This window comes from Streptomyces lanatus (assembly GCF_014655715.1).
GTDB classification, from domain to species: domain Bacteria; phylum Actinomycetota; class Actinomycetes; order Streptomycetales; family Streptomycetaceae; genus Streptomyces; species Streptomyces lanatus.
Genome location: NZ_BNBM01000001.1, coordinates 230,687 through 288,357, shown reverse-complemented (window position 1 = coordinate 288,357; position 57,671 = coordinate 230,687). Strand labels below are relative to the sequence as shown.

Annotated in this window: 49 protein-coding genes (2 of these 49 running past the window's edge); 20 read left to right on the top strand and 29 right to left on the bottom strand. The window is 71.2% G+C overall.

Annotation, left to right across the window (positions count from 1 at the left end; genetic code table 11):
- Positions 1–472: the 5' portion of a creatininase family protein gene (locus tag IE325_RS01290; protein WP_190067751.1), read on the bottom strand. It extends 311 nt beyond the left edge of the window; only the first 472 of its 783 coding nucleotides appear in the window; it begins with the start codon at positions 470–472; its stop codon lies off the left edge, out of view.
- A 41-nt stretch (positions 473–513) separates the two neighbouring features.
- Between IE325_RS01290 and ribA the strand changes: the two genes are divergently transcribed.
- From ribA to IE325_RS01270, 4 genes are all read left to right on the top strand, one after another.
- Entirely contained in the window at positions 514–1,182 is a 669-nt protein-coding gene (gene ribA, locus IE325_RS01285; RefSeq protein ID WP_190067750.1) for a GTP cyclohydrolase II, read from the top strand.
- A gap of 113 nt (positions 1,183–1,295) precedes the next feature.
- Complete coding sequence (locus IE325_RS01280; RefSeq protein ID WP_190067749.1) at positions 1,296–2,441, top strand: NAD(P)/FAD-dependent oxidoreductase; 1,146 nt, start codon at positions 1,296–1,298, stop codon at positions 2,439–2,441.
- Complete coding sequence (locus IE325_RS01275) at positions 2,438–3,499, top strand: saccharopine dehydrogenase (protein WP_190067748.1); 1,062 nt, start codon at positions 2,438–2,440, stop codon at positions 3,497–3,499. The genes IE325_RS01280 and IE325_RS01275 overlap by 4 nt, the downstream gene beginning before the upstream one ends.
- Positions 3,492–4,652 carry a saccharopine dehydrogenase family protein gene (locus IE325_RS01270; protein ID WP_190067747.1) on the top strand — a complete coding sequence of 387 codons (1,161 nt, stop codon included), beginning with the start codon at positions 3,492–3,494 and terminating at the stop codon, positions 4,650–4,652. The genes IE325_RS01275 and IE325_RS01270 overlap by 8 nt, the downstream gene beginning before the upstream one ends.
- A 3-nt stretch (positions 4,653–4,655) precedes the next feature.
- On the opposite strand, the gene IE325_RS01265 is transcribed toward IE325_RS01270, so the two are convergent.
- The 3 genes from IE325_RS01265 to IE325_RS01255 all read right to left on the bottom strand — a co-directional run bounded on the left by IE325_RS01265 (position 4,656) and on the right by IE325_RS01255 (position 7,884).
- Positions 4,656–5,891: a serine hydrolase domain-containing protein gene (locus IE325_RS01265; protein WP_190067746.1), complete on the bottom strand. Its 1,236-nt coding sequence runs from the start codon at positions 5,889–5,891 to the stop codon at positions 4,656–4,658.
- Between the two features lie 65 nt (positions 5,892–5,956).
- Positions 5,957–7,306: an MFS transporter gene (locus IE325_RS01260; RefSeq protein ID WP_190067745.1), complete on the bottom strand. Its 1,350-nt coding sequence runs from the start codon at positions 7,304–7,306 to the stop codon at positions 5,957–5,959.
- Positions 7,303–7,884: a TetR/AcrR family transcriptional regulator gene (locus IE325_RS01255; RefSeq protein ID WP_373315064.1), complete on the bottom strand. Its 582-nt coding sequence runs from the start codon at positions 7,882–7,884 to the stop codon at positions 7,303–7,305. Before IE325_RS01255 ends, IE325_RS01260 begins: the two co-directional genes overlap by 4 nt.
- Before the next feature lie 82 nt (positions 7,885–7,966).
- Here IE325_RS01255 and IE325_RS01250 point away from each other — a divergent pair, with 82 nt between their 5' ends.
- Positions 7,967–8,416 (top strand): PPOX class F420-dependent oxidoreductase, encoded by a 450-nt coding sequence (locus tag IE325_RS01250; protein WP_190067743.1) that lies wholly within the window; start codon positions 7,967–7,969, stop codon positions 8,414–8,416.
- Positions 8,417–8,527: 111 nt separating this feature from the next.
- On the opposite strand, the gene IE325_RS46810 is transcribed toward IE325_RS01250, so the two are convergent.
- Positions 8,528–9,241 (bottom strand): hypothetical protein, encoded by a 714-nt coding sequence (locus IE325_RS46810; protein WP_308437610.1) that lies wholly within the window; start codon positions 9,239–9,241, stop codon positions 8,528–8,530.
- A 646-nt stretch (positions 9,242–9,887) separates the two neighbouring features.
- On the opposite strand from IE325_RS46810, the gene IE325_RS01240 reads away from it, so the two are divergent.
- Positions 9,888–10,307 (top strand): VOC family protein, encoded by a 420-nt coding sequence (locus IE325_RS01240; protein ID WP_190067742.1) that lies wholly within the window; start codon positions 9,888–9,890, stop codon positions 10,305–10,307.
- Here the strand turns inward: IE325_RS01240 and IE325_RS01235 are convergent.
- The 3 genes from IE325_RS01235 to IE325_RS01225 all read right to left on the bottom strand — a co-directional run bounded on the left by IE325_RS01235 (position 10,234) and on the right by IE325_RS01225 (position 14,218).
- Entirely contained in the window at positions 10,234–11,421 is a 1,188-nt protein-coding gene (locus IE325_RS01235) for a glycosyltransferase (protein WP_190067741.1), read from the bottom strand. The genes IE325_RS01240 and IE325_RS01235 overlap by 74 nt on opposite strands.
- Positions 11,422–11,482: 61 nt before the next feature.
- Positions 11,483–12,793 (bottom strand): nucleotide sugar dehydrogenase, encoded by a 1,311-nt coding sequence (locus IE325_RS01230; protein ID WP_190067740.1) that lies wholly within the window; start codon positions 12,791–12,793, stop codon positions 11,483–11,485.
- Between the two features lie 6 nt (positions 12,794–12,799).
- Positions 12,800–14,218 carry a glycosyltransferase family 4 protein gene (locus IE325_RS01225; RefSeq protein ID WP_229911605.1) on the bottom strand — a complete coding sequence of 473 codons (1,419 nt, stop codon included), beginning with the start codon at positions 14,216–14,218 and terminating at the stop codon, positions 12,800–12,802.
- 263 nt (positions 14,219–14,481) lie between these two features.
- On the opposite strand from IE325_RS01225, the gene wecB reads away from it, so the two are divergent.
- From wecB to IE325_RS01205, 4 genes are read left to right on the top strand one after another with little or no spacing between them, the layout of a single operon-like run.
- The gene (wecB, locus tag IE325_RS01220) at positions 14,482–15,570 is read left to right on the top strand and encodes a non-hydrolyzing UDP-N-acetylglucosamine 2-epimerase (protein ID WP_190067738.1); all 1,089 of its coding nucleotides are present in this window, start codon (positions 14,482–14,484) and stop codon (positions 15,568–15,570) included.
- Entirely contained in the window at positions 15,563–16,303 is a 741-nt protein-coding gene (locus IE325_RS01215) for a class I SAM-dependent methyltransferase (protein ID WP_190067737.1), read from the top strand. The genes wecB and IE325_RS01215 overlap by 8 nt, the downstream gene beginning before the upstream one ends.
- Positions 16,303–18,108 carry a hypothetical protein gene (locus IE325_RS01210; protein ID WP_190067736.1) on the top strand — a complete coding sequence of 602 codons (1,806 nt, stop codon included), beginning with the start codon at positions 16,303–16,305 and terminating at the stop codon, positions 18,106–18,108. The genes IE325_RS01215 and IE325_RS01210 overlap by 1 nt, the downstream gene beginning before the upstream one ends.
- Complete coding sequence (locus IE325_RS01205) at positions 18,105–20,282, top strand: glycosyltransferase (RefSeq protein ID WP_190067735.1); 2,178 nt, start codon at positions 18,105–18,107, stop codon at positions 20,280–20,282. The genes IE325_RS01210 and IE325_RS01205 overlap by 4 nt, the downstream gene beginning before the upstream one ends.
- Positions 20,283–20,340: 58 nt before the next feature.
- Here IE325_RS01205 and IE325_RS01200 read toward each other — a convergent pair whose 3' ends face one another.
- Complete coding sequence (locus tag IE325_RS01200) at positions 20,341–21,687, bottom strand: MFS transporter (RefSeq protein ID WP_190067734.1); 1,347 nt, start codon at positions 21,685–21,687, stop codon at positions 20,341–20,343.
- A gap of 184 nt (positions 21,688–21,871) precedes the next feature.
- The gene (locus IE325_RS01195; protein WP_190067733.1) at positions 21,872–22,543 is read right to left on the bottom strand and encodes a TetR/AcrR family transcriptional regulator; all 672 of its coding nucleotides are present in this window, start codon (positions 22,541–22,543) and stop codon (positions 21,872–21,874) included.
- Between the two features lie 168 nt (positions 22,544–22,711).
- On the opposite strand from IE325_RS01195, the gene IE325_RS01190 reads away from it, so the two are divergent.
- Together IE325_RS01190 and IE325_RS01185 are read left to right on the top strand one after the other, a co-directional pair.
- Entirely contained in the window at positions 22,712–23,599 is an 888-nt protein-coding gene (locus IE325_RS01190; RefSeq protein ID WP_190067732.1) for a shikimate dehydrogenase, read from the top strand.
- Positions 23,600–23,613: 14 nt separating this feature from the next.
- Positions 23,614–25,413, top strand: a complete 1,800-nt coding sequence (locus IE325_RS01185) for a bifunctional sugar phosphate isomerase/epimerase/4-hydroxyphenylpyruvate dioxygenase family protein (protein ID WP_190067731.1) — start codon at positions 23,614–23,616, stop codon at positions 25,411–25,413.
- Here IE325_RS01185 and IE325_RS01180 read toward each other — a convergent pair.
- The 7 genes from IE325_RS01180 to tkt are packed head-to-tail and all read right to left on the bottom strand — an operon-like array spanning position 25,400 to position 35,210.
- The gene (locus IE325_RS01180) at positions 25,400–26,845 is read right to left on the bottom strand and encodes a membrane-associated oxidoreductase (protein WP_190067730.1); all 1,446 of its coding nucleotides are present in this window, start codon (positions 26,843–26,845) and stop codon (positions 25,400–25,402) included. The two genes, IE325_RS01185 and IE325_RS01180, sit on opposite strands and share 14 nt — an antisense overlap.
- 51 nt (positions 26,846–26,896) lie before the next feature.
- Complete coding sequence (gene gnd / locus IE325_RS01175; RefSeq protein WP_190067729.1) at positions 26,897–27,775, bottom strand: phosphogluconate dehydrogenase (NAD(+)-dependent, decarboxylating); 879 nt, start codon at positions 27,773–27,775, stop codon at positions 26,897–26,899.
- Between the two features lies 1 nt (position 27,776).
- Positions 27,777–29,459, bottom strand: coding sequence for a glucose-6-phosphate isomerase (pgi, locus tag IE325_RS01170; protein ID WP_190067728.1), 1,683 nt, complete (start codon positions 29,457–29,459; stop codon positions 27,777–27,779).
- On the bottom strand, positions 29,452–30,387 hold the full coding sequence (opcA, locus tag IE325_RS01165) for a glucose-6-phosphate dehydrogenase assembly protein OpcA (RefSeq protein ID WP_190067727.1): 936 nt from the start codon (positions 30,385–30,387) through the stop codon (positions 29,452–29,454). Before opcA ends, pgi begins: the two co-directional genes overlap by 8 nt.
- Complete coding sequence (gene zwf, locus IE325_RS01160; protein ID WP_190067726.1) at positions 30,384–31,928, bottom strand: glucose-6-phosphate dehydrogenase; 1,545 nt, start codon at positions 31,926–31,928, stop codon at positions 30,384–30,386. The genes opcA and zwf overlap by 4 nt, the downstream gene beginning before the upstream one ends.
- Positions 31,925–33,115: a transaldolase gene (tal, locus tag IE325_RS01155; RefSeq protein ID WP_190067725.1), complete on the bottom strand. Its 1,191-nt coding sequence runs from the start codon at positions 33,113–33,115 to the stop codon at positions 31,925–31,927. Before tal ends, zwf begins: the two co-directional genes overlap by 4 nt.
- 19 nt (positions 33,116–33,134) lie before the next feature.
- A complete protein-coding gene (gene tkt, locus IE325_RS01150) occupies positions 33,135–35,210 on the bottom strand; it encodes a transketolase (protein WP_190067724.1) in 2,076 nt (691 codons plus the stop codon).
- A 186-nt stretch (positions 35,211–35,396) separates the two neighbouring features.
- Between tkt and IE325_RS01145 the strand changes: the two genes are divergently transcribed.
- The 3 genes from IE325_RS01145 (at position 35,397) to IE325_RS01135 (ending at position 37,743) form a co-directional block, all read left to right on the top strand.
- Positions 35,397–36,287, top strand: a complete 891-nt coding sequence (locus IE325_RS01145) for a helix-turn-helix domain-containing protein (RefSeq protein ID WP_373315091.1) — start codon at positions 35,397–35,399, stop codon at positions 36,285–36,287.
- A gap of 160 nt (positions 36,288–36,447) precedes the next feature.
- Entirely contained in the window at positions 36,448–37,227 is a 780-nt protein-coding gene (locus IE325_RS01140; RefSeq protein ID WP_190067722.1) for a maleylpyruvate isomerase family mycothiol-dependent enzyme, read from the top strand.
- A gap of 108 nt (positions 37,228–37,335) precedes the next feature.
- Complete coding sequence (locus IE325_RS01135; RefSeq protein WP_229911604.1) at positions 37,336–37,743, top strand: spore germination protein GerW family protein; 408 nt, start codon at positions 37,336–37,338, stop codon at positions 37,741–37,743.
- Positions 37,744–37,800: 57 nt separating this feature from the next.
- On the opposite strand, the gene IE325_RS01130 is transcribed toward IE325_RS01135, so the two are convergent.
- The gene (locus tag IE325_RS01130; RefSeq protein ID WP_190067720.1) at positions 37,801–39,186 is read right to left on the bottom strand and encodes a glycoside hydrolase family 16 protein; all 1,386 of its coding nucleotides are present in this window, start codon (positions 39,184–39,186) and stop codon (positions 37,801–37,803) included.
- A 174-nt stretch (positions 39,187–39,360) separates the two neighbouring features.
- On the opposite strand from IE325_RS01130, the gene IE325_RS01125 reads away from it, so the two are divergent.
- Positions 39,361–39,642, top strand: coding sequence for a DUF1905 domain-containing protein (locus IE325_RS01125; protein ID WP_190067719.1), 282 nt, complete (start codon positions 39,361–39,363; stop codon positions 39,640–39,642).
- A 43-nt stretch (positions 39,643–39,685) separates the two neighbouring features.
- Here the strand turns inward: IE325_RS01125 and IE325_RS01120 are convergent, their stop codons facing one another.
- The 5 genes from IE325_RS01120 to IE325_RS01100 form a co-directional block, all read right to left on the bottom strand.
- Positions 39,686–41,791, bottom strand: a complete 2,106-nt coding sequence (locus IE325_RS01120) for an MMPL family transporter (protein ID WP_190067718.1) — start codon at positions 41,789–41,791, stop codon at positions 39,686–39,688.
- A gap of 130 nt (positions 41,792–41,921) precedes the next feature.
- Positions 41,922–42,590: a response regulator gene (locus tag IE325_RS01115; RefSeq protein ID WP_190067717.1), complete on the bottom strand. Its 669-nt coding sequence runs from the start codon at positions 42,588–42,590 to the stop codon at positions 41,922–41,924.
- Complete coding sequence (locus tag IE325_RS01110; protein WP_190067716.1) at positions 42,587–43,780, bottom strand: sensor histidine kinase; 1,194 nt, start codon at positions 43,778–43,780, stop codon at positions 42,587–42,589. Before IE325_RS01110 ends, IE325_RS01115 begins: the two co-directional genes overlap by 4 nt.
- Before the next feature lie 193 nt (positions 43,781–43,973).
- Positions 43,974–44,747, bottom strand: a complete 774-nt coding sequence (locus tag IE325_RS01105; RefSeq protein WP_190067715.1) for an IclR family transcriptional regulator — start codon at positions 44,745–44,747, stop codon at positions 43,974–43,976.
- Positions 44,744–45,169 carry a MarR family winged helix-turn-helix transcriptional regulator gene (locus IE325_RS01100; RefSeq protein WP_190067714.1) on the bottom strand — a complete coding sequence of 142 codons (426 nt, stop codon included), beginning with the start codon at positions 45,167–45,169 and terminating at the stop codon, positions 44,744–44,746. The genes IE325_RS01105 and IE325_RS01100 overlap by 4 nt, the downstream gene beginning before the upstream one ends.
- A 232-nt stretch (positions 45,170–45,401) precedes the next feature.
- Here IE325_RS01100 and IE325_RS01095 point away from each other — a divergent pair, with 232 nt between their 5' ends.
- The 4 genes from IE325_RS01095 to IE325_RS01080 are packed head-to-tail and all read left to right on the top strand — an operon-like array spanning position 45,402 to position 49,168.
- Positions 45,402–46,319 (top strand): SDR family NAD(P)-dependent oxidoreductase, encoded by a 918-nt coding sequence (locus IE325_RS01095; RefSeq protein ID WP_308437609.1) that lies wholly within the window; start codon positions 45,402–45,404, stop codon positions 46,317–46,319.
- Positions 46,319–47,194 carry an amidohydrolase family protein gene (locus IE325_RS01090; protein ID WP_190067713.1) on the top strand — a complete coding sequence of 292 codons (876 nt, stop codon included), beginning with the start codon at positions 46,319–46,321 and terminating at the stop codon, positions 47,192–47,194. The genes IE325_RS01095 and IE325_RS01090 overlap by 1 nt, the downstream gene beginning before the upstream one ends.
- Before the next feature lie 10 nt (positions 47,195–47,204).
- On the top strand, positions 47,205–48,716 hold the full coding sequence (locus tag IE325_RS01085) for an acyl-CoA synthetase (RefSeq protein WP_190067712.1): 1,512 nt from the start codon (positions 47,205–47,207) through the stop codon (positions 48,714–48,716).
- Entirely contained in the window at positions 48,713–49,168 is a 456-nt protein-coding gene (locus IE325_RS01080) for a MaoC family dehydratase (RefSeq protein ID WP_190067711.1), read from the top strand. The genes IE325_RS01085 and IE325_RS01080 overlap by 4 nt, the downstream gene beginning before the upstream one ends.
- Before the next feature lie 4 nt (positions 49,169–49,172).
- Here IE325_RS01080 and IE325_RS01075 read toward each other — a convergent pair whose 3' ends face one another.
- The 6 genes in view from IE325_RS01075 to IE325_RS01050 are tightly spaced (at most 45 nt apart) and all read right to left on the bottom strand, a layout consistent with a single transcriptional unit that may run on beyond the window.
- On the bottom strand, positions 49,173–50,015 hold the full coding sequence (locus IE325_RS01075) for a hypothetical protein (protein WP_190067710.1): 843 nt from the start codon (positions 50,013–50,015) through the stop codon (positions 49,173–49,175).
- A 3-nt stretch (positions 50,016–50,018) separates the two neighbouring features.
- Positions 50,019–51,689, bottom strand: coding sequence for a PHP domain-containing protein (locus IE325_RS01070; protein ID WP_190067709.1), 1,671 nt, complete (start codon positions 51,687–51,689; stop codon positions 50,019–50,021).
- Between the two features lie 19 nt (positions 51,690–51,708).
- Positions 51,709–53,535: a LamG-like jellyroll fold domain-containing protein gene (locus IE325_RS01065; protein WP_190067708.1), complete on the bottom strand. Its 1,827-nt coding sequence runs from the start codon at positions 53,533–53,535 to the stop codon at positions 51,709–51,711.
- Positions 53,536–53,580: 45 nt separating this feature from the next.
- Positions 53,581–56,496 (bottom strand): glycoside hydrolase family 2 TIM barrel-domain containing protein, encoded by a 2,916-nt coding sequence (locus IE325_RS01060; RefSeq protein ID WP_190067707.1) that lies wholly within the window; start codon positions 56,494–56,496, stop codon positions 53,581–53,583.
- On the bottom strand, positions 56,493–57,332 hold the full coding sequence (locus tag IE325_RS01055; protein ID WP_190067706.1) for a carbohydrate ABC transporter permease: 840 nt from the start codon (positions 57,330–57,332) through the stop codon (positions 56,493–56,495). Before IE325_RS01055 ends, IE325_RS01060 begins: the two co-directional genes overlap by 4 nt.
- A 12-nt stretch (positions 57,333–57,344) precedes the next feature.
- On the bottom strand, positions 57,345–57,671 hold the final stretch of the coding sequence (locus tag IE325_RS01050; RefSeq protein WP_190067705.1) for a carbohydrate ABC transporter permease. 624 nt of this gene lie beyond the right edge of the window; only the last 327 of its 951 coding nucleotides appear in the window; its start codon lies off the right edge, out of view — the gene reads right to left on this strand; the stop codon is at positions 57,345–57,347.

Here is a 57,671-nt window from a genome sequence, read left to right as displayed (position 1 = left end):
GCTCCCGCGCCGCCTCCCAGTCCTCCGGGGCCGGGAACAGCGCCATTCGCTCACCACGAGCGGAGGACTCCTGAACGACGTTGCCCAATACGTAGTTTCCGCCGTGCCCGTTGACCAGCACCAGGGCGTCGACGCCGGACCGGCGGAGCGAAGCCGCGATGTCCCGTATCACCGCATGAAGGGTCACGGAGGAGATGCTGACGGTCCCCGGCCACGCCGCGTGCTCGTGCGAACAGGCGATCGTCACCGGCGGAAGGAGGTGCACCGGGTGTGCGGCGGCGATCTCACGCGCGATGGCACAGGCCACCAGCGTGTCGGTCGCCAGCGGAAGGTACGGACCGTGCTGCTCGAAGCTTCCCACGGGAAGGACCGCCACCTGTCGTGAGACGCCCGCGCCCCGCGTCCGTACGTCTTCTGTGGTGTCCGTCGGAACCAGCGAGTGTTCCACCGGCCGCGTTTGCGAACCACTCATCTTTTCACGGCCTTTCGTCTCTGCTTAGGATCTGAAGAATCATGACAGAAAAAATTGGCGTCCTCGGCAAGAAGTCCGCACCGCGGACGCAGCGTTCCGGTGTGGAACGCGTGGTGAATGCCCCGCTGCCCACCGTGTACGGAGAATTCCGCGCGATCGGTTACATGGACCACGACCGCGGTGATGAGCAAGTGGCCCTCGTGTACGGCGAGATCGGCACCGAAGGCGTGCTCACCCGGCTGCACTCCGAGTGCCTCACCGGTGATGCCTTCGGCTCCCAGCACTGCGAGTGCGGCGACCAGCTCGCCTCCGCGCTGCGCGCGGTCGTCGCGGAGGGCTCCGGCATCGTCGTCTATCTGCGGGGCCACGAGGGCCGCGGCATCGGCCTGCTCGCCAAGCTGCGCGCGATGGCCCTCCAGGCGGAGGGCCTGGACACCGTCGAGGCCAACCTCGCGCTCGGTCTGCCGGTGGACGCCCGCGACTACGGCGTCGCCGCGGGGATGCTGCACGACCTGGGCGTGAACTCGGTCCGCCTCCTGTCCAACAATCCGCGCAAGCGGGAGGCGCTGGTGCGGCACGGCATAGAGGTCGCCGAGCAGGTGCCGCTGCTGATCCCGCCGTGCGAGAACAACATCACGTATCTGCGGACGAAGCGGGAACGGCTCGATCATCATCTGCCCCATCTGGACGCCGTGGCCCATCTGTCCTGAGAATGGGTTGTGGATCGTCTGCGAGTGCGTCGTGGCTGGTCGCGCCCACGCGGCGGAGCCGCATACCGACACCGCCCCGCGCCCCTTGAGGGGCGCTTCAGGAAGGTGGGCTCGTGAACTCGCGTGCCAGCGTCGTCGTCATCGGTGGCGGTGTGATGGGCACCAGCATCGCCTACCATCTCGCCCGCGCGGGCGTACGGGACGTCGTCCTCGTCGAGCGGGACGAACTGGCCTCCGGCTCCACCTCCAAGGCGGCCGGCGGGGTGCGGGCGCAGTTCTCCGACGAGCTCAACATCCAGCTCGGGGCGCGCAGCCTCCAGGCGTTCGCCCGGTTCGGGCTGGAGATGGGCCATGACATCGGGCTGCACCGGGTCGGCTATCTGTTCCTGCTGTCGACGCCCGAGGAGGTCGCCGGGTTCGAGGCGAGCGTCCGGCTGCAGAACTCCCTCGGGGTGCCCAGCCGGATGATCGACCTGGCCGAGGCCCAGCGGCTGTCCCCGCTGATCACCACCGACGGACTGCTGGCGGCCGCGTTCTCCCCGGACGACGGCCACTGCACCCCCGAGTCCGTCGTCCAGGGCTACGCCTCCGCCGCCCGCCAGTACGGGGCGCGGATCTTACGCCACAACCACGTCACCGGCATCGAACTGCACGGCGACCGCATCACCGCCGTCACCACGACCCTCACCCGCATCACCACCGACACGGTGATCTGCGCGGCCGGCCCCTGGTCGCGGGCGATCGGCGCGATGGTCGGCGTGGACCTGCCCGTGGTGCCGCTGCGCCGCCAGATCGCGGTCACCGAGCCGGTCGCGGGACTGCCGTCGCGGCTGCCCATGACGATCGACTTCACCTCCAGCCTCTACTTCCACACCGAGGGCCCCGGCCTCCTCCTCGGCATGTCCGACCCCGACGAACGCCCCGGCTTCGCCACCGACACCCACGACCGCTGGATTCCCCGGCTGGCCGCGGCCATGCAGCACCGTGCCCCCGCCCTGCTCGACCTGCGCCGCACCGGAGGCTGGGCCGGCCTGTACGAGGTCACCCCGGACCACAACGCGCTCATCGGCGAGGCGACTTCCGTCTCCCGCTTCCTGTACGCCACCGGCTTCTCGGGCCACGGTTTTCTCCAGGGCCCGGCCGTCGGCGAGGTCGTCCGCGACCTGTACCTCGGCCGCGTACCCTTCGTGGACGTCAGCCCGCTCAGCGCCGGCCGGTTCGCGGCCGACGCCCCGCGCCCGGAGGCCAACCGCGTATGACCGAGCTCCATCTGTGGCTGCGCCACGAGGTCCGTTCCACCGAGCGACGCACACCCCTCGTGCCGTCCGACGCGCGGCGGCTCGTGGAGAGCGGGGTGACGCTGACCGTCGAGGAGTCACCGCAGCGGATCTTCCCCGTCGAGGAGTACGAGGCGGCCGGCTGCCGTATCGCGCCCGCGGGTTCCTGGGTGTCGGCGCCCTCGACGGCCGTGGTGCTCGGCCTGAAGGAACTCCCGGAGGAGCCGGCGGAGCTGACGCACCGGCACATCTACTTCGGGCACGCCTACAAGGGGCAGCCCGGTGCCGAGGCCCTGCTCGGGCGGTTCGCGGCCGGGGGCGGGACACTGCTCGACCTGGAGTACCTGGTGGACGACAACGGCCGCCGGCTCGCCGCCTTCGGCTTCTGGGCCGGCTATCTCGGCGCCGCCCTCGCCGTCCTCCAGCACCGGGGCAGACTCGTCACCCCGCTGACGCCCTCGTCGAAGGACGAACTGGACGAGGCCCTCCGGCCCGACACGGGCGACGAGGAGTTCACGGCCCTGGTCATCGGCGCCCTCGGCCGCAGCGGACGGGGCGCGCGCGTCGCGTTCGGCACCGCCGGCGTCGAGGCGATGCCCTGGGACCTCGACGAGACCCGGGAACTGGACCGGCCCGCGCTGCTGGCGCACGACGTGCTGGTCAACGCCGTCCTCGCCACCACCCCCATCCCGCCCTTCCTGCGCGACCAGGACCTCGACGACCCCGCCCGCAGGCTGCGCACCCTCTGCGACGTCACCGTCGACGTCGGCTCGCCCCTGAACGTCCTGCCGGTCTACGACCGCACCACCGACTGGACCGAACCGGTACGCCGGCTGCGCAAGGAACCCCCGCTGGACCTCATCGCCATCGACAACCTGCCCTCCCTGCTGCCCCGCGAGTCCAGCACCGACTTCTCCTCGGCGCTGCTGCTCCAGCTGCTGGAGTTCGAGACGGGCGGGCCGTGGGGGCGCTGCCGTGACCGCTTCCACCAGGCGTGCCGTGAACTCGGCGTCGTAGAAGGGGAGTTCCGCAATGTCTGACAGATCCGAGCGGGTCGCGTCGAGCGGTACCGTCCACTGGGTCGGGGCCGGCCTGTCCACCGGCAGCGGTCTGACCCGGGTGTGCGACACGGCCGACCGGGTACGGCTGTGGCACCGCACCGAGGACCGGGCCGCCGACGCCCTGGACCGACTCGGCCTCACCGGACGGGCCGAGCCCCGCGCCTACACCCTCCCCGCGCTCACCGCCGAACTGACGCCCGGCGACATCGTCGTATCGATGCTGCCCGCGCCGGAACACGCCGGGATCCTGGCGGCCTGCGTCGGCCGCGAGGCCCACTTCGCCTGCTCCAGCTATGTGTCCGACGCGGTCCTCGCCCAGGTCCCCGCGGCCACGGCCGCCGGGCTCGTCGTCCTCACCGAGGCCGGCCTCGACCCGGGCATCGACCACCTCTTCGCGCACTGCCTGATCGGCCGGGCCCGGGCAGCCGTCGGCGACGACACGGGCGCCTCGTACAGCCTCACCTCCTACTGCGGCGGAGTCCCCGCCGTCCCGAACGACTTCAGGTACCGCTTCAGCTGGGCGCCCGCAGGTGTCCTCAACGCCCTGCGCGCACCGGCCCGTTACATCGAGGACGGTGCCGAGGCGGTCGCCGAGCGGCCGTGGGAGGTGACGCGGCGGCATGTCGTGGACGGGGAGGCGTTCGAGGTCTACCCCAACCGCGACAGCGTGCCCTTCGTCGAGCAGTACGGGCTGCCGCCCGCCTGGAAGGCGCAGGCGTTCGTGCGCGGCACGCTGCGGCTGGAGGGCTGGCTGCGTGCCTGGGAGGCTGTCTTCGAGGAGCTGAAGGCAGGCGACGACGCCCGGATCGCCGCGCTTGCCGGGGAGTTGGCGGCGGCGTACCCCACCACGGACGCCGACCGTGACCGCGTGGTCCTCGCCGTGTCGCTGGACGTACGGGCCGACGGGCGGTCGTGGTCCGGCAGCTATCTGCTGGACCTGGTGGGCGACGAGGAGGAGAGCGCGATGGCCCGCTGTGTCTCGCGCCCGCTCGCCCTCGGTGTCCGTCACATCCTCGACGGCTCCCTGCCGGCGGGCCTGAACCGCGCCGCGGAGACGGCGGCCCGCTCGGAGGAGTGGCTGCGTGAACTCGCCCTGGAGGGAGTGGAGTTCACGCTGCGCGTGGACCAATGACGCTCAGGCCCCGATGAGCGCCTCGTGCACCAGGCGCTTGAGGTCCTGGAACATGGTGTGCGACGTCCGCGGCCGCACCTGCGTCATGAACTGCACCGTCAGGTCGTGGCGCGGGTCGACCCAGAACGTGGTCGTCGCCACGCCGCTCCAGCCGTAGGAGCCCAGCACGGTGGGGGCCTTGGTGCGGGCCGGGTCGATCACGACGGAGACGCCGAGGCCGAAGCCGATGCCGTCGTTGCCCGACTCGTCGTGCGCGGGACGGCTGCCGAAGGCGCGCAGATCGGCGCCGCCCGGGAGCTGGTTGGACGTCATCAGGTCCACGGTCCCGGGCGCCAGCAGCCGGACGCCGTCGAGCTCGCCCCGGCCGCGCAGCAGCTCCATGAAGCGATGCACATCGTGCGCGGAGGCCGCGAGACCGCCGCTGCCGGACAGGAACCGCGGCCGGCCGCCGCGCAGCGGGAGACCGGGGATCGGCTCGATACCGCCGCTCTCGCTCTCGCCGTACAACTCGGCGAGCCGCACCGCCTGTTCGTCGCGCACCGAGAACCCGGCGTCGGTCATGCCGAGCGGTCCGCAGATCCGCTCGGCGAAGAACTCGTCCAGCCGCTGTCCGGACACGACCTCGATGACCCGGCCCAGCACATTGGTGGCGACCGAGTAGTTCCACTGCGTGCCCGGCTCGAACTGCAGCGGCAGACGCGCGTACACGTCGACCGTCCTCGCCAGGTCCGAGCCCGGCAGCACCGCCGACTCCAGGTTGGCCTCGCGGTACAGGGCGTCCACGGGGTGCGAGTGGTAGAAGGCGAACGTCAGGCCCGCGGTGTGGGTCATCAGATGCCGGACGGTTATCGGCCCGTCGGCGGGACGTGTCACCACGTCCGAGCCCGACCCGCTGACGTACACCCTGGGTTCGGCGAAGCCCGGCAGATGGCGGTCCACCGGGTCGTCCAGCGACAGCTTGCCCTCCTCCACCAGCAGCAGCGCGGCGACCGAGGTGACCGGTTTGGTCATGGAGTAGATCCGCCACAGGGTGTCGGCCTCGACGGGCAGCCCGGCGGCCATGTCACGGTGGCCGTGCGTGGTGAGGTGGGCGACACGTCCGCCGCGGGCGACGGACACCAGGAAGCCGGGCAGCCGCCCCTCGTCGACGTAGTGGGCGAAGTACTGGTCGAGACGGTCCAGCGCCTTCGCGTCCAGCCCGACCTCACCCGGGTCGACCTCTTGTGTCAGCAGTGCCATCGCTCTCCTCCGATACGTACGACGAGGGTGCGCTCCGGCATACCCCGCGGGAACGGCCTCTGACCTCATCGTTGCGCAGGAACACGTGTACGGTCCTTCGAATCGCCATGATCGTCCGTCGAGGCGGGATCCCGCCCGGGAAGAGCACGGCCCGGCACCGTTCCGGCCAGGGCGAGGGCGGCGAGGACGGCCAGGGGCGGCCCGGCGTCACCGCCGGTGCCCATGAGCGCGGTCGCGGCGGCCACGCCCAGCACCGGCCCCAGATTCATCGCGGTCTGCTGGAGCCCGCCCGCCACCCCGGCCGACCCGACGGCCGCCTCCCGTACGACGACATGGGTCGCCGCCACCATCACCGTGCCGAACCCGGCCCCCACCAGGGCGAACGCCAGGCAGAGCAGGGGAGTGGCCGAGGCACGGGACAGGGTGAGGATCCCGAGCGCGAGGACTGCCATCGCCGCCGTCGCCGTACGCCGCGCACCGGCCCGGCGCAGCAGCACCGCGCAGCTGGGCGCCGCGAGCACCATCAGGGCGGCCAGCGGCAGGCTGACAAGGGCGCTGTGGAACGGATCCAGGCCGAGAGCGCCCTGCAACAGGAAGGTGCCCGCGAACAGCGCGCCGGACAGCGCCGCCGACGCGGCCACCAGCATGCCGAGCGCCGAGGCGACGGCGGCGGAGCCGATCACGTCGGGCGGCAGCAGCGGGCTCGCCATGCGCCGCTCGTGCCGGACGAAGGCGGCACCGGTGATCACGGCGGTGGCGGCGGTCCAGGGCGGGCCCGGCGGCGCGACCAGTGCGTGGACCAGACAGGCGAGGGTGAGCGCGAGCAGCAGGGCGCCGGGCAGATCGAGCCGTACGAGGGCGGGCGGGCGCGGGGACCGTCCCGTGAGGGCGAGTCCGCCGAGGACGAGGGCCGGCACGACGTTCAGCAGGAACACCACCCGCCAGCCCGGCCCCGCCACCAGCGCACCGCCCAGCACCGGCCCGACCGCGGCCGCCACCCCGATCGCCGCCGTCCGCACCGCGATCGGTGTCCGCAGCCGGTCCGGCGGGAACGCCGCCCGCAGCATCCCGAGCGTGGCCGGTTGCAGCAGCGCCCCGAACACGCCCTGCACCACCCGCAGCCCGATCACCCAGCCGACACCGGGCGCCACGGCGATACCCGCCGACGTCGCCCCGAAGCCGAGCATGCCGATGCCGAAGAGACGGTGATGGCCGTACCGGTCACCGAGCCGCCCGGCGAACACCAACAGGCTCGCCACGGCGATGAGATAGCCGGTGCTGGTCCACTGGACCTGCGCGAATGAGGCGCCCAGGTCGCGCTGGAGACTGGGCTGGGCGACGGTCAGCACGGTGCCGTCGAACGCGACGATGACCGCTCCGACGACGCTGCCCGCGAGGGTGAGACGCGGATTCACTCGCCCTCCGGCCCGAGATGCGCGTCGAGCGCCGACCGCAGCAGGGGTGCGAAGTCATCGACACCCGTGGCGAGTTGCAGACTGCCCCAGCCCCACAGCTGGGCGATGCCGTGCAACCCCGCCCACAGCGCGCCCGCGACCAGCCGGGCATCGGCGTCGGGCCGCACCCGGCCGACGAGCTGCACCAGCCGCCCGAAGAGCGGAAGGCTGGAGTCCCGGAGCCCCAAGTGCCCGCTCTCCAGCAGATCATGACGGAACATCAGCTCGTACATCCCCCGCTTCTCCAGCGCGAACTCCAGATACACCCGCGCCAGCGCGCCCACCCGCGCCCGTGCAGTGCCCTCGCCGCCCGCCTCCGCCGCTGCCGCCCGCGCCGCCAGCTCGTCGAAGCCGCGGCGGGCGATGGCCGAGAGCAGCTCCAGATGGGTGGGGAAGTAGCGACGCGGCGCGCCGTGCGACACGCCCGCCCGGCGGGCGATCTCCCGCAGGGTGAGCGCCTGGACACCCTCCCGAGCCACCAGCTCCACGCCCACGTCGACCAGCCGGTCCCGCAGCCCCGTGTCTGACTCTCTTGCCACTCGCATAGACACTGTCTACCACCCCTTCGTAGACAGTGTCTACGCGGGAATGTTCGACCCGCTCGTCCCGGTTGACGCAGATATGACTCAGGACGCCACCCAGAACGCACTGCTCGCGCTGCTCTCCGAGGCCCGCGGCGGGGTGCTAGTCACCCTGAAGCGCGACGGCCGGCCCCAGCTGTCGAACGTCGGCCACGCCTACTACCCCGACGAGCGGATCATCCGTGTCTCGGTCACCGACGACCGCGCCAAGACCCGCAATCTGCGCCGCGACCCCCGGGCGTCGTACCACGTCACGTCCCGCGACCGCTGGGCCTACACGGTCGCCGAGGGCACCGCCGAACTGACCCCGGTCGCCCAGGACCCGTACGACGCCACGGTCGAGGAACTCGTCCGCCTCTACCGGGACGTCGTGGGCGAGCATCCCGACTGGGACGACTTCCGCGCGGCGATGGTCAGGGACGGGCGGCTGGTGCTGCGACTGCGGGTGGAGCGGGCGTACGGCATCCCGAAGAGCTCCGGGCGGGGCTGACCCCGGGTCATCTCCCGTACGTGCCGTTAGTGTTGATCCACTGCGGGTGGTGAGACGGTGACACGGACGGGGCAGTGGACGGGATGATGGATCTGCTTTCGGTGGGCGCGATCAGTGCGGTCCTGACCACGATCGGAGCGGGATTCCTCGGCGAAGCCGGCAAGTCGGCCTGGGTGTCCACGGGCGGACTTGGGCAGGCTCGGGAAGGGGGCGGTGGGTGTCGAGCAGGGCCTCGATCTGGGGGCGCAGGGGTTGGGTGGGTGCGAGGCGGGGTGCCGTACGGACGAAGGAGTGCAACGGGGCGTCCGGGGCCAGGCCTGAGAGGAGCGCGGCGCCCAGCAACACCGGTGTGCCGAGTGCCGCCGCGTAGTAGGTGACCGCGCCATGGTCGCCGATCACGGCGTCGGCGGCGATCAGCGCCTGCCGCCAGCTCCGCAGCGGGTCGATCAGGGCCAGGCCCGCACGCCGGGCCCGGTCGAGCCAGGCGCGGATCTGACCGGGGCCGTGGCCGTGCCAGATGTTGGGATGCAGCACGGCCGCGAGACGGTATGCGTCGGCCGGGAACTCCGAGGTCAGCCGGGGGAGCAGGGAGGGCAGCAGGTCATCGCCGCCGCCGTCGCCGAACAACGACTCCGGATTCCAGGTGGAGTTGAGGACGATCAGCCGCTGCCCCCGGCCCACGCCGAGCGCACGGCGGTAGCGCTCGCGATATGTGCGCGCCGCCAGGATGCGGTCCCAGCAGGGGTCCCCGGCGAGCACCGCGATGGGTGCCGCCTCGGGGCAGGCGGTGCGCAGCCGCTCGTACTGCTCGGGGTGGGACAGCACCAGAGCTCCGACGACCGGTTTCCCGCCCTCGTCGAGCAGCCACTCCGGCGACAGCCCGAAGACCGGATCGGACGCGCCCGCAGCCCGCCGGGTGTCGCCAGCCTCTTAGTATATCCGACGCCGTGTGACAACACGCTCAATACGCCGGAAAATGCCCGGAGTTGACCGCCGAAGCTCGCCGAGACCGCCAACTCGACCGGTGTCCCGACCGCCTGCTCCCACGGCAGAACCGGCACCCCCGTGTCCGCCAGCAACTCCGCGAGCCCCGCCCGGAACGCCGACGACCCCGGGCTCGTGGCGAGCAGCTGCACCCGGAAGTCGTCGTGGAACAGCGGCATGACGTCCAGGAGCCGGGTGGCCGAGGTGACGTTGTGGACGATCAGGAGCACCTTCCGGGTCCGGCCCCGCGTGGCCCACCGGCCCGCGTCGTCCCCCACCGGCACCCGTATCCACCCGGCCCCTGCCACGCCTCGCCCGCCTCTCGCACCCGCTCACATGATCGGGCAACGATAGTCCGGAATCGGGCCGGTGCGTCCTAGGGCTCAGGTCGGGGGCCTCATGGCCGATGGTCCCGGTGGGCGTCGGCTGCCTACGCTGCTGAGCGGATCGACGCCGCACACCGCAACGCCCGCCTGGAGGGTCACCCATGCCGTTCAACGGCCGCAGCCACATCCGGATCGCCCGCCCGTCCCGTGACCTCGTCGCGGCGGAGCGCTTCTGGCGCGAAGGGCTCGGGCTAGGAGTCGTATGGCGGGCCACGGGTGGGCCGGAACCCGGCGAGCACGACCTGCTGATGCTCGGCCTGCCGGACGCCGACTGGCATCTGGAGCTCGTGCACGAGCCCGCCCGCCCCGTCGAACCCCGGCCGACCGAGGAGGATCTCCTCGTCCTCTACCTCGACGGCCCCGTGCCCGACGAGCTCGTCGCCCGGCTGGAGGGACACGGCGGCAAGCGGGTCCCGTCGCCCAACCCCTACTGGAACGAGTGGGGCGTCACGATCGAGGACCCGGACGGCTACCGGCTGGTGCTGTGCCGGAGGGGCTGGTCGAACGCAGGGGCCGAGTAGGGCCCCCGGACGCCTCCTTCACCCAGGACTCCAGGCACATCACGAACTCGGTCGCCCCGTCGGCCCAGTTGAGGTCGGCGAGCGCCGCCTCCCAGCCCCGTGCGGCCGCGCGGCGGCGCATCTGCCGGTCGGCGCGCAGATGCCGTACGGCCTGTGCCGCGGTGGCCGGATCCTCGTAGGGGACGACGAGACCGCAGCCGTAGCGTTCGACGAGGTCGGCGGCGAGCGGGGTGGGTGTGGTCACCACGGGGACGCCATGGGCCATGTACTCCACCGCCTTGGTGGGCCGTGAGTGGCGGTAGTTGGCCTGGTCGCGCAGCAGGGAGAGACCGGCCAGGCTGCCGGAGAGCAGGGGGAGGGCACGGTCGTTGGGGAGATAGCCGTGCCAGCGCAGGACGCCCTCCCCGTCGGCCTCGGTGAGCGGGCCCCGCATGTCGGGGTCCGCCGCGCCGATCACCTCGACCTGGATGTCCGGCGCCAGCAGCCGTGCCGTCTCGATGAGTTCCAGCGCACCGCGCTCCCGTGACAGGTGCCCGAGATAGACGGCCCGTTCATCGCCCGGCGGTTCGGGCGGCTCGGGCGGCACCGTCGCGAGGTTGCCGACCACGGGATGATGCCGGCCGAAACGCCGCTGGTAGGCGTCCTCGGCGAGGAGCAGCCGCACATGCCGCTCGGCCAGCCGTTCCGCGGCCCGTACGGCCAGGCGCAGCGGCGGTCGCAGCGGCCGGGGCAGCCAGCGCTTCATCACCAGTGCCGCCGCCGTGTCCTCGTGGACGTCCCACACGGTGACCGGCGAGTGTCCGGCGCGCCGCCAGCGGCGCAGGGTGCCGGGCAGGGTGAGCAGCAGCTCCGGGTCGTGCAGCAGGACGACGTCCGCCTGCTGGCCGCGCTCGGCCAGCAGGGCCCGGGCCGCGCGCAGTGCCGCACGCCGGTCCCGGCCGGCGGCGCGGGGCAGGTCGATGCCCTCCACATGGGGGCGCGGGGCCACTTGGCGGGCCGCGAAGGGCGCGGCGTAGGTGATCCGGTGGCCGTGCTGTCGCAGGGCGGCGATCTCCCGGTGCAGGATCCGCGCGTCCTCGGGGTGGTGGACGACGGTCACGACGAGTATCCGCATCAGAGCACGCACCTTTCGACAGCCCCGAGGACAGCCAGGGGCCAATGAACGATCGGGCCGGTCACAGCACTTCGACCCCTGGCCGGAAGATCCGCCCGCGGGTGTCGAACAGCAGCCGGGCCGCGTCGCCGAGGGCCGGCAGGTCGTAGGCCGAGTGATCCTGGAGCAGGATCGTCAGGTCGTGCTCGCGCACCGCCGCCAGTACATCGGGGACGCGCGGGATGCTCGCCCCGTCCACGGACCACAGCGGCACATGCGGATCGTGAAAGGCGACCTCGGCCTCCCGCTCCCGCAGCAGCCGCGCCACCGGCAGCGCCGGCGACTCGCGCTGGTCCGCCACGTCCGGCTTGTAGGTGACGCCGAGCAGCAGCACCCGGGAGCCGTGCAGCGGGCGGCCGGCGGTGTTGAGCAGATCCTGCGCCCGCCGCACCACGTACTCCGGCATCCGCCGGTTGATCTCCTGGGCGAGCTCCACGAACCGGAACTCGTAGCCGAGCGACGAACGCACCTTGTACGACAGGTAGTTGGGGTCTATGGGGATGCAGTGCCCGCCCACACCCGGACTCGGCCGGAACGCCTGGAAGCCGAACGGCTTCGTCCCGGCACAGCGGATCGCGTCCCACAGGTCGACATGCAACTCGTGGCTGATCACGGCGAGTTCATTGACCAGGGCGATGTTCACATGCCGGTAGGTGTTCTCCAGCAGCTTGGCCATCTCGGCCTCGCGGGTGCCCTTCGCCTGGACGACCGTGTCGACGAGCTTGCCGTAGAAGGCGACCGCGCGCGCCGCACACGACGGCGTGCAGCCGCCGACCACCTTCGGCGTGGTGCGCAGCCCGTGCGCGGTGTTGCCGGGGTCGATCCGCTCCGGCGAGAAGGCCAGCGCGAAGTCCACACCGACCCGTAGCCCCGACTCCTCCAGGAGCGGCCGGACGATCTCCTCGGTCGTCCCCGGATACGTGGTCGACTCCAGCACGACCAGCTGTCCGGGGCGCAACCGCAGGGCCACGGCCTTGGTGGCCGCGGTGACGGCCCCGAGGTCGGGCCCGCCGTCCTTGCCGAGCGGCGTCGGCACACAGATGACGATCGCCTGCGCCCGCGCCAGACACGCGTCGTCCGTGGACGCGGTGAACCCGGTCGCCCGCATCCGGCGGACATCGTCGTCGGAGACGTCGTCGACATGGGAGTGCCCGGTGTTGAGCGCCTCCACGACCCGGGGGTCGCGGTCCAGGCCCAGCACCTTCAGTCCGATCGACGCCGCCTCCCGCGCGAGCGGCAGTCCGACGTAGCCGAGCCCGATCACCGCGAGATCCACGAGATCGGGCCGTTCCGCTTCCCCGAGAGGGCCCACTTCGAGCTGTTCGTCCTGCATAGGGACTCACCCCGCATCAAGGCTGCCAAGGGCGCGGTACGCCTCACGGGTTGTGGCGGCGACACGCTTCCAGGTGCGGTCACGCGCGACCGTCGCGCGGGCTGCTGCTCCCCACTCAGCGCGCCGATTTCGACTGTAAAGGAGTATTTCCAGCTCATCAGCCCAGGAATATGGTGATTCAGGCTTGATTAGCCTCCCGTTCACCTCCGGTTCGACCAGTTCCCGGAGCGCGGCGACATCGCTGGCGGCCACCGGAACACCGCTCGCCATCGCCTCGACCGGCTTGAGCGGGGTCACCAGATGGCACACCCGTTCATCGGTGCGCGGCACCGCGAACACATCCAACACCGCGTGGAAATCCCGTACTTGGGAGTGCGGCACGCGCCCCGTGAAAAGCGCGGTCCCGTCGTCCAGGCCGAGCCGGGCCGCCAGCCGCTCCAACGCCGGGCGCGCCGGACCGTCGCCGACGATCAGCAACCGGAGGGGCACTCCACGCCGCCGTAGCTCTTCACCCGCATGGAGCAATGTGTCGATGCCCTCAAGGCGTGTGAGGGTGCCGACGGTGCCGACGACCAGCTCGTCCGGCGCGATACCGAGCCGGGCGCGCACGGGCGCCCCGTCCGGCGGTGCGGCCAGGAAGTCGTCGTCCACGGCATTGGGCGCGATCAGCACCCGCTCCTCCGCCACCCCCCGGCCCACGATCTCGGCCTTCATCGCCTCACCCAGCGTCACCACCAGGTCGGCCTCCCGCATGCAGTACGTCTCCAGGGCGCGCCGCGCCCGGTACGTCTCGTCGTCCCGGCCCCGCCCCGGCGCCTGCGTCAGCCAGGTCTCCTCCAGAAACCCCCGCACCTCATAGACCACCGGCAGCCCGAAGGTCTCCCGCAGGGCCAGGGCCACCCGCCCGTTGCCGTGATCGGACGCGGCATGCAGCACGGCCGGCCGCAGCCGCTCCACCAGGCGTGCCGCCAGTTCGGCGTTGCGGGCCAGCGCCGCGGCCTGTCCGTACGGCAGCCACGGCGGCAGCAGCCGGTGCTGCGGCACCCCGCCCACCAGCTGCGTCGGCCGGGCGTCCAGCACCCCGCCCGTCACCGGAAAGCCGATCCGGGTCACCACGTGCGGGTCGAGCCCGGCCGCCGACTGGGCCTCGGTGAGTTTCTGAGTGCGCACGGTGTAGCCGGCGTGCCGGAACGGCAGCCCGTTGGTGACCAGATGGAGCACCCGCCCCGGCACGGGGAGAAAGCGCCGCCCGGCCGGCGCGGGCACCCGAGCGGCGGACGGCACCGCCACGGGCCCCGTGGCGCGGGCACGCCCCGCGAGCCGCCGTTCCAACGGCCCCAACCCCTGCCGGACGCCCCCGGGCAGCAGACGTACACCGATCAGCAGGGCCCGCACCGGATCCTGACGCAGCTCGCCAATGGCCACCGAGGCGGCGAGACTAAGACCAAGGGGACCAAAGTGCACATTTCTTGACATACGGAAACATTAAAGTGCGACGCCGGGCAACGGCCCACCAACAGCCACTGGTCCGACGACACCGGCCGGGAGGGAGCCGTAGGGGGCGCGTCGGTGTCGAGAGGCCGAACGCGCGGAGGCGCGAAGCGCCGAGCACGATCGGCCTCTCGACACCGACATGTGGCGCCCCCGAAGGCGACCGACCCAGACATTCAGCACAGGAGTGAAACGGCATGAACGCCTGCGTACTGCACGTCGTGGGAACCCGCCCGAACTTCGTCAAGGCCGCCCCGGTGATCACCGCCCTCACCACCGCGGGCTGCGCCCAGACCCTGGTCCACACCGGCCAGCACTACGACGCCCGTATGTCCGACATCTTCTTCCGCCAACTGGGCCTCCCGGAACCCGACACCGACCTCGGAGTCGGCTCAGGCAGCCACGCCCGCCAGACCGCCGACCTCCTGGTAGCCCTCGAACAGGAGCTGACCGCCCGCGCCCCCGCCCTCGTCACGGTGTACGGCGACGTGAACTCGACGCTCGCCGCCGCGCTGGCCGCCGTCAAACTCGGCATCCCGGTGGCGCACGTCGAAGCGGGCCTGCGCAGCTTCGACATGGCGATGCCGGAGGAGGTCAACCGGCGGCTGGTCGACCAGTTGGCGGAGCTGCTGTTCGCCACGAGCCCGGAGGCCGTCGGCCACCTGGCCCGCGAGGGCGTCGCCGCCGACCGTGTCCATCTCGTCGGGAACCCGATGATCGACACTCTGCTCACCCATGTGGAGCAGTTCGACCCTACGAGCGCCCGTGCCGCTCACGGACTCCCCGAGCGCTACGGCGTGGTCACCCTGCACCGGCCGGCCAACGTCGACGACCCGGAAGCCGCCGCCGCAGCGGCCCGCGTTCTCGCCGACGCCGCCCGACATCTCGACCTCGTCGTACCCCTGCACCCGCGCGGCCGGGCGGCGCTGAGCGCAGCGGGCCTCGCAAACGCACCCGGCGTCCACCTCCTCGACCCCCTCGGCTATGTCGAGTTCATGAGCCTGGTGCGCGGAGCCGCCGTCGTGATCACCGACTCGGGCGGCGTCCAGGAGGAGACCACCGTCCTGGGCGTCCCGTGCCTGACCCTGCGCACCACCACCGAACGCCCGGTCACCGTCACCCATGGCACCAACCGCCTCGTCCGGCACGGGGAACTGGTCCCCGCGCTGCGCAAGCTGCTGGAGGGCGGGGGAGCGGCACCCGTCGAGGGACCGCCCCTGTGGGACGGCCGGGCGGGCGGCCGGATCGCCCGCGTGATCACCGGGTGGCTGGAGCGCCATGGCTGACGGAATGCTCGCCCACGACGGAATGCCCACTCGCGACGGAATGCCCACCAGCGACGAAACGCTCGCCCGCGACGAATCCCTCACCCGCGATGAAACCCTCCCCCGCGACCACGGGACGCGGCCCTACTGGGACGCCCGCCACGCCGACCTGGACGACCTCACCTCCGGCGGCCACATAGGCCTCGACCGCCCCGGCAACGAACTCTTCTACGCCCACCGCCTCGGCACCCTGCTCGATCTCATCGGCGACCTGTCCAGCCCCACCGCCCCCCTGTTCGTGCTCGACGCCGGCTGCGGCAAGGGCTACTTCGCCCGGGCCCTGGCCCGCTGCGGACATCGGGTCGACGCCTTCGACACCAGCCGGACCGCCATCGACCACGCCCGAGCCGAGGGCGGCGGCCCGCGCTACGCCGTCGCCCTGCTGGACGAGTGGCGGGCTGCGTGGCCGTACGACATCGTTGTCTGCGTGGACGTCCTGTTCCACGTGCCGGACGACGAGGAGTGGGCGGCCGGGCTGCGCAACCTCGCCTCCCTCGTCCGCGTCGCCGGGCGGCTGATCCTCACCGACGAGGACACCGACCGCCGTACGCCCCGCGGCGCCCACATCGTGCACCGCCCGCTCACCGCCTACCGCGCCGAACTCGAGCCGCTCGGCCTGCGGCACACCCTCTCCAGGCCGTACGGCTTCCGGGAGAACCGGGTCGGCTTCCACGTCTTCACGAGGAACAGCTGATGCGCCTGACCGATCTGCTCCATCCGCACCTCGACGCCGTCACGACGGTGGTGGACGCGACGGGCGGCGGCCTGAGCCTGGAGCCGTACCTGCATCTGCCCCCCGGTGTAGCCCTGCGTCGCTCCGATGACGAACAGCCCATCACCGATGGGGAGTTGGCCCTCCTCTCCTACGGGCCGGACCCCGACCTGCACGGCACCGAGGACGTCTGTCGTGCCGTGCTGGCACGGATGCAACCCGGAGCACGCGGCCTGATCGTCTTCGGGCACGCGGGCGACGAGCTGCCCTATCACCGGCTGCTCGACCACCTCGTGGCACACCGCTGCCAGGTCCTGCGCGCGGCGCCGCTCGACTATGTCCAGTTGCACGCGGGCGCCGTCATCGCCCGCACCGACGAACTCCTCCCACCACACGACTTCTTCGGCCGCCCCGTCGCCTCCGATGGTCATGCCACGGCGTTGCGCATCGCCGACGAGTACGTCTTCGCCGACCTCGCCTCCCGCGCCCAGCGCGCCCGGGTGCTGGACCTGGAGACCGCCGCCGAGGACGCGGAACCCACCCGGGAGGCAGCGGGACAGGACGGACCGGCCGACCGGCTCGCCGCCGCCGTACGGGAGAAGGAGCAGCTCGCCGGCGCGCTCAGGGCGGCCCGGGACCGGGTCGAGGTGCTGCAGGCGCGCGTCGCCATGCTGGAGGGCTCCACCTCGCTGCGGGTCGGGAAGGCCCTCGTCTCGGCCGCGCGCTCGCCGAAACGGGGCGCCGCACGGCTGCCCGCGGAGCTGTACGGCCTGTGGCGCGGTCGCCGTCGGCTCACCGGTGCCGCGCCCGCGCCCAAGCACCAGGCCGAGCCGGAAACACCGCTCGACGCCCGCTTCCATCTCGCCCATCGCGCCCTGACCGTGGCCCCCCGCGACCGCCTCGTCGTCGCCGGACTGCTCACCCCCGCCACTGCCGAGGACTTCGCGGCGGACGCGGTCGTCAACCGTCTGCTGCCGCACGACGGCGAACTCCTCCTGCGTCGCACCGACCCCGATGTCCTCGTCGTACAGCTCCGCGCCTGCACCGGCGACGGACCCTGGTGGCTCACCGGCACCGGACTCGCCCCCGATCTGGACCGCACACTCGCCGAACTCCTCGCAGGGGCGAGGGAGTTGGGCCGGACCACGGTGCTGTGGCGGGACGGCCCGGCCGCCACCGCGCCCGGACTCGCACGGCTCGCCTGGGATGCCGTAGTCGACTCCGACACCGGCGTACGCCTCGCCCGGCTCGACCCGGCCGTACAGGGCAGGGAGCGGCTGCGCGAGATGTTCCGGGCGGACAGCACACGGGTACGGCTGTCCCGGCTAGCGCGGCTGGCCGGCGCCCCGGACCCGCTGGACGAGCGGCGTGTGGCGGTGCTGGCCGCGCCCCGGAACCGTACCGACGTGGCCCGCCTCGTCGGCCAGGTGCTCGGCCAGTTGCACCGCCCGGTCGAGGTCGTCGTGCCCGATCCGGCGGGACTCGACGAACTCACCGCCGCCGGAGTGACCGTACGCCTCGGCCGGCCCCGCGCACCCTGGGTCGCCGACTGGGCGGACCTCACCGAGGACCGGCCCGACACCCTGCTGCTCGACCTGATGTGCGCCCAGGAGTACTCCGGCGCCGACGCGGTGGGCCACACTCCGGCCGCCGACGACTACGTCTTCGTACCGTCGCTGCGTCCGCTGCTGGTGCGCCGGTCGCTGCACATGTCCGGTACCGATCCCGGCAGTTGGGCGGGGCGGGGACACCGACTGTTCGCCGTGCGCGGGAAGGAGCCGTCATGAGCCGTGTGTTGCGGGCGCTCGTCTACGGCGACGTCGACCTCAATCTCATCGACGGGTCCGCGGTGTGGGCCCAGTCGACGGTGCAGGCGCTGTCCCGGGCGGGCTGCGAGAGCACGCTCGTCCTCAAGTCCCCCATCCGCACCGGGCGGTTGACCGATCCGCTCGCCGAGCTGCCCGGCGTCCGCCTGGTGTCCCCGCACGAGGAACGGCTGCTGCCCGGGCTCGCCGACCGGCCCCTTTCGCCGGTGCAGGCCTCGCAGGTGCTGGCCCGGCTCGACGAGGACGAGCCCTGCGATCTGCTGGTGCTGCGCGGCCGGCGGCTGGTCACCCGGATCGTCGCCGACGGCATGTTCGACGGACGGATCTGGGCCTATCTCACCGACATTCCGCAATCGGCCGCCGAGATGACCGACGCGGCCCACGCGGACCTCGTCCGGATCGCCGAGGCATCGCACCGACTGCTGTGCCAGACCGAGGAGTTGCGCGGCTTCCTGGAGACCTGGGTGCCCGAGGCCTGCGGCAAGTGCGTGCTCAGCCCGCCCGCCGTGCCCGAGCCGGGCTTCGAGGTGCCGGACCGCGACGAACCGCGCGATCCGCTGCGGCTCGTCTACACCGGCAAGTTCGCGCCCCGCTGGAACACCCTGCCCATGACGCGGCTGCCGCGACTGCTCGCCGAGCGCGGTGTCCCCGCCGAGCTGCACACCGTCGGCGACAAGATCCACGACGACCCGGGCCACCCCGATTTCCAGGCCGACATGGCGCGGGCCCTGGCCGGCACTCCCGGCGTCCACCACCACGGCGGACAGCCACGCGAGGAGGCCATGCGCATCGCCGCGGACTGCGACGTGGGCCTGGGCTGGCGCGACCCGGTGCTCGACTCCAGCCTCGAACTGTCCACCAAGGTCCTGGAGTTCGGCGCCCTCGGTCTGCCCGTGGTCCTCAACCGCACCCCGGCGCACGAGGCGCTGCTCGGCATCGACTATCCGCTGTTCGTGCCGGGCCGCGCCGGGCTCGACGACGCCGCCGACGCCATCGCGACGGCCGTCCGGGAGCCGGAGGCACGGCGGCTCGCCTCCGACCGCTGCCGCGAGGCCGCCCGCCGGTACACCCTCGACGGGGCGTCCGCCCGCTGGCGCGCCCACCTCGACCGGGCCTTCCCCGCCGGGATGCCGGACCGCCGACGGCCGTTGAGGGTCGGCGTCGCCGGACACGACCTGAAGTTCCTCACCCGGCTGCTCGACCACTTCCGCTCCCTGCCCGGGCTCGACGTACGGGTCGACGCCTGGCCCGCGCTCTCCCGCCACGACCCGGAGGCGAGCCGTGAACTCGCCGAGTGGGCGGACGTGGTGGTCGTCGAGTGGTGCGGCCCCGCCGCCGTCTGGTACAGCCGACACAAGCGGCGCGGCAGCCGGCTGATCGTCCGGCTGCACCGCTTCGAACTCGACGCCGGCTGGCCCCGCCAGGTCGACATCGACGCCGTCGACCGGGTGGTGTGCGTCAGCCCGTACTACGCCCGCCGCACCCGCGAGCACACCGGCTGGCCCGCCGACAAGGTCGTCGTCGTACCCAACTGGGTCGACACCGACCAGCTCGACCGCCCCAAGGCACCGGGCGCCCACCACCGCCTCGGCATGATCGGTATCGCACCCAGCCGCAAACGCCTCGACCTCGGCCTCGACGTGCTGGAGGCGCTGCGCGCCCACGACCGGCGCTGGCATCTGTCGGTCAAGTCCAAGCCGCCCTGGGAGTACTGGTGGATCTGGAACAAGCCCGAGGAGCGGGAGCACTACGACGCCGTGCTGCGCCGGATGCAGACCTCGCCGCTGCTCGAAGGGGCCGTCGTCTTCGACACCTTCGGGCCGGACGTGGCGGGCTGGCTGCGGCGGGTCGGGCATGTGCTGTCCACCAGCGACGACGAGAGCTTCCACCTCGCACCGGCCGAGGGCATGGCCTCCGGTGCGGTGCCTTCGCTGCTGCCGTGGCCCGGGGCGGACGAGATCTATGACCGGCGGTGGATCCATGACAGCCCCGAGGCGATGGCGGAGGCGATCGCCGTGCTGGAGGAGGAACAGGACTGGCGGGCGGCCGGGGAGCTGGCGCGGGCGCAGGTGAGGGAGGGGTTCTCGCTGGGCGGGGTGGCTGAGACCTGGACGGAGCTGTTGGTCTCGGAGTGACACGCCGGGTCCCCGGAGCCGCCCTCATGGCGTCCGGGGACCCGGTGGACGCCGAGTGTCAGGCCGCGACCTTCGCCGGCTGCGCGGCCTGTCCGGCCGTCCGCTCGCCCAGCTGCTCGGTCGGGACTTTCGCCGTCTCGCGCGCGGTCAGCGCCGCCACCACCGGCGGCACGCACAGCGCGGCCGTGAACAGGGCCACCGCCGACCAGTCGTCGCCGTTCGGGCCCGCGATCTGCGCGGCGAACGTGACCGCGAAACCGGCGACCGCGAAACCGATCTGGGTGCCGATGGCCATGCCGGACAGCCGGACCCGGGTGGAGAACATCTCGCCGTAGAAGGAGGGCCAGACGCCGTTCGCGGCGCTGTAGATCACACCGAAGGTGATGATGCCCAGCAGGAGGGTCAGCGGGTAAGAGCCGGTGGAGATCGCCCACAGGTACAGGAACATCGTCACCGCGCTGCCGGCCGCGCCGATCAGGAACACCGGGCGGCGCCCGATCCGGTCCGACAGCGTCGCCCACAGCGGGATCGCGCCGAGCGCGACCAGGTTGGCCAGGGCGCCCACCCACAGCATGGCGGACCTGTCCATCCCGACCGAGTCGCTCGTGGCGTACGACAGCGCCCACACCGTGAAGATCGTGCTGACCGAGGCGACCAGCGCACCGGCGATCACCCGCAGCACATCCGCCCAGTGCTCCCGCATCAGCACCGCCAGCGGCAGCTTGACGACGCCCTCGGTGGCGGCCTGCTGCTCGAAGGCCGGGGTCTCCTGGAGCTTGCGGCGGATGACATAGCCGACGACGGCGACCGCGACGCTCATCCAGAACGGCACTCGCCAGCCCCACGACATCAGCTGCTCCTCCGGCAGCGCGGCGATCGGGATGAAGACCAGGGTGGCCAGCAGCTGCCCGCCCTGGGTGCCGCTCAGCGTGAAGCTGGTGAAGAAGCCGCGCCGGTGCGGTGGCGCGTGTTCCAGGGTCATCGAGTTGGCGCTGGCCTGCTCGCCGGCCGCCGAGATGCCCTGGAGGACCCGGCACAGCACCAGCAGGACCGGCGCGAGGGTACCGACCTGGTCGCGGGTGGGCAGACAGCCGATGAGGAACGTCGAGATGCCCATCAGGATCAGCGTGAAGACCATGATCTTCTTACGGCCCAGCCGGTCCCCGAAGTGACCGAGGAACAACGCGCCCACCGGCCGCGCCGCGTACGCCACCCCGAACGTGGCCAGCGACAGCAGGGTGGCCGTCGCCGGGTCGGACTCGTCGAAGAAGACCTCGGGGAAGATCAGCGCGGCGGCACTGCCGTAGATGAAGAAGTCGTAGTACTCGAGGGCACTGCCGATCCAAGCGGCGGTGGCGGCTTTCCTTGGCTGCCCGGGCGGGGCTTGGGGGACGGGGACGGACACGGCGTGCTCCTTCGAGGGGACTCCAACATATGTGGAGTGAGCGGAAACATGAGGCTGCAGCAGGAAGGGGAGTGCCGGATCCCGGCTAATTAACCCACTGGGTAGTTAGTAGCGGTGGCTACGGATGTTGCGCCCACGTTTCCCGGGTGTCAAGAGGTGTCGCCGTACGACTTGGTCCGCCGCCTCAGTCCGCGGCGCGCTCGGCGGTCAGGTAGGCGATCACCATGTCGCCGAGCATCGCGCGGTAGTGCTCGCGCCGGGCCGGATCCACCAGGTCGCGGCCGAACAGGGCGCCGAAGGTGTGCCGGTTGGAGACCCGGAAGAAGCAGTAGGAGCTGATCATCGCGTGCAGATCGACGGCGTCGACATCGGCCGTGAACAGGCCGGACTCCTGCCCCGACGCCAGGATCCGGCGGATCACCTCCAGGGCCGGCGAGCCGATCCTGCCGAGCTTCTCGGAGGCGGCGATGTGCTCGGCGCCGTGGATGTTCTCGATGCTGACCAGTCGGATGAAGTCCGGGTGCTGCTCATGGTGGTCGAAGGTCAGCTCGGCGAGGCGGCGGATGGCCGCGACCGGGTCCAGATGCTCGACGTCGAGCTGCTGCTCGGCCTCCCGGATCACGCCGTACGCCCGCTCCAGGACGGTCGTGAAGAGCTGCTCCTTGCCGCCGAAGTAGTAGTAGATCATCCGCTTCGTGGTGCGGGTGCGGGCGGCGATCTCGTCCACGCGGGCGCCGTCGTAACCGGCGCGGGCGAACTCCTGCGTCGCGACGTCGAGGATCTCGGCCTTGGTGCGGGCGGCGTCACGGATCCGCCCCCCGTTCGCACGTGCCGGTTCTTCGACGCTGCTGGTCATCGGGATCCTTCGGCGAGGGCGGGTGCGCCCCCGTGGCCCACCTGCGTGCCGGTGATTGTAGAAGCCCGGTCGCCCCGGGTGTCGGGACGGGGGTTCACAAGCCTCCGCCCGGCTGCTATTACTAACTCACCAGTTCGTACATTAGTGAGCCGCTCAGGAGGTCCCCCGGTGGCCAAGGACGCCAAGGACTCGTATCTCGTCGGGCTGATCGGCTCCGGCATCGGCCCCTCGCTGAGCCCGGCCCTGCACCAGCGGGAGGCCGACCGGCAGGGGCTGCGCTATCTGTACCGGCTCATCGACATCGACACGCTCCGCGTGCCGCCGGAGGCGGTGGGCGACCTGGTGCGGGCCGCGCGTGACCTGGGGTTCGACGGGCTCAACATCACCCATCCCTGCAAGCAGCTCGTCATCGAGCACCTCGACGCGCTCGCTCCGCAGGCCGAGGCGCTGGGGGCGGTGAACACCGTCGTCTTCGAGGACGACGGGCGGGCTGTCGGGCACAACACGGATGTCACCGGGTTCGCCGCGTCATTCGCGCGCGGGCTGCCGGATGTGGCGTTGGAGCGGGTCGTGCAGCTGGGCGCCGGGGGAGCGGGGGCGGCCGTGGCGCACGCCATGCTGACGCTGGGCGCCGAGCGGGTCACGGTGGTCGACGCGCTGAGCGACCGGGCCGCCGATCTCGCCGCCGCCCTGAACCGGCACTTCGGTGCCGGTCGTGCGGTGGGCGCCGCCCCCGACGCGCTCCCCGCGCTGCTCGGCCGGGCCGACGGCCTCGTGCACGCGACCCCGACCGGCATGGCCGCCCACCCCGGCCTGCCGCTCGCGGCCGAGCTGCTCCACCCGGGGCTCTGGGTCGCCGAGGTCGTGTACCGCCCGCTGGAGACCGAGCTGCTGCGCACCGCGGGTCAGCTCGGCTGCGCCACCCTCGACGGCGGTGGCATGGCCGTGTTCCAGGCCGTGGACGCGTTCCGCCTGTTCACCGGGCGGGAGCCGGACAGTGCCCGGATGCTCGCGGACATCGCCGAGCTCGCCGGAGCCGTAGGAACCCCGAGCTAGGAACAGGTAACGGCATGCGTACATCCATCGCCACCGTCTCCCTCAGTGGCTCCCTCACCGAGAAACTCACCGCCGCCTCCCGCGCCGGGTTCGACGGCATCGAGATCTTCGAGAACGACCTGCTCGCGAGCCCCCTCACACCTGAGGAGATCCGCGCCCGCTGCGCCGACCTCGGTCTCACCATCGACCTCTATCAGCCGATGCGGGACATCGAAGCCGTCCCCGCCGACGCCTTCGCCCGCAATCTACGTCGCGCCCGGCACAAGTTCGAGCTGATGTGCCGACTCGGTGCGGACACCGTGCTCGTCTGCTCCAGTGTCCATCCGCTGGCCGTGGACGACGACGCGCTCGCCGCGTACCACCTGCGTCAACTCGCCGACCTCGCCCAGGAGTTTGGCATCCGGGTGGCGTACGAGGCGCTCGCCTGGGGGCGGCACGTCAACACGTACACCCATGCCTGGCGCATCGTCGAAGCCGCCGACCATCCCGCGCTCGGCACCTGTCTGGACAGCTTCCACATCCTTTCCCGGGGCTCTGAACCCAAGAGCCTCGAAGGCATTGCGGACATCCCCGGCGAGAAGATCTTCTTCCTCCAGCTCGCCGACGCGCCCCTCCTCGCCATGGACGTCCTCCAGTGGAGCCGCCATTACCGCTGCTTCCCCGGCCAGGGCGGCTTCGACGTCGCCGGGCTCGTCCGGCACGTCCTGCGGACGGGATACGACGGCCCCCTGTCCCTGGAGGTCTTCAACGACGTCTTCCGTCAGGCCGACGCCGGCCCGACCGCCGTCGACGCGCACCGGTCGCTGCTGGTGCTCCAGGAGACGGTCGGCGTCGCCACCCCGCCCGCCCCGGTCGTCCCCACCGGCGTCGCCTTCGCCGAACTCGTCACCCCCGACGCCGAACCGGTCGCCGCCGTACTCGGTGCCCTGGGCTTCGCCCGCACCGCACGCCACCGCACCAAGCCGGTCGACCTCTGGCAGCAGGGCGAGGCCCGCATCCTGGTCAACACCTCGGGCGCCGCCCGCCGCGACGGCACCGGCCTCGCCGCCATCGGCCTCGAATCACCGGCCCCTGCCGCCGCCGCCCGCCGAGCCGAGGCCCTCCTCGCGCCCGTACTGCCCCGCCGTCGCGCCACCGAGGACGCCCCGCTCGACGCGGTCGCCGCCCCCGACGGCACCGAACTCTTCTTCTGCGCCACCGACCAGCCCGAACTCCCCAACTGGCGCGCCGACTTCACCGACACCGGAAACCAGGCAGCCAAAGGCGTCCGGCGCATCGACCACCTCGCCCTCACCCAGCCCTGGCATCACTACGACGAAGCCACCCTCTTCCACCGCAGCGTCCTCGGCCTGCAAGCCCAGGAGAGCGTCGATGTCGCCGACCCGTACGGCCTGATGCGCAGCCGAGCCGTCACCAACCCCGACGGCAGCGTCCGTATCGCCTTGAGTGTCGGGGCGGCTCCCACCGACGACACCGTGCACGCCCAGCACATCGCGCTGGCCACGGATGACGTGGTCGCCGCGGCGCGGCGGTACCGGGAGGCGGGCGGGCGGCTGCTGCCGATCCCGGCCAACTACTACGAGGACCTGGCCGCGCGGTACGAATTCGCGGACGGCGAGCTGGCCACGTACCAAGAACTCGGCATTCTCTACGACCGTGACGCCCACGGCGAGTTCCGGCACTGCTACACCATGACCGTCGGGCGGGTCTTCTTCGAGCTCGTGCAGCGGGAAGGCTATCGGGGGTACGGGGCGCCGAACGCACCCGTGCGGCTGGCCGCGCAGCACTCCGCGCGGGCCGTCATTGGCGGCTGACGGTGCGGGTCACACCGGCGATGACCGTGGTGGCCAGGATCCAGCCGGCCAGTACCAGCACATACGACAGCCACTGCTGGCCGCCGTCCGGCGCGAACGCCGGTTCCTGGCCGAAGGAGATCACCGGCAGCAGCAGGTCGAGGGTGTAGAAGACCGGGTTGAAGTCCGGGGCCTCGCCCGCCTTCAGGGGTGGGGGTGCGTGCAGCGCGAACACCAGCGAGCCGACCGCGAGCAGCGACATCAGCCAGCCCAGGGCGCGCATCGGGCGGAAGCCGTAGCCGACGGTGGCGTCCTGGACATGCCCCCACAGGCGGCCGTACCAGGGGAGTGTGGTGCGGTATCGGCGCTGCTTGGCGAGCTGGACGAGGCGGGCGGCGTGGTCGTCGCCGGTACGGCGGTACGACGCCGTCAACTGCTCGTATCCGTGCGGGTCGAAGGTGTCCTCGTCCCGCTCCAGCATGGGCAGACGTCGCTCCGGTGGTACATGCGGGGTGAGCGAGGTGTAGGTGAGGTCGAGCACGCGGACCTGGTCCGGGAGCATCTCGGGCTCCAGGTTGAGGTGCTCGATCTGGGAGCGGCGGAGGTTGAGTCTGCCCTCCATCGGCGGGCCCTTGCGCAGCCATATCTCGCCGATGACGCAGCTGCTCGCATGCAGCGCGGTGCCTCCGGGGTTGGAGAACCGGACGTACAGCAGGTCGAGCAGACCTGGTATGCGGGTGCCTCGCAGGTCGATCCTCCCCCGCGCGCTCAGCCGCCTGCACAGGACATTGGCACCCACCTGCAGTGCCTCGGAGTGGAAGGCGCGACCGTCGGGATTACTGAGCTCAGCTTCCTCTAGCCGGAGCGAGCCACTGATCGTGGCGCCGTCGAGCCGGACCTCGCCGCGCGTCCGCAACCGTGACGCGCACAGGTCCTCCCCGACCGTCACCTGGTGGAGTTGCAGGACCGGATCCTCGGTCCCCTCCGGCGCGGTGATCTCGGCCCCCTCCAGATACAGCGCCCCCGCGATCTGCGCCCCGCCGAGCCGCACCGGCCCCCCGAACCGGCAGCCCGTCAGCCGCAGCCCGCCATCGACCCGGACCCGGGCCGACGCCAGCCCTGGCAGCACCGACCCGCTCAGATTGAGGTACTTGAGCTGGGCGCCCGAGAGGTCGGGCACCTCGTCGAAGCGGCAGTCGCTCAGCCGTATGACGCTCTCGATCGTCGCGTACCGCAGATCCAGCACACCGGTGACGTGCGCGCCCGCCACCTTGAGGGCGGCGACCTCCCCGCTCACCACCGGGCCGTCGAGCAGCAGCGCCCTCAACACCACGGCGCGCACGGTCCGTTGGTCATCCGAGTCGTCCGTCGCGTCACCGAAGTCCACGGCCTCACCCTTGGGGAAGGCCTGCCATACGCGCAGTTCGGCCGGCGTCAGATCGTTGATCTCCATCAGGCGGGACTCTGACGCCGGCCGCGAAAGCTGTCAACTCGACGCTTCTCGCTACTCCTTCGACTCGACCGCGTGGCCGCCGAACTGGTTGCGCAGGGCCGCGATCATCTTCATCTGCGGGGAGTCGTCCTGGCGGGACGCGAACCGGGCGAAGAGGGAGGTGGTGATCGCGGGCAGCGGCACCGCGTGGTCGATGGCTGCCTCCACCGTCCAGCGGCCCTCACCGGAGTCCTGCGCGAAGCCCTTCAGCTTCTCCAGGTGCTCGTCCTCGTCGAGGGCGTTGACCGCGAGATCCAGCAGCCAGGACCGGATGACCGTGCCGTCCTGCCAGGAGCGGAACACCTCGCGGACGTTGTCGACCGACTCGACCTTCTCCAGCAGCTCCCAGCCCTCGGCGTAGGCCTGCATCATGGCGTACTCGATGCCGTTGTGAACCATCTTCGCGAAGTGCCCGGCGCCCACCTTGCCGGCGTGGACATAGCCGTACGGGCCCTCCGGCTTGAGCGCCTCGAAGATCGGCTTGAGCCGGTCGACGTGCTCCTTCTCGCCGCCGACCATCAGGGCGTAGCCGTTCTGCAGGCCCCACACGCCGCCGGAGACGCCCGCGTCGACGAAGCCGATGTCGTGCGCGGCCAGCTCCTTGGCGTGCTTCTCATCGTCCGTCCAGCGGGAGTTGCCGCCGTCGACCACGATGTCGTAGGGCTTGAGGTGACTGCCCAGCTGGTCGATCACGAGCTGGGTGGGGCCGCCGGCCGGGACCATGACCCACACCGTGCGCGGCGCGTCGAGCTGGTCGACGAGGTCGGCGAGGCTCGCCACGTCGGACAGTTCCGGGTTGGTGTCGTAGCCGACGACGGTGTGGCCGGCTTTGCGCAGACGCTCGCGCATGTTGCCGCCCATCTTACCGAGACCAACAAGGCCGATCTGCATGTCAGTTCACTTCCCTCTGGACGCCCTGCGCGTCCGATGCGTTCTTGAGCGAGCGGTACGCGGCCACGAGGGCGGCCGTGGACGGGTCGAGACCGGGGACGTCGGCCCCCTGGGTGAGGGCGGGTTCGACCCGCTTGGCGAGGACCTTGCCCAGTTCCACGCCCCATTGGTCGAAGGAATCGATGTTCCAGACGGCGCCCTGCACGAACACCTTGTGCTCATAGAGGGCGACGAGCTGGCCGAGGACCGACGGGGTCAGCTCGGGGGCGAGGATCGTGGTGGTGGGGTGGTTGCCGAGGAACGTGCGGTGCGGGACCTGCTCCTCGGGCACCCCCTCAGCGCGCACCTCGTCCGCCGTCTTGCCGAAGGCGAGCGCCTGGCCCTGGGCGAAGAGGTTCGCCATCAGCAGGTCGTGCTGCGCCTTGAGCTCGTCGCCCAGCTCGGCGACCGGGCGGGCGAAGCCGATCAGGTCGGCCGGGATGAGCCGGGTGCCCTGGTGGATCAGCTGGTAGTAGGCGTGCTGCCCGTTGGTGCCGGGCGTGCCCCACACCACCTGGCCGGTCTCCCAGCCCACGACCTGCCCGTCGCGGTCCACCGACTTGCCGTTGGACTCCATGTCCAGCTGCTGGAGATACGCCGTGAACTTCGACAGGTAGTGCGAGTACGGCAGCACCGCGTGGGACTCGGCGCCGAAGAAATTGCCGTACCAGATGCCGAGCAGGCCAAGGAGCAGCGGGGCGTTGGCCTCGGCGGGTGCGGTGCGGAAGTGCTCGTCGACGGTGTGGAAACCGTCGAGCATCTCGCGGAAGCGGTCCGGGCCTATGGCGATCATCAGGGACAGGCCGATGGCCGAGTCGTACGAGTACCGGCCGCCGACCCAGTCCCAGAACTCGAACATGTTGTCCGGGTCGATGCCGAAGTCCGTGACCTTCCCGGCGTTGGTCGACAGCGCCACGAAATGCTTCGCCACCGCCTTGTCGTCACCGCCGAGCCCGGCCAGCAGCCAGGAACGCGCCGAGGTGGCGTTGGTGATCGTCTCGATCGTCGTGAACGTCTTGGACGCGACGATGAAGAGGGTCTCCGCCGGGTCCAGGTCCCGCACGGCCTCGTGCAGGTCGGCGCCGTCGACGTTCGAGACGAAGCGGAACGTCAACTCGCGTGCCGTGAAGGGGCGGAGCGCGTCGTACGCCATGGCCGGGCCGAGGTCGGAGCCGCCGATGCCGATGTTGACGACATTGCGGATACGGCGGCCGGTGTGCCCGGTCCAGGCGCCGGAGCGGACCCGGTCGGCGAAGCCGGCCATCTTGTCGAGGACGGCGTGCACGCCGGGCACGACGTTCTCGCCGTCCACCTCGATCACCGCGTCCCGGGGCGCCCGCAGCGCGGTGTGCAGCACCGCCCGGTCCTCGGTGACGTTGATCCGGTCGCCGCGGAACATGGCGTCGCGCAGACCGGACACATCGGTGGCGGCGGCGAGTTCGCCGAGCAGGGCGAGGGTCTCGTCGTTGATCAGATGCTTGGAGTAGTCGATCCGCAGATCGCCCACGCGCACCACATAGCGCTCGGCGCGGGTGGGGTCGGCCGCGAACAGCTCACGCAGCCGCGGGCGCTGGAACGCGTCCGCGCGGTGGTCCTCAAGCGCCGTCCACTCGGGGCGCCGGGTGAGCCGGGGGGTCTCAGACATGGGAGGGCGTCTCCTTGGCGGCCTCGCCCCGCAGGGCGATGGCGTACATCTCGTCCTGGTCGAGGCGCCGCAGCTCCTCGGCGATGAGTTCGGAGGTGGTGCGGACCTTCAGCGCGAGGGTGCGCGACGGCTGGCCCGGCAGGGACAGCGTGGCCAGCGGGCCCTCGGGACGGTCGATGACGATCTCGCCGTCGGCGGTGCCGAGGCGGACCGCGGTGACGACGGGACCCGCCGTGACCACGCGGTCGATCGTCACGTTCAGCCGCGCCTCCAGCCAGCGCGCCAGCAGCTCGGCGGCCGGATTGTCGGCCTCCGCCTCCACGGCCCCCGAGATGATCTGGGTGCGGGCCTGGTCCAGGGCCGCGGCCAGCATCGAGCGCCACGGGGTGAGCCTGGTCCAGGCGAGGTCGGTGTCGCCGGGCGCGTAGGACCGGGCGCGCACCTCCAGGTCGGCCAGCGGGGTCTCGGTGGCGTACAGGTCGGTGATCCGGCGCTGGGCCAGCGCGCCCAGCGGGTCCTTCGCCGGGTTCTCCGGCGCGTCCACCGGCCACCACACCACGACCGGCGCGTCCGGCAGCAGCAGCGGCAGCACCACCGAGTCGGCGTGGTCGGACACCTCGCCGTACATGCGCAGCACGACCGTCTCGCCGGTGCCCGCGTCGGCGCCCACCCGGACCTCGGCGTCGAGGTGGGAACGGGTGCGGTCGCGCGGGGTGCGGGCGTGCCGCTTGATGACGACCAGGGTGCGCGCCGGGTGCTCGTGCGACGCCTCCTCGGCCGCCTTGATCGCGTCGTAGGCGTTCTCCTCGTCCGTGACGATGACCATCGTCAGGACCATGCCCACGGCCGGCGTGCCGATCGCGCGGCGGCCCTGCACCAACGCCTTGTTGATCTTGCTTGCCGTGGTGTCGCTCAGGTCGATCTTCATGGCCTGCGCCAGCTCCGTCCGTCTCGTGCGAGCATCTCGTCGGCTTCCTCGGGTCCCCAGCTCCCGGACGCGTACCGCGCCGGCCTGCCGTGTGTGTCCCAGTACTCCTCGATGGGGTCGAGGATCTTCCAGGACTCTTCCACTTCCTGGTGACGGGGGAACAAATTGGCGTCTCCAAGGAGCACATCCAGGATGAGCCGCTCGTACGCCTCGGGCGAGGACTCCGTGAAGGACTCGCCGTACGCGAAGTCCATCGTCACGTCCCGGATCTCCATCGAGGTGCCCGGCACCTTGGAGCCGAACCGCACCGTCATGCCCTCGTCCGGCTGGACCCGGATGACGATCGCGTTCTGCCCGAGCTCCTCGGTGGCGGTCGAGTCGAACGGCGAGTGCGGGGCCCGCTGGAAGACCACCGCGATCTCGGTGACCCGCCGCCCGAGCCGCTTGCCGGCGCGCAGATAGAACGGCACGCCCGCCCAGCGCCGGTTGTCGACGTTCAGCCTGACGGCGGCGTAGGTGTCGGTCCTCGACTCCGGGTCGATGCCGTCCTCGTCGAGATACCCGGGCACCTTCTCGCCGCCCTGCCAGGCCCCCGCGTACTGCCCGCGCACGGTGTGCGCGCCGAGGTCCTCGGGCAGCTTGACGGCCCTGAGCACCTTCAGCTTCTCGGTGAGCAGCGAGGCTGCGTCGAAGGCGGCGGGCTCCTCCATGGCGGTGAGCGCCATCAGCTGCAGGAGGTGGTTCTGGATGACGTCACGGGCGGCGCCGATGCCGTCGTAGTAGCCGGCCCGGCCGCCGATGCCGATGTCCTCGGCCATCGTGATCTGCACATGGTCGACATACGACCGGTTCCAGATCGGCTCGAACATCTGGTTGGCGAAGCGCAGCGCCAGGATGTTCTGGACGGTCTCCTTGCCCAGATAGTGGTCGATCCGGAAGACCTGCTCCGGGTCGAACACATCGTGCACGATCGCGTTCAGCTCCCGCGCGCTCGTCAGATCCCGCCCGAACGGCTTCTCGATGACCGCCCGCCGCCACGACCCCTCCGGGGCGTCCGCCAGACCGTGCTTCTTCAGCTGCTGCACGACCTTCGGGAAGAACTTCGGCGGTACGGAGAGGTAGAAGGCGTAGTTGCCGCTGGTGCCGCGCGCCTTGTCCAGCTCCTCCACGGTCTGGCGCAGCCGGTCGAACGCCGTGTCGTCGTCGAAGTCACCGGGGATGAACCGCATGCCTTCCGACAGCTGCTGCCAGACCTCCTCGCGGAACTCGGTACGGGCTTGCTCGCGCACCGAGTCGTGCACGATCTGCGCGAAGTCCTCGTCCTCCCAGTCCCGGCGGGCGAACCCGACCAGCGAGAAGCCCGGCGGCAGCATGCCGCGGTTGGCGAGGTCGTACACGGCCGGCATCAGCTTCTTGCGGGACAGGTCGCCCGTGACCCCGAAGATGACGAGCCCGGACGGTCCTGCGATACGGGGGAGCCGGCGGTCCCGCGCGTCACGCAGCGGGTTGTCCCAGTCCCAGTCCCAGTCGGAGGAGGTCATTCCGCGTCAGCTCCCTTGCTGCCCTTGCTGCCCTTGCTCCCGAGCGACTTCTTGACGGCGTCCAACAGGTCCTGCCACGCCACCTCGAACTTGGCGACGCCCTCGTCCTCCAACCGGGTGACCACCTCGTCGTAGGAGATGCCCAGCGCCTCCACGGCGGCCAGGTCGGCACGGGCCTGCGCATAGCCGCCGGTCACCGTGTCGCCGGTGATCTCGCCCCGGTCGGCGGTGGCGTCGAGGGTGGCCTCGGGCATCGTGTTGACGGTGCCGGGGGCGACCAGTTCGTCCACGTACAGGGTGGGCTTGTAGGCCGGGTCCTTCACGCCGGTCGAGGCCCACAGGGGGCGCTGCTTGTTGGCGCGGGCGCCGGTGAGGGCGGTCCAGCGCTCACCGCTGCGTGTTGAATTGTCGGCAGAGCCGAACCCATCTTCGTACGCCTCATAGGCGAGCCGGGCGTTGGCGAGCGCGGCCCTGCCCTTGAGCGCGAGGGCGTCGTCCGTGCCGATCGCCGCCAGCCGCTTGTCGATCTCGGAGTCGACGCGGGAGACGAAGAAGGAGGCCACGGAGTGGATGCCGGACAGGTCGAGGCCGTTCGCGGCGGCCTTCTCCAGGCCGGCCAGGTAGGCGTCCATGACCTCGCGGTAGCGCTCCAGGGAGAAGATCAGCGTGACATTGACGCTGATGCCGAGGCCGATGACCTCGGTGATCGCCGGGAGGCCCGCCTTCGTCGCCGGGATCTTGATCATCACGTTGGGCCGGTCGACCAGCCAGGCCAGCTGCTTGGCCTCGGCGATCGTGGCCGCCGTTCGGTGCGCGAGCCGCGGGTCGACCTCGATGGAGACCCGGCCGTCCCGCCCGCCGGTGGCGTCGTACACGGGCCGCAGGATGTCGGCGGCGGCCCGCACATCGGCGGTGGTCATCATCCGCACGGCCTCGTCGACCGTGACGCCCCGCGCAGCCAGGTCGGCGAGCTGCTCCTCGTAGCCCTCACCGGAGCCGATGGCGGCCTGGAAGATGGAGGGGTTGGTGGTGACGCCGACGATGTGCCTGCTCGCGATGAGCTCGGCGAGGTTGCCGGACTCGATCCGCTTGCGGGAGAGGTCGTCCAGCCAGATCGAGACGCCTTCGTCGGAGAGGCGCTTCAGCGTGTCCGTGGTGGCGGTCGCTTCGGTGGTCACAGTGATCAACTTCTTTCAGGCGTTTGGATCAACCGCGGGCGGCGGCAAGGGATTCCCGGGCGGCCGCGGCCACACGGTCGGGCGTGAAGCCGTACTCCGCGAACAGGGTCTTCGCATCGGCGGAGGCGCCGAAGTGCTCCAGGGAGACGATGCGTCCGGCGTCGCCCACGAACCGGTACCAGGTCAGCCCGATCCCGGCCTCGACCGCGACCCGCGCCTTCACGGCCGGCGGCAGTACGCTCTCGCGGTACTCGCGCGACTGCTCCTCGAACCACTCCACGGACGGCATCGACACCACCCGGGTACCGATCCCCTCGGCTTCCAGCAACTCCCGTGCGGCGACGGCGAGTTGGACCTCGGAACCGGTGGCGATGAGGACGACGTCCGGGGTCCCGGTGGACGAGTCCTGGAGTACGTAACCACCCTTCGCCGCATCGGAGTTGGGCGCGTACGTCGGCACGCCCTGGCGGGTGAGCGCGAGGCCGTGCGGGGCCGGTTCGGTGGAGTGCCGGCGCAGGATCTCGGCCCAGGCGATCGCCGTCTCGTTGGCGTCGGCGGGCCGCACGATGTTCAGGCCCGGGATGGCCCGCAGTGACGCCAGATGCTCGACCGGCTGATGCGTCGGACCGTCCTCGCCGAGCCCGATGGAGTCATGCGTCCAGACGTACGTCACCGGCAGCTGCATCAGCGCGGACATGCGCACGGCGTTGCGCATGTAGTCGGAGAACACCAGGAAGGTGCCGCCGTAGATACGGGTGTTGCCGTGCAGGGCGATCCCGTTCATCTCCGCGGCCATCGAGAACTCACGGATCCCGAAGTGGACGGTACGGCCGTAGGGGTCGGCCTCGGGCAGCGGGTTGCCCTTGGGCAGGAACGAACTCGTCTTGTCGATGGTGGTGTTGTTGGACCCGGCGAGGTCGGCGGACCCGCCCCACAGCTCGGGGACGATCGCGCCGAGCGCCTGGAGCACCTTGCCGGAAGCGGCGCGTGTGGCGACGGCTTTGCCTTCCTCGAAGACCGGGAGCGCGGACTCCCAGCCCTCGGGCAGCTGACCGGCGACGACGCGGTCGAACAGCTTGGCGCGCTCGGGGTCGGCGGCGCGCCAGGCGCCGAGCCGCTTGTCCCAGGCGGCGTGTGCCTCGGCGCCCCGGTCCAGGGTGCGGCGGGAGTGGGCGAGGACCTCGTCGGCGACCTCGAAGGACTGCTCGGGGTCGAAGCCGAGGATGCGCTTGGTGGCGGCGATCTCGTCGGCGCCGAGGGCGGAGCCGTGGGAGGTCTCGGTGTTCTGCGCGTTGGGGGCGGGCCACGCGATGATGGTGCGCATCGCGATGATCGAGGGGCGCTCGGTCTCGGCCTGCGCCGCCTTGAGCGCCGCGTACAGCTCGGCCACGTCGATGTCACCGCCGAGCGCGGGCTCGATCCGCTGGACGTGCCAGCCGTACGCCTCGTAGCGCTTCAGCACGTCCTCGGAGAACGCGGTCGCGGTGTCGCCCTCGATGGAGATGTGGTTGTCGTCGTAGAGGAAGACGAGGTTGCCGAGCTTCTGGTGCCCGGCGAGGGAGGAGGCTTCGGCGGAGACGCCCTCTTCGAGGTCGCCGTCGGAGACGATCGCCCAGATGGTGTGGTCGAACGGGGACTCGCCCTCGGGAGCCTCCGGGTCGAACAGACCGCGCTCGTAGCGGGCGGCCATCGCCATGCCGACGGCGTTGGCGACACCCTGGCCGAGCGGGCCGGTCGTCGTCTCGACCCCTGCCGTGTGCCCGTACTCGGGGTGGCCCGGCGTCTTCGACCCCTGCGTCCGGAACGACTTGAGGTCGTCGAGCTCCAGCTCGTACCCGGCGAGGAAGAGCTGGGTGTAGAGGGTCAGCGAGGTGTGCCCGGGGGAGAGGACGAAACGGTCCCGGCCCGTCCACTCGGGGTCGGCGGGGTCGTGCCGCATCACCTTCTGAAAGAGCGTGTACGCGGCCGGGGCAAGGCTCATCGCGGTGCCCGGGTGGCCGTTGCCGACCTGCTGTACGGCATCGGCCGCGAGGAGGCGGGCCGTGTCGACGGCACGCCGGTCGAGTTCGGTCCATTCGAAACTGTCCGGGGTCTGCGTGCTCATCTTCAAAAAGTCCTCGATCGGAGCGAAGTAGCTGGTCCAACGCGTTCAAAAGTAAAAGTCTGACTTTTGAGAAGGAAGGTCGCCGTGTGTCAGGCTGTGGTGAAAGTGGGACACCGCGAGGAGTGCCGCGCACGGCTGAGCGGGGTGCCTGCGCGACTGAGACTGCATGAGACGGACATGGCGGATATGACGGACGTGAGCGCTGAATCCGGCGACGGGATACGGACGTTCCCGTTCCCGGTCGATCTGAGCGTCCTGGGCGTCGGGATGCAGGTCGGCCAGATGGGCGCGGGACGCACCTGGCACGCCGCCGACGCGCCGCTGGAGCGTGTGCACCGCATCGACTTCCACATCGTGATGCTCTTCGACGAGGGCCCCGTACGCCACATGATCGACTTCGCCGAGTACGAGGCGAACGCGGGTGACGTGCTGTGGATCCGGCCGGGTCAGGTCCACCGTTTCTCGGGGACCGGCGGCTACCGGGGCACCGTCCTGACCATGCAGCCCGGCTTCCTGCCTCGTGCCACGGTGGAGGCGACCGGCCTCTACCGCTACGACCTTCCGCCCCTGCTCCACCCCGACGACGCCCGGCTCACCGCTCTGCGCTCGGCGCTGGCCCAGCTCCAGCGTGAGTACGAGGACACGACCACCCTGCCGCTGAGCCTGCACACGGCGGTGCTGCGGCATTCGCTCACGGCGTTCCTGCTGCGGCTGGCCCATCTCGCGGCGAGTTCGGCGGAGGCCGCGCGGCAGCAGGGGGACACGACGTTCACGCTCTTCCGGGATGCGGTGGAGAAGGGGTTCGCCGTCAACCACAGCGTCAGCGCCTACGCCGATCAACTCGGATACTCGCGGCGCACCCTCGTCCGCGCGGTCCGCGCCGCGACCGGGCTCACGCCCAAGGGCTTCATCGACAAGCGCGTGATTCTGGAGGCGAAGCGACTCCTCGCCCACACCGACATGCCGATCGGCCGGATCGGAGTGGCGGTCGGATTTCCGGACGCGGCGAACTTCTCCAAGTTCTTTCACCAGCACACGGAGATGACGCCGGCGGCGTTCCGGGCGGAGCTTCGTTGACCGGCGTGGGGTAGGTCAACGGGCGGTGGCGAGAGCGAGGCCATGACGTCGAGGCAGGGGCTCTCGGAAGCCTGCTCCCTGCGGGCCAACACACACACCAGGCCGTGCCGGCGGTGAAAAATCAACGGCGGTCGTCCGGGCGTGATGGTAAACATCCTGCGTGGCGAAGATACTTGAGTTCCCTTTCCTGCTGGAGCTGATCGACGAGCGGTCGGTCGCGTTCCGGGCCGCGGTCTCCTCCGCGCCCAGCCTCGATGCGCCGGTGCCGACCTGCCCCGAGTGGACGCTGCTCGACCTGGCGCACCATCTGGGCGGGGTGCACCGCCGCTGGGCCGCCACGGTCGCCGCGGGGCCCGCCGACGCTCGGCCGGCCGGGACCGCCCCGGAGGACGCCCCGGCCGCGCCCAGGGAGCGCGAGGCCCTGCTGGCATGGTCCGCCGAGGCGACGGCGCTGTTGCTGAGCGCGCTGCGCGAGGCCGGTCCGGATCGCGGTTGCTGGACCTGGTGGGGTGCCTCGGAGTCGCCGCAGAACTCCGGTGCCGTCGCCCGGCATCAGGTCCAGGAGGTCGTGGTGCACACCTACGACGCCCAGATCACCGTGGGCGCTCCGCAGCCGCTGCCGGACGAGGCGGCCCTCGACGGTGTCGACGAGTTCCTGACCACCTGCGTCGCGACGCCGAGCCCCTGGCCGCACGAGCCCGCGGTCATCGACTTCCACGCCACCGAGGGCCACTCCTGGCGCCTCTCGCTCTCCGCGGAGGGCGCACACTCCACCCGTCTCACCACGCCGGACGCCGCTGCCGCCGCCTCGACCTCGGTCCGGGGCACGGCCGGTGAGCTGGTCCTCGCGCTGTACAGCCGTATTCCGGTGGACTCCCTGAAAGTCGACGGCGACCGACGCCACTTCGACCTGCTCGAGGCCTGGGAGCCGGAGGAATAGGACGTGGCGGCGGGGCGCCTTGACAGGGGGTTCCCGTATGCCTACGAAACCAGCATGACCGCCCACGAAGAAAAAGCAGAAGACAAGAACGAAGGCAAAGAGGACCACATGCCCGTGTCCCCGCCGGACACCGACATCGCGGCGGCCAATGCCTCCGTCACCCTGGTGGAACGCCTCGCCGAAAAGCTCGGCGGCCGCGCCTCGGTCACCGCTGTCTACGGCGAACCCGTCACGGCGGACGGCATCACCGTCATCCCGGTCGCCAAGGTCGGCTTCGGCTTCGGCGGCGGGGCGGGGCGCACGGCAGAGGGTGTCAAGGTCGGGGACGGCGGAGGAGGCGGGGGAGGGGTCGAGGCCAAGCCCGTCGGCTACATCGAGATCAAGGACGGCGTCACCGCCTACCGGCCCATCCGGACCGGCTGGGGCACCTGGGGCCAGATCGGCCTCCCCCTTGCCGCCCTCGTCCTCGGCATCGCCCTCCCGAAGGCGGTCCAGGCACTCCGGCGCCGCCGCTGAACGCACCGAAGGCGGGGGCCGCACCCTTGCGGCGTGCGGCCCCCACCAGTGGAGCACTTAGCGACCGAAGTTGAACCAGTTCACGTTCACGAAGTCCGCGGGCTGGCCGCTGGTGAAGGTGAGATACACGTCGTGCGTGCCGGTCACCCCGCTGATGTTCGCCGGGATCGTCCGCCACGACTGCCAGCCACCCGTGTTGCCCACCGCGAAACTGCCAACCGGCGCGTTGGTACGGCTGTCCAGGCGCACCTCCACCAGACCGCTGACGCCGCCCGCCGCACCGCTCGCCACCCGGGCGACGAACTGGGTGGCCGCGGCGGAACCGAAGTCGACACCCCGGTACAGCGCCCAGTCGCCGTTGGCGACGGCACCGATGTTCTGTCCGCCACCCGAGTCGGCGGTGGACTCGGTGCTCACGCCGCCCTGGCCGTCGTAGGACTCGGCCTGGATGGCGCTGTAGGCGTCACGGTTGCCTGTCGGCGGGGGCGTGGTACCGCTCCCACTGGACAGCACCTGGACATAGTCCACGACCATCGGACGGCCGGGCTGGGTGTCGCCGTCCAGGCCGCCGCCGAGGGCGTCCGGGAAGGCGCCGCCCATCGCCACGTTCAGGATGATGAAGAAGCCGTGGTTGGTGGCGTTGGACCAGGTCGCCGCGTCCATCTGGCCCGCGTTGACCGAGTGGAACTGGGTGCCGTCGACGTAGAAGCGGATCGTCTCGGGGCTCACCGAGCGGTCCCACTCCATCGTGTAGGTGTGGAAGCCCGACTGGCATGTCGAGCCCGGGCACGCCGTGTAATTGCCTAGTCCGGTGGTCTCGTTGCACGGGCCGCCCGGGTTGGTGCCGCAGTGCATCGTGGCCCACACCCGGTTCATGCCCTGGACGTTCTCCATGATGTCCAGCTCGCCGACGCTCGGCCAGTTCTGGTAGTTGCCGCGATAGGGCGCGCCCAGCGTCCAGAAGGCCGGCCAGTAGCCCTCGGCGGCGGTGCCGGTGACGTTGGGCATCTGGATACGGCCCTCGATGCGCAGCTTGCCGCCCGCCGGGGGCTGGAAGTCGGTGCGCACGGTCTCGATCCGGCCCGAGGTCCAGCGGCCGGCGGAGTCCCGCAACGGGGTGATGCGGAGGTTGCCGTTGCCGTCGAGCGAGACGTTGTCGGTGCTGTTCGTCATCGTCTCGACCTCGCCGGTGCCCCAGTTGGCGGGGCCGCCGGGATACGAGGTGCCGATGTCGTACTGCCAGTTGGAGGTGTTCACGCCGGTGTTCGCGGCGCCGTTGAAGTCGTCCAGGAAGACCTGGGTCCAGCCGGACGGGGGCGGCGGCGCGGAGGCGTTCGCGGACGGGGCGGCGACGGCGGCCATCAGACCGAGCGTGCCGAGCACGGCGAGCAGCGCACGCCGTGGGGAGCGGCGTCTGCGATGTATGCCGGAGGGGTCGCTCATGGGGTGCTGCCTCTCGGTGTACGGAGTGGGGAGTACGTCTGAGAGCGCTCTCAAAGTGTCGCCAATGTGCTCTTCGCCGTTCCGGCCGTCAAGAGGTGAAGCAGAGAAATCCCTTGCGTCACGCACAAGTTCACCCTATGAAGACGTGAGCATGGGAGAAGGGACCCCGACCGCATGGAACTCGTCTTCACCGGCGCGGTGATCGAATGGCGCGGCCCGGCGCCGTACTACTTCGTCCGGGTGCCGGACGAGGAGTCCGCCGACATCCGGGAGGTGGCGGCGATGGCGACCTACGGGTGGGGAGTGATCCCGGTCGAGGCGAGGATCGGCGAGGTGGCCTTCGAGACGTCGCTCTTCCCCAAGGACGGCGGGTATCTGCTGCCGTTGAAGAAGGCGGTGCGGGGGCGGCTCGGGTCGGGTGACGACGTGGCCGTGGAGATGACCGTGCGCCTCTAGGCACCGGCACGGGTGAGGTGCCGGTGCCTGAGTTCCGGAGGCGTCAGGCCTTCGTCGTCACGCGGGGCGCGGGTGTCGGTGTCTCCTCCCGCAGCCCGAACCGGTCGTGCGCCCGGCGCAGCGCCGTCGGTGCCCACCAGGCGCGGCGGCCGAGCAGCGACATCGTCGCCGGGACCAGCAGCATGCGTACGACCGTCGCGTCGATCAGCACCGCGAGGGTCAGGCCCAGGCCGATCTGGAGGATCGGTGCGAAGCCGCCCGTCATGAAGGCGCCGAACACCACCGCGAGGAGCAGTGCCGCGCAGGTGACCACGCGCCCGGAGCGGCGCAGTCCGGTGACCACGGCCTCCTGGTCGTCGCCGGTACGCTGCCGTGCCTCGCGCATCCGGGCCAGGATGAACAGCTCGTAGTCCATGGCCAGTCCGAAGGCGATCGCCACGATCAGCGGCGGCGCGGTCAGGCTCAGCGCGTCCAGGCCCTCGCCGCCGAGCAGCCCGGCCAGGTGCCCGTCCTGGAAGACCCACACCACGACGCCGAGCGCGGCGCCCAGGCTGAGCAGCGTGGTGAGGATGGTGCGCAGCGGGATCAGCAGGGAGCCGGTGAAGGCGAAGAGCAGGGCGAAGATGCCGGCCAGGACGGTGACCGCGGCCCAGGGCGCCCGTTCGGCGAGCATCTCCCGGAAGTCGACCAGGCGGGCGGCAGGACCGGTGACCTCGATCGGCTCGTCGCCGCGGACGTCCCGTATCCGCTCGACCAGGGCGGTGGCCTCCGGGCCGTCCACGCTGCCCGGTGGCCGGACGCGGAGGACCGTCGTCCCGCCGGGCAACGGGTGGGACTCGACCGCCGGGGACAGGGCACGGATCCGGTCGACGGTCCCCGTCTGCGCGCCCGGCTTCAGCACGACGGTGATCGGGGAGACGCCGGTGCCCGGCGGGAAGTGCGCGTCGAGGGTGTCGTACAGCTGCCGTGCCTCGGTGCTCGACGGCAGTTGCTTGGCGTCGCCGAGGTTGATGGTCATGCCGGTGACGGGCAGTGCCAGGACCAGCAGGACCGGTACGACGGTGGCCACCACGGCGACCCGGCGGCGGGCCGAGAAGCGGGCCAGGCGGGCGAAGACGTGGCCCTCCTCGCGCCCCGGACGGACCTTCGCCGGGGCGATCCTCCCCCCGAACCTCGCCAGGAGCGCCGGCAGCAGTGTGAGCGCGGCCAGCATGTCGACGACCACCACGGCCGCCACGGCAAGGCCCATGCTCCGCAGGAACACGCTCGGGAACACCAGCAGCCCGGTCAGACTGACCGCGACCGTGAGCCCGGAGAACAGCACGGTCCGGCCGGCCGCCGCGACCGTACGGTGCACCGCCTCCACCACGTCCTCGGTGCTCCGGCGCTCCTCACGGAAGCGGACCACCATCAACAGGCCGTAGTCCACGGCGAGTCCGAGTCCCAGCATCGTGGTCACCTGGATCGCGTACACGGAGATGTCGGTGACCTCGCTGAACAGGAACAGCGCGAGGAACGCCCCCGCGATCCCGCTGACCGCGATCACCAGGGGCAGCGCCGCCGCGCGCAGCCCGCCGAACACCACGAGCAGCAGGGCCAGCACGACCGGCAGGGAGATCAACTCCGCGTTCCGGACGTCCTCCTGAGCCCGCTCACCGATCTGCGTGCCCAGCAACGGGCCGCCGCTGACCCGCACTTCGGGCGCGTCGATCTGCCGGATCCGCTCGGCCGCCGCGTTCACGGCGTCCTCCTCGGCGGTGTCGTCGAGCCCGCCTTCGAGGGTGACGGGGATGATCAGGGCCCGCCCGTCCTCGGCGGTGAGGCCAGGAGTGGCGTACGGGTCGGGCACGGCGGCCACCCCGTCGAGGGCCCGCACGTCGGCGACGGCCCGCTCGACCTGGGCCCGCAGCGCGGGGTCGGAGACGGCGGTGCTCTCGACGACGCCGGTGATCGACTCCCCGGCGGGGTCGGAGCGGTCGAGGTACTGCGCGGCGGCCTCGGACTCGGTGCCCGGGATGTCGGCCACATTGTCGGAGAGGCGGCTGAAGACGCCCGTGCCGAGGCCGAAGCCGAGCAGCAGGAAGAGCACCCACAGGACGATGACGGTGAGCGGGCGGCGGGTAGCCGCCCGGGCGAGCGTGGTGAGCACGGTCCCTCCCGGCAGGACGGTCGGTTGCCATCGCCCTCAGACTCGCGCCGTGGGGGTGGTCACCGGATCGCCGGTGGGAGCGGTTTGCGGGCCTCCGTCGCACGGGGGAGGAGCGCCCGGATCTCACTCGCTAGGGGGATCCCGGGGTCACGAGGCCCGTCTCGTAGGCGCAGATCACCGCCTGCACCCGGTCCCTCAGAGCGAGCTTGCCCAGCACATTGCTGACATGGGTCTTCACCGTGTGCTCGCTGACGAACAGGGTTGTGGCGATCTCGGAGTTGGACAGCCCGCGCGCCAGCAGCCGCAGCGTCTCCACCTCACGCGCGGTCAGGACGTCCAGGCGCTGCGGGGTGGCCTCGGCGGCGGCCTCCTCGCGGCGGCGCCGCACGATGTCCGCGACCAGCCGCCGGGTCACCGTCGGTGCGAGCAGCGAGTCCCCGGCGGCCACGACCCGCACGGCGTGCACGAGGTCGTCGCGCCGTACGTCCTTGAGCAGGAAGCCGCTGGCGCCCGCGCACAGCGCGTCGTACACGTACTCGTCCAGGTCGAACGTGGTCAGCATGACCACCTTGCAGCTCGACTGCCCGCACACCCGCCGGGCCGCCTCCAGACCGTCCATGACCGGCATCCGGATGTCGAGGAGCAGCACGTCGGGCGTGTGCCGCTGCACCGCGGCGACCGCGTCGGCGCCGTCGCCGGCCTCCGCGACCACCTCGATGTCGGCCTGCGCCTCCAGGATCATGCTGAAGCCGGCCCGCACCAGTTCCTGGTCGTCGGCGACCACCACCCGGATGCTCATCCGAGGGCCGCCTCCCGGTCGACGGCCGCGGGGAGCCGTACGACCACCTGGAAACCGCCCTCCGGTCCGCGCCCGGCCCGCGCGCTTCCCCCGCAGGCCGCGGCCCGCTCCCGGATGCCGATGAGCCCGTGGCCGCCGTGACCGGAACCCGGGCCCTGCCCGTCGTCCGTGACCGTCAGTGTCAACTCGTCCTCCGTCCAGTCGAGTTCGACGGTAGCGGAGGAGGCCCGGGCATGCTTGACGGTGTTGGTGAGGGCCTCCTGGATCACACGGAAGGCGGCGACCTCGGTGTCCTGGGGCAGCGCACGGGGTGCGCCGGAGGTGCGCACCTCCACGCGCAGTCCCGTGGACTCGCCGACCTGGCGGACCAGGCCCGGCAACTCGGCCACGCCCGGCTGCGGCAGCCGCCACGCACCGCCGTCGCCCCGCGGCTCCTTCAGCACGCCGAGGATCCGCCGCAGCTGGGCCATCGCGTCCCGCCCGGCACCGGCGATCGCGTCGAACGCGGCCTCCGCGCGCGCCGGATCGCTGCGCACCACCACCGGCCCGGCCTCGGCCTGCACCACCATCAGGCTCACCGCGTGCGCGAGGACGTCGTGCATGTCCCGGGCGATCCTGGACCGCTCCTGCGCGATGGCCCGCGCGGTGTCGGCGGCCCGCTCCCGCTCCAGGCGGTGGGCCCGGTCCTCCAGCTCGGCGGTGTACGCCCGCTGCACCCGGGCGAGCACGCCGAAGCCGTACGCGCACACCACGCTCAGCAGGTGGAAGGCGTACTCGAAGGGCTGCGGGTCCTCCTTGTGCAGCATCGTGAGGGAGACCCCGACCAGCCAGCCGACCAGCATCGCGCGCCGCTGCCAGGGCCTGCCGAGGGTGGCGATCGTGTACAGGACGACGATGCCGCCGTACATCACGTCGGGTGGCGGGGCGTGGTAGATCGCCTGCACGGGGGTGGCGACGGACACGGCGCACGCGGTGACGAAGGGGGCTCTGCGCCGCCACACCAGCGGCAGTGCCGTGGCAGCGCCGATCAGCCAGCCCTGCCAGGTCAGACGGTCGTCGCCCTCGTCGGGGAAGATCCACTGGAGCGAGGCGGCGAACAGCACGAGCGCGGCGAGCGCCGAGTCGACGACGTACGGGTTGGTCGTGCGCAGGCGCTCGGCGACGGGGGAGATCCAGGAACGAGCGGACACGGGCGGCTCCTCGGGGCGGCCCTTTCAGTATCGCGAGGGGGTTGTGCGTCGGCCTCACCGGTGAGAGGGATATCCGCCGGAGGGGGAGGGTGGCTGGGTCGTGTTGGGCGGCTGCGGGCTCGTTGTGGCTTGTCGCGCCCACGCGGCGGAGCCGCAATTTGATACAGCCCCGCGCCCCTCAGGGGCGCTGCCCCTACGTCCCCTTCTCCGGCCGCCACCCCAACCCCCGCGATATCCCCCGCGCCGCCAACCTCACCGCCGGCCCCAGCACCGGCACCTGGGCCTCCGCCTCCGGTACCACCACCGACACGGCCGCGACCACCGACCCGCCCGGCCCCCGTACCGGTGCCGCCACGGACAGGGCGTCGGGTGTGACCTGGCGGGTGCTCACCGCCACCCCCGCGCGGCGTACGTCGGCCAGCATGCGGCGCAGCCGGGTCGGGTCGGTGACGGTGTACGGCGTGAAGGAGGCAAGCGGGCCGGCGCAGTACTCCTCCTGGAACTCCGGGTCGGTGTGCGCGAGCAGGGCCAGCCCGACGCCCGTGGCGTGCAGGGGCCAGCGTGCGCCGACGCGGATGTGCACGCCGACCGCCGACCGTCCCGACAGCCACTCGATGTAGACGACCTCGGGCCCGTCCTGGACCGCCAACTGCACGTTTTCGTGCGTCGCCTCGTACAGGTCCTCCAGATAGGGCAGCGCGATCTGCCGCAGTGCCGGGCCGCGCGGTGCGAGTGCCGCGAGCTCCCACAGCCGTAGCCCGACGTGGTAGAGCCCGGCCTCGTCCCGCTCCAGCGCGCCCCACTCGGTGAGCGCGGCCACCAGCCGGTGCGCGGTGCTCAGGCTCAGCCCGGCCCGCCGGCCGATGTCCGTCAGGGACAGCGCCGGATGCTCCAGGTCGAAGGCCCCGAGCACCGACAGCAGCCGGTCGGGCGCGGAACGCGCGGGGGGCGGATCGGATGCCGTCACGCCAGTCCGGATTCGGCGACTCTCTGGAGCAGCGCGTGCAGCTGCTCGCGTTCGGTGGCGTCCAGGGGGCCGACCAGCTCATTGGTGACGCGCTGTCCGGCCTCGTCGGTGTCCCGCAGGAAGGCCCGGCCGCCGTCGGTGAGCACGATGATCCGGCTGCGGCGGTCGTCGGGGGAGGGGCGCCGCTCGGCGAAGCCCAGCTTCTCCAGGTCGTCGACGAGGCCGACGATCGCACTCGGGTCGTAGCCGAGCGAGGCGCTCAGCTCACGCTGGAGCGCGCCCGGCGTGGTGGCGAGGAGGCGAAGCACCGCGTAGTGCCGAAGCCGCAGGCCGGACTCCTGGAGGAAGGAGTTGAACAGCTGGCCGGAGCGCAGACCGAGGCGGTACAGCAGATAGCCCGTGTCCGCGTGCAGTGCCCGCATCCACGGTTCATCGGCGTCGATCGGTGCGGGGTTCGTCGTCGGCCGGCTGGCGATGGCGGGCTCCCTGGTCGAGGCCCCGGCGTGGGGCGGGCGTACGTACAGCACTCAGCATGACGCAAAGGTGCCTCGCCAACAACTATTGACGTCGACAATTATTGTTCTTACCTTCGATCTCGCAGTGCACCTCTCGCAGTGCACCTCGCAGCGCACCTCTCCTCGAAGGGACCCGCCCGTGCCCAGCATCGATCTCACCGGCAAGGCCGCCGTCGTCACCGGCAGCGGCCGGGGCCTCGGCCTCGCCTACGCCCACGCACTGGCCGCCCATGGCGCCTCCGTGGTCGTCAACGACGTCGACGAGGCCGTGGCGGAGGCGGCCGTGAAGTCCATCCGCGAGGCGGGCGGCACCGCCGTCGCCGAGGTCGTCCCGGTCGGCACGACCGAGGCCGCGGACCGGCTCGTCGCCCGTGCGGTCGAGGAGTTCGGGCGGCTGGACGTCCTGGTCACCAACGCGGGCATCCTGCGCGACAGGGTCCTGTGGAAGATGACCGACGACGACTTCGACGCGGTGATCACCACCCATCTCAAGGGCACCTTCACCTGCGCCCGCGCCGCCGCCGTCCGTATGCGCGAGCAGGGCGAGGGCGGCACCTTGATCCTGGTCGGCTCCCCGGCCGGGCAGCGCGGCAACTTCGGGCAGACCAACTACTCCGCCGCCAAGGCCGGCATCGCCGCCTTCGCCCGCACCTGGTCGATGGAGCTGGGCCGCGCGAACATCACCGTCAACGCGATCGTGCCGGTCGCCGCGACCGCGATGACCGAGACCATCCCCGCCTTCGCCCCGTACGTCGAGGCCCTGAAGAACGGGCAGCCGTTCCCGGACTTCCTGCGCAAGGGCGAGGGCTTCGGCACCCCCGAGGACTGCGCCGCCCTCGTGCCCTTCCTCGCCTCCGAGGCGGCCCGCGGCATCACCGGCCAGGCCATCGGCATCGGCGGCGACAAGGTGGCACTCTGGTCGCATCCGCAGGAGATCGCGGCGGCCTTCGCGGACGGCGGCTGGACCCCCGACACCCTGGCCGACGTCTGGCCCACCTCGGTCGGCGCCGAGCTCCAGTCGGTCGGTGTCCCGGCGCCCAAGTTCCCGGAGGCGTGATGGATCTGGACGAGCTGGTCGCGATCGACGTCCACACCCACGCGGAGGTCTCCTCCAAGGGCCACTCCTCCCTGGACGACGAACTGCACGACGCCTCCTCCGCCTACTTCAAGGTGGAGGGCAAGCGGAAGCCGACCCTTGAGGAGACCGCCGCCTACTACCGCGAGCGGAAGATGGCCGCCGTCATCTTCACGGTCGACGCCGAGTCCGCGACGGGCACGGCACCGGTCCCGAACGAGGAGGTCGCCGAGGCCGCCGCAGCAAACGCCGATGTCCTCATCCCCTTCGCGTCCATCGACCCCTTCCGGGGGAAGGCGGGCGTGAGGCAGGCGCGGCGCCTGGTCGAGGAGTACGGGGTGAAGGGCTTCAAGTTCCACCCCAGCGTCCAGGGCTTCTTCCCCAACGACCGCTCGGTGGCGTACGCCCTCTACGAGGTGATCGAGGAGACGGGCACCATCGCCCTGTTCCACACCGGCCAGACGGGCATCGGCGCGGGAGTGCCGGGCGGCGGCGGGATCCGCCTCAAGTACTCCAACCCGCTCCATGTGGACGACGTGGCCGCCGACTTCCCCCAGCTGAAGATCATCCTGGCGCACCCGTCCTTCCCCTGGCAGGACGAGGCCCTCGCGGTCGCCACCCACAAGCCGGGCGTCCATATCGACCTCTCCGGCTGGTCGCCGAAGTACTTCCCGCCCCAACTGGTGCAGTACGCGAACACACTGCTGAAGGACAAGGTCCTCTTCGGCTCCGACTTCCCCGTCCTCACCCCCGACCGCTGGCTCGCCGACTTCGCCAAGCTGTCGATCAAGGACGAGGTCAGACCGAAGATCCTCAAGGAGAACGCGGCCCGGCTCCTCGGGCTGACGAAACCGTAAGGGGCGTGACATGCGCAACGAGGGACTGGGGTCATGGCCCGCACGCCGGGCCCGCAAGACACCCCACCGCACCGCCCTGATCCATGGCGGCACGGCCATCAGCTACGCCGAGCTGTACACACGCACCACCCGGCTCGCCCACGCGCTGCGCGCCCGGGGCCTCAGGCGCGGCGACCGTATCGCCTATCTCGGCCCCAACCACCCCTCCTTCCTGGAGACGCTGTTCGCGGCGGGCACCCTCGGCGCGGTTTTCGTGCCCCTCAACACCCGCTTGGCCGGACCCGAGATCGCGTACCAGCTCTCCGACTCCGGCGCCAAGATCGTCGTCTACGGCCCCTCACACACGGGGCTCGTCGCCGGGCTGCCCGGCAGCACCGACGTCCGGACGTACCTGGAGGTCGGCGCCGAGTACGAGGCGACACTCGCCGAGGCGCCGGACGAGCCCATCGACGAGCCGGTCGCCGCCGATGACACCTGCCTGATCCTGTACACCTCCGGCACGACGGGCCGCCCCAAGGGCGCGATGCTCTCGCATGCCAACGCGACCTGGAACGCGGTCAACTTCCTCATCGACAAGGACCTCCACGCCGACGAGCGGGCCCTGGTCTCCGCGCCGCTCTTCCACATCGCGGGCCTGACCGTGCTGACGCTGCCCGTGCTGCTGAAGGGGGGAACCTGCGTCCTGGTCGAGGCATTCGACCCGGGTGACACCCTCGACCTCGTGGCAAAGCACCGGATCACCTACATGTTCGGGGTGCCGGCGATGTTCGAGCAGCTCGCCCGCCATCCGCGCTGGCCGGAGGCGGACCTGTCCAGCCTGCGCATGCTCAGTTGCGGCGGCGCACCGGTGCCGACGCCGCTCATCGAGGCGTACCAGGCGCGCGGTCTGACGTTCCTTCAGGGCTACGGCATGACCGAGGCGCTCGGCGTGTGCTTCCTCGACGGGGAGCACTCCGTCAGCAAAGCGGGCTCGGCAGGCGTGCCGCACTTCTTCGCCGACGTACGGGTTCTGCGGCCCGACCTCACACCGGTCGACACCGGCGAGAACGGCGAGGTGGTGGTGCGCGGCCCGGCCGTGATGTCCGGCTACTGGGGACTGCCCGAGGAGACGGCCGCCGCCTTCGCCGACGGCTGGTTCCGCACCGGCGACGCGGCCCGCGTCGACGAGGACGGCTACGTCTTCATCGTCGACCGCATCAAGGACATGATCATCTCGGGCGGCGAGAACATCTACCCCGCCGAGATCGAGGACCTCCTCCTCGCCCACCCCGACATCGTCGAGTGCGCGGTCATCGGCGTCCCCGACGACAAGTGGGGCGAGGTGCCGCGCGCGGTCGTGGTCCCGCGCGAGGGCGCGGTCCTGGATCCCGCCGAGGTGCTCGCCTCCCTGGCCGGCCGGCTCGCCAAGTACAAGATCCCCAAATCGGTGGTCCTCGCGGACGAACTCCCGCGCACCGCCTCCGGAAAGCTCCTCAAGTCCCGTGTCCGTACCCGGTACGGCAAGAACCAAGGAACCACATGACCATCACAGTGAACGGCCTCGACGAACTGAAGAAGCTGGCCGGAAGCGACCTGGGCACCAGCGAGTGGATCGAGGTCACCCAGGAGCGCATCGACACCTTCGCCGACGCCACCGGCGACCACCAGTGGATCCACGTCGACCCGGAGAAGGCCGCCGAGGGCCCCTTCGGCGCTCCCATCGCCCACGGCTATCTCACGCTCTCCCTCTTCATCCCCCTGTTCACCGAACTGCTCGACGTCCAGGGCGTCACCACGAAGGTCAACTACGGCCTGAACAAGGTGCGTTTCCCCTCCCCGGTCAAGGTCGGCTCACGCATCCGCCTGGCCGGGAGGCTGGCGGAGGTCGAGGACGTGCCGGGCGGGGTGCAGATCACCGTCGACGGCACCATAGAGATCGACGGCGGCGGGAAGCCCGCCGCCGTCCTGCAGAGCCTGTCGCGGTTCTACGCCTGACCCCTCAGCCCTGCTTGTAGGAGTACACGGCGGTCGCCACCGCGCACACGCCGGGCGGAATCATCTCCGCCCGCAGGGTGCCGCTTCCGGCGTCGAAGTCGACGCCCTCCGTCTCGAACGTGCCCGTGCACACGCTGCGTTGGGGCAGGGCGAACAGGCTCTTCACCGTGCCGGTGACCGGCTGGCCGTCGACCTTGCGCGGCAGGTCGACCTGGAGGAGCGGGCGGATCTCGGGGAACAGCGTCCCCGTGGCGTCGTTCGAGGCGCACACCAGACGTGTGTCCGTCACGAAGTCGCAGCCCTGGATGTCGCGCACCGGCTTGTCCAGGGTGATCTGCCAGGCCTCCTTCAGGTCACCGCCGGTCTGCGGGGTGGACGGGTTGAGCAGGGGAGCGGGGAAGACCTGGAGTCTTCGCTGCTCCCCCCACTCGCCCGACACCAGCCACTGGCCGTCGGGCGAGACGGTGGCGAAGGAGTTGTTCAGCTTCTCGCCCGGGTTGAGCTGATGGACGTACTCGTAGCGCTTCCCGGACGGGGTCGTCACCGCGAACATCTTGGACGTGGCCGTGTCCGGGCCCTGGTAGGCGTCGAAGGTGTGGCCGCGGGCGATGTCGGGGTCACCGATGTGGTTCCAGCCCTTGAACCGCAGATCCAGCGGGATGCTCGCCAGGCCCCGGTACAGCAACGAGCCGTCCGCCCGGGTGGCGAGCCCCTGCCCGCCGCCCAGGGTGTCGGTGTGCGCCGTGCCGGACTCCACCCAGGCCGGGTCACCGGCCGCGGACGCGGTGCCCGCGCCCAGGGCGAGCGCGCTCAATAAGGCTGCTACGAGGGTCAGTTGACGCTTCATCAGTCAGGCACCTGCCACATCGACGAATACGGGATTCGAATAGAACCACGTATCCGCCCACGGGTCACCGTCCCCGGGCGCGTGCGGGATCGGCCCGTGCGGGTCGATCGAGGCACCGAGGTAACCGGCGCCGTTGCGATGGCCGTCGCTGCCGCGCAGCCGGACGTAGAAGGGCTTGTCCCCGGCGGTCAGCGGGATGCGCAGAGTGTAGGTGCCCTTGCGGCCGGACACGTCCTTCGTCGCCACGACCCTGGTGTCGGGCGCCTGCCAGACATCGCGGTCCGCCACCGGGCCGCGCACCGCGCCTCGGATGACATCCACGTGCGCCAACTCGGGCAGGACACCCTGCGAGTTGGGGCGGGAGGCCGTCGTCACCGTCACGTTCAGCGTGAGCTTCTCGCCCTTGCGGACCCGCAGCCGGCCGCCCAGCGTGACACCGCGGCCGTGGTCGCAGTCCCGCTTCAGGCGTACGTCGAGGCCGTCCAGCAGATGCCCGTGGTCCAGCCAGACCCGGCCCGCGCGCAGGCCCGCCATCACCGCGCGGTAGCCGTAGCGGGTCACACCGACGTGGGTGCGGCTGAACTGGCCCGGCCAGAAGTCGCTGCTCGGCTGCGGGGTGTCGGTGTTGACCGGGTCCGGGAGCTTGCCGGTGTTGTCGAAGATCTGGCCCGCCGGCCAGTCGCCGTTCTTCCAGGTGTCGAAGACGATGCGATGGGCGTCGGAGTTGGTGGTGATCGAGAACAGCCTGCCCTCGGCCAGCATCGAGTCCCACAGACCGCCGACCGTCGCCGTCGCCCAGTCGAAGCCGCCGTACGTCAGGAACGCCTCCGCCGGATAGCCCGGCCAGGACTGCGCCGACGGCTTGTTCTCGTACTCGCCGCGCATCGACGTCGCCCCGCGCCAGCCGGGGATCGCCGCGCCCTGGGCGCCGGGCGCGCCCTCCATGCCGATCATGATCTCGGGGGCCGCGTCCCGCCAGGCCCGCATCTCGTGCGGGGAGTCGATGCCGAGGCGCAGCGGGTGGTTGGCGAGGACGAGGACGTCGTCGACATAGCCCTTGCGGCGCTGCTCGGCCAGCCACTTGATGGCCTTGACGGCGTGGGCCTCGTTGCGGGCGGTGTCCGCGTCCGCCGGGCCGCCCTTGTCGTAGCCGAGGAGCTTGCCGTCGTAGGCGCTCTCGAACTGCGTGAGCAGGTCCACCTCGTGGCGGCCGGGCGCGGCGAAGACCGTGCAGTGCTCGGCGGCCGGGATGTACCACTCCAGGCCCTGGAAGATCAGCTGACGGGGGTTCTCGGCGCGGGCCCTGAGGATCTCCCGGTGCTCCAGGGCGGCGCCGTAATCGGCGTGCCCGAAGTTGGAGTGCTCGGTGAACACCATCCAGTCCAGGCCGTACCGGGCGCCCGCGGCGGCCAGCTGGGAGAACGTGTACTTGGCGTCGTGGCTGTAGACGGTGTGGATGTGATGGTCGCCGACGAGGTAGGCGAGGCGGGGGTCGTCGCCGCCGAGATGCCGGTCGTCGGCCGCGAGCGCCGGGGTCGCGGTGGTCCCGAGGGCGAACGCGGCACCGAAGAGGCCCGCGCTGCGCAGGAGTCCGCGCCGGGACACGCCCTGCGGATCGAGGTCGGCGGGGGAGACGGACGGGTCGGCCCAGGTGGGCAGTTGCTGCTCGGTCATGGTGATCCTCGAAAGGGCGTCAGTGGGTCATGAAGGACGTGACGGGCAGCGCCCGTTCGACGATCCGGACGTCGCCGAGGCGGCCGTACAGGATCTGGTCGATCTTGCCGCCGTACTCGTAGCCGCCGAGCAGCCAGGGCAGGCCGACCGTGGTGAGGCCGATCGCGGTGGCGTGCGGATTGCGGGCCACGGGGGAGCTCTGGGCGTACATCGTGGTGTGCCGTCCGTCATTGACGACGGCGACGTGCCACCACTCCTCGCGCGCGGTCTCGTCGCCCCAGTTGGTGGCGATGCCCTGCTGGTTGAGCGGCCGGACCGCCCACTGCGGGCCGGGCCCGTCGGACAGGGAGAGCGTGGCGAGGGGCTCGTCGGGGTCGCCCTCGGTCTTGCCGGCTGCGCCGCCCGTCCCGCTACGGCCGACCAGGCCCGCCCAGGCGTTGTGCGAGGCGTCCCAGTCGGCGGGCACCCGGTAGAACGCCTCGATGGTGTAACCGTCGCGGAAGGTGGCCCGGTTCAGCGGGGCGCCGTCGACCGTGCGCAGATACGCGCCCTTCAGCGGGGACTTGAAGCCGGTGAACTCCAGGCTGCCGTGACCGGGCTGGTCGGGGTGGTGGTCGGCCGACCAGCCGAGCGTGCCGCCGCCCACGGAGACCACGGTGAGGTCGTTGCCGTGGCCGGACAGGTCGCGGATCGTGCCCGAGGCGGGGGAGTCGAAGCGCCAGTAGGCGGCCGTGCCCCGGATCAGCATCTTCGACGCGGGGCGCGCCGGGCGGGCCGGCACCGGGGCGAAGCCGGAGAAGCGGTCCGCGAAGTCGATGTCGACGGAGAACCGGTCGGCGTCGCCGCTGAGCTCGATCTCCTGCCGCTCCAGCTCGTTGAGGCCCTTCGCGGCACGGCCGAGGATCCACGGGGAGACCGTCTCGACGTCGATGACGTTGCGGTCCAGGTCGAAGTGGTAGAGGCGGATCATCGCCGCGCCGCCGAAGTAGCGGTTCTGGTAGTTCGTCAGATGCAGATGGACGTCGTTGCCCGCCGCGTTCTTGCGGGTGGCCCGGCCCGCGGGCCAGTAGTGCCCGTTGAGGGTGAGGAAGATCTGGTCGTGGTCCTTGACCAGCTGGTCCCACAGCTGCTGCCCGTAGGACGACAACTCGTCGTCCCCGACGACCAGTTCATGGGTGGTGAGGACCACCGGCGTCTTCGGGTGCCGGGCGAGCACGTCCTTCGCCCAGGCGTACCCGTTCTCCGACAGCCGCCAGTCCAGCGCGAGCACCATCCACTCACGGCCCGCCGCCCGGAACAGGTGGTAGGTGTTGTACCCGTCCGAAGAGGCGCCCCCGAAGGTGGACTTGCCCTGGAAGCGGTCCGGGCCGAACGTGTCCAGATACGGCGTCGCACCGCGCTGGTCGTTCGTGGACGACTTCACGTCGTGGTTGCCGGCGAGGACGCTGTAGCCGACACCGCGCCGGTCGAGCAGCTCGAACGCCTTGCCGATCGCCGCGAACTCGTCCTTCGCCCCGTTCTCGGTGAGGTCGCCGAGGTGGGACAGGAAGACGATGTTGTCCTCCCGGCCGTGCTCCAGGAGATACCGCAGGGACGCCTCGATCGGCGCCGGGTTGATGCTCGGCCCATCGAAGAGGTACTGGGTGTCGGGCATCACGGCCAGCGTGAAGCGGCGGCTGTCGGCGTCCGGCCGCCAGTTGCCGGCGGGCGCGGCCTCGGCCACCGCCGGGACGGCGACCGAGGCCGTCGCGGCGGCACCGAGCAGCGCCGTGGCCCGCAGGAAACTGCGTCGTCCGGCGCCGGCCTGCGCGGCCTCGCCCGGGTCGTGGTCATGCGAAGTACACACGTGTGCTCCGTGAAGGGTGACGGGGAGGGGAGGCGTGGGGGGAGTTCAGAGAACGCGCAGGGTCCAGCTCCAGCGGTGGATGCCCGGCGCGACGAGATAGGAAGGGGAGGTGTCGGGCCCGCACGAGGCGGTACCGAGGCCGCGGTGCGCGGCGTCGAGGTGGACCACACAGCCGGGCCGCGGGACCAGCTCGTCGTGGTGGTCGGCGGCGGCGAGGTCCTCGGCCCGGTAGCGGGTCACGGAGACCTGGCGGGGCGTGTCCAGGGCGACCGAGAGCCCGGTGGCGTCGGGCGCCGACAGCGTGAACCGCCGTACGCCGTGCCGACCGCCGCTCTCCTGCGGGCGCAGATACGGGGTGAACAACTCATCGACCGGTACGGAGTGATGGCCGACCGGCGCGCCCGCGCTGCGGTCGGGATACGACTCCCACGGCCCCTGCCCGAACCACTCCAGCAGATCGAGCCCGGCGACCGTCTCGAAGACCGTGCCGACCCTCGCCACGTCGTCGAACGCCTCCGGCAGCTCGGCCTCCTCGTCGACGCGGACGCCGCCCTCGACGGGCGTCAGCACCTGCCGGTGCCGTACGACACCGGTCGTGCCCGCGTACTCGGCCTCCACGCTCACCCGGCCGGAGTCCTCGCGCACCGACACGACCTTGCGCACCAGCGCGTCGAGCCCCCAGCTCCGCCAGTGCCCGGCCATGCCGCCGAGCTCATCGTTGTCGGTGGGCGCCCGCCACAGCGAGAGCGTGGGCGCCACCGCCAGCAGCGGGTGGACGAGGAGACCCTCGCCGTCCACCTCGACCCGACGGTCCACCGGAGCGACCTGGACGGTGGCGGGCCCGCGCAGCCGTACCTGCGGCACACACACCTCGGTGCCACGCGGCGCCCACGGCAGGTCCTGCGCCGTCGTCACCCGCAGCGTCAGCCACGCCTCGCCGCCGTCCTCCGGCAGCGCGAATGGCAGCGGCACCGCCGCCGTCTCACCCGGGCACAGCTCGGGCAGCTCGGCCGGTGCGGTCAGGGTGCGGCCGTCCGCAAGGGACAGCTCCCATACGGCCGTCAGCCAGTCGAAGCCCCGGAAGTGCTGGTGGTTGGTCAGGACGATGCCCTCGTGCCGGTAGGCCTCGATGCGCACCGGGGCCGCGATCTCCCGGTGCTCGTACATCGCCGGCTTGGGCGTGCGGTCGGGAAACACCACGCCGTCCGCGATGAACGCGCCGTCGTGGATCGTCTCGCCGAAGTCACCGCCGTACGCCCAGCGGTACCCGGGCGCGGCGACACCGTTGTCGTAGAGTCCGGCGCCCCCACGCCCGACCGGTCTTCCGTCGCTCACGCGCTGAAGAATTCCGTGGTCCCAGAACTCCCAGATGAACCCGCCCTGAAGACCCGGGGTGGCCTCGATGGCGGCCCAGTGGTCGGCCAGCGTGCCGTTGCTGTTGCCCATGGCGTGCGAGTACTCGCACTGGATGAGCGGCCTGGTCTGCTCGCCGGAGAGCGCGTGCGCGACGCAGTCCTCGATGGGCGCGTACATGGGGCAGGCGATGTCGGAGGCGTCGTCCGTCGCCGCCCAGTCGAGCTTGGCCGCCCCCTCGTACTGGATCGGCCGCGTCGGGTCGTGCCGGCGCACCCAGCCGGCCGCCGCGTCATGGTTGGCACCGTAGTCGGACTCGTTGCCCAGCGACCAGATGATCACCGACGGATGGTTCTTGTCGCGGAGCACCATGCGGGAGACACGGTCCACGAAGGCGTTCAGATAGCGCGGGTCGTCGGCGATCTCGTGGGCGTGGTCGTGGGACTCGATGTCCGCCTCGTCCACCACGTAGAAGCCGAGCTCGTCGGCGAGGTCGTACAGCGCCGGGTCGCCCGGGTAGTGGGAGGTGCGGATCGCGTTGAAGCCGAAGCGCTTGAGCAGGACGAGGTCGGCGCGCAGGTCGTCGTACGACACCGTCCGCCCGGTCAGCGGGTGGAAGTCGTGCCGGTTGACGCCCCGGATGAACACCCGCTCCCCGTTCACCAGCAGATCCCGGCCGACGATCTCGACGTCCCGGAAGCCGACCCGGTGCCGGGAGGTGTCGGCGACCGTGCCGTCCGCGCGGTGCAGACGGACGGTGAGGTCGTACAACTCGGGCGTCTCCGCGTTCCAGGTACGGACCTCGGCGACGGTGGCAAGGAGCCGGGCCTCGCCGAGGAAGTCGGAGACCCGCTCGTCGTCCACGTTCGCCCGGTCGAACTCGGCGTCCTGCGCGAGCGGCTGCCCGTCCAGCTCGCCGGTGAGATACCACCCCTCGGGCAGCGCACCGCCCGCGTCCCGCACCCGGCAGTCCACGCGCAGATCGCCGCCGTACCCGGCCCGCACGGTCACGTCGGCGAGGTGCAGCGGGTCCGTCGCGTACAGCAGCACCGACCGTGTGATCCCGCCGTGCCACCACTGGTCCTGGTCCTCGATGTGCGAGGCGTCCGACCACTTCACCACGGTCAGCCGTACGGTGGCCCGCGCGCCGGCACGCACCAGTCCCGTCAGCTCGAACTCGGCCGCCAGGTGGGAGTCCTTGGAGATACCGACGGGCCGCCCGTCCACCTGCACCAGGAGCACGCTCTCGGCGGCCCCGACCTGGAGCACGATCCGGCGCCCGGCCCAGTCGGCGGGGACGTCCACCTCACGCTCGTACACCCCCGTCGGATTTGCCGGAGGGGAGTGCGGCGGGAACTCGGGGAACGGCATACGGACGTTGGTGTACTGCGGCAGGTCGTCCGTGCCCTGCATGGTCCAGACGCCGGGGACGTACGACGACGACCAGGCACCGCCGACCGGCGCGTCCGGAGTGGACAGCAGCTGGAAGCGCCAGTCGCCGTCGAGGGGGAGTGCTCCGGAGCGCCGGTCGACGGCGTTCATGGGCAGTCGCCCCCAGGAGGTCACCTCGGGTGTCTCCCAGGGGCGCAGAGCCAGCAGCGGGTTCATCCGCGTACGGCTCCCTTCGCGAGGTCGCCGATGATCTGGCGGGCGCCGATCGCGAAGACGATCAGCAGCGGGATGAGGGCGAGCAGGGCGCCGGTCATCACGATGCCGTAGTCGGTGGTGCCGTGGGTGCCGTTGAGCTGGGACAGCGCGACCTGGAGGGTCACATTGTCCGGGTTGGTGAGGGCGATCAGGGGCCAGGCGAAGTCGTTCCACTGGCCCATGAAGGTGAAGATGCCGAGGAAGGCGAGGCCGGGGCGGACCACGGGCAGCGCCACATGCCAGTACTGGCGCAGGAAGTTCGCGCCGTCGAGCTTGGAGGCGTCGAGCAGCTCGTCGTGGATGGCCGTCTTCATGTACTGGCGCATCCAGAAGATGCCGAAGGCGTTGGCCGCGGCCGGCACGATCAGCGCGGTCATCGAGCCGATCCAGCCGATCTTCGCCATGAGGACGAACTGCGGGATGACCGACAGCTGCGCCGGCACCATGAAGATGACCATGAGCAGCCCGAACAGCAGGTTCTTGCCCGGGAACTCGAACTTGGCGAAGACGAAGGCGGCCAAAGAGTCGAAGAGCAGGACCAGGAAGGTCACCGACACCGCGACCAGCAGCGAGTTCCACATCGACCCGAAGAAATCGACGGCGTCGAAGAGATTGCGGACGTTCTCCAGGAAGTGTGTGCCCGGCAGCAGTTTCGGCGGGTACGAGAAGATCTCCGTCGAGCTGTGCGTCGACATGATCACGGCCCAGTAGAACGGGAAGGCCGAGAGCAGCGTGCCGATGATCAGCGGCAGGTGCAGCGCGATCCCTCTGCGTCGGGACCCCTTGATGGAAGACATGATGGGCCCCTCCTACTCGCCCCGGCGCTGTACGAGGCGCCAGTTGATGATCGAGAAGAGCACGACGACCAGGAAGATGCCCCAGGCCACCGCGGCTCCGTACCCGAAGTCGTTGTTGTCGAAGGTCTGCTGGAAGAAGTAGAGGACCATCGTCTGGCCCGAGTGGCCCGGACCGCCCGCGAACGTCGAGTCGTTGGACGAGGTCTGGAGCAGGACCTGCGGTTCGGAGAAGCTCTGCAGGCCGGTGACCGTGGAGACGACGAGCACGAACAGCAGGGTGGGCCGCAGCAGCGGGAGCGTGATCCGGAAGAAGGTCTGGACCGGGCCGGCACCGTCCAT

Coding starts and splice junctions, on each gene's coding strand:
- ribA (WP_190067750.1), top strand. CDS start 514: ATGACAGAAAAAATTGGCGTCCTCGGCAAGAAGTCCGCACCGCGGACG.
- IE325_RS01275 (WP_190067748.1), top strand. CDS start 2,438: ATGACCGAGCTCCATCTGTGGCTGCGCCACGAGGTCCGTTCCACCGAG.
- IE325_RS01270 (WP_190067747.1), top strand. CDS start 3,492: ATGTCTGACAGATCCGAGCGGGTCGCGTCGAGCGGTACCGTCCACTGG.
- IE325_RS01265 (WP_190067746.1), bottom strand. CDS start 5,891: ATGGCACTGCTGACACAAGAGGTCGACCCGGGTGAGGTCGGGCTGGAC.
- IE325_RS01250 (WP_190067743.1), top strand. CDS start 7,967: ATGACTCAGGACGCCACCCAGAACGCACTGCTCGCGCTGCTCTCCGAG.
- IE325_RS01240 (WP_190067742.1), top strand. CDS start 9,888: ATGCCGTTCAACGGCCGCAGCCACATCCGGATCGCCCGCCCGTCCCGT.
- IE325_RS01235 (WP_190067741.1), bottom strand. CDS start 11,421: ATGCGGATACTCGTCGTGACCGTCGTCCACCACCCCGAGGACGCGCGG.
- IE325_RS01230 (WP_190067740.1), bottom strand. CDS start 12,793: ATGCAGGACGAACAGCTCGAAGTGGGCCCTCTCGGGGAAGCGGAACGG.
- wecB (WP_190067738.1), top strand. CDS start 14,482: ATGAACGCCTGCGTACTGCACGTCGTGGGAACCCGCCCGAACTTCGTC.
- IE325_RS01215 (WP_190067737.1), top strand. CDS start 15,563: ATGGCTGACGGAATGCTCGCCCACGACGGAATGCCCACTCGCGACGGA.
- IE325_RS01210 (WP_190067736.1), top strand. CDS start 16,303: ATGCGCCTGACCGATCTGCTCCATCCGCACCTCGACGCCGTCACGACG.
- IE325_RS01205 (WP_190067735.1), top strand. CDS start 18,105: ATGAGCCGTGTGTTGCGGGCGCTCGTCTACGGCGACGTCGACCTCAAT.
- IE325_RS01195 (WP_190067733.1), bottom strand. CDS start 22,543: ATGACCAGCAGCGTCGAAGAACCGGCACGTGCGAACGGGGGGCGGATC.
- IE325_RS01185 (WP_190067731.1), top strand. CDS start 23,614: ATGCGTACATCCATCGCCACCGTCTCCCTCAGTGGCTCCCTCACCGAG.
- IE325_RS01180 (WP_190067730.1), bottom strand. CDS start 26,845: ATGGAGATCAACGATCTGACGCCGGCCGAACTGCGCGTATGGCAGGCC.
- gnd (WP_190067729.1), bottom strand. CDS start 27,775: ATGCAGATCGGCCTTGTTGGTCTCGGTAAGATGGGCGGCAACATGCGC.
- pgi (WP_190067728.1), bottom strand. CDS start 29,459: ATGTCTGAGACCCCCCGGCTCACCCGGCGCCCCGAGTGGACGGCGCTT.
- opcA (WP_190067727.1), bottom strand. CDS start 30,387: ATGAAGATCGACCTGAGCGACACCACGGCAAGCAAGATCAACAAGGCG.
- zwf (WP_190067726.1), bottom strand. CDS start 31,928: ATGACCTCCTCCGACTGGGACTGGGACTGGGACAACCCGCTGCGTGAC.
- tkt (WP_190067724.1), bottom strand. CDS start 35,210: ATGAGCACGCAGACCCCGGACAGTTTCGAATGGACCGAACTCGACCGG.
- IE325_RS01145 (WP_373315091.1), top strand. CDS start 35,397: ATGACGGACGTGAGCGCTGAATCCGGCGACGGGATACGGACGTTCCCG.
- IE325_RS01135 (WP_229911604.1), top strand. CDS start 37,336: ATGCCCGTGTCCCCGCCGGACACCGACATCGCGGCGGCCAATGCCTCC.
- IE325_RS01130 (WP_190067720.1), bottom strand. CDS start 39,186: ATGAGCGACCCCTCCGGCATACATCGCAGACGCCGCTCCCCACGGCGT.
- IE325_RS01125 (WP_190067719.1), top strand. CDS start 39,361: ATGGAACTCGTCTTCACCGGCGCGGTGATCGAATGGCGCGGCCCGGCG.
- IE325_RS01115 (WP_190067717.1), bottom strand. CDS start 42,590: ATGAGCATCCGGGTGGTGGTCGCCGACGACCAGGAACTGGTGCGGGCC.
- IE325_RS01100 (WP_190067714.1), bottom strand. CDS start 45,169: ATGCGGGCACTGCACGCGGACACGGGCTATCTGCTGTACCGCCTCGGT.
- IE325_RS01090 (WP_190067713.1), top strand. CDS start 46,319: ATGGATCTGGACGAGCTGGTCGCGATCGACGTCCACACCCACGCGGAG.
- IE325_RS01085 (WP_190067712.1), top strand. CDS start 47,205: ATGCGCAACGAGGGACTGGGGTCATGGCCCGCACGCCGGGCCCGCAAG.
- IE325_RS01080 (WP_190067711.1), top strand. CDS start 48,713: ATGACCATCACAGTGAACGGCCTCGACGAACTGAAGAAGCTGGCCGGA.
- IE325_RS01075 (WP_190067710.1), bottom strand. CDS start 50,015: ATGAAGCGTCAACTGACCCTCGTAGCAGCCTTATTGAGCGCGCTCGCC.
- IE325_RS01070 (WP_190067709.1), bottom strand. CDS start 51,689: ATGACCGAGCAGCAACTGCCCACCTGGGCCGACCCGTCCGTCTCCCCC.
- IE325_RS01060 (WP_190067707.1), bottom strand. CDS start 56,496: ATGAACCCGCTGCTGGCTCTGCGCCCCTGGGAGACACCCGAGGTGACC.
- IE325_RS01055 (WP_190067706.1), bottom strand. CDS start 57,332: ATGTCTTCCATCAAGGGGTCCCGACGCAGAGGGATCGCGCTGCACCTG.